Annotated in this window: 56 protein-coding genes and 1 tRNA gene (2 of these 57 only partly in view); 36 read left to right on the top strand and 21 right to left on the bottom strand. The window is 63.8% G+C overall.

Translation table 11 applies throughout. The features are described 5' to 3' along the window. Positions 1-2, top strand: a 2-nt sliver of a protein-coding gene (locus ACMGG8_RS27205; protein ID WP_060837996.1) for a sulfurtransferase TusA family protein. Its footprint begins 238 nt before the window's first position; a 2-nt sliver of its 240-nt coding sequence is all that appears in the window; the start codon falls outside the window, past its left edge; its stop codon straddles the left edge of the window (only 2 of its three bases are visible, at positions 1-2). Positions 3-35: 33 nt separating this feature from the next. Further along, entirely contained in the window at positions 36-1,106 is a 1,071-nt protein-coding gene (locus ACMGG8_RS27200; protein ID WP_060837997.1) for an AI-2E family transporter, read from the top strand. Between the two features lie 36 nt (positions 1,107-1,142). Here the strand turns inward: ACMGG8_RS27200 and ACMGG8_RS27195 are convergent, their stop codons facing one another. Then, positions 1,143-1,616, bottom strand: coding sequence for a peroxiredoxin (locus ACMGG8_RS27195; protein WP_060837998.1), 474 nt, complete (start codon positions 1,614-1,616; stop codon positions 1,143-1,145). A gap of 10 nt (positions 1,617-1,626) precedes the next feature. Next, positions 1,627-2,187: a glycine cleavage system protein R gene (locus ACMGG8_RS27190; protein WP_016963909.1), complete on the bottom strand. Its 561-nt coding sequence runs from the start codon at positions 2,185-2,187 to the stop codon at positions 1,627-1,629. 325 nt (positions 2,188-2,512) lie between these two features. On the opposite strand from ACMGG8_RS27190, the gene dapA reads away from it, so the two are divergent. From dapA to ACMGG8_RS27115, 15 genes are all read left to right on the top strand, one after another. Then, positions 2,513-3,391, top strand: a complete 879-nt coding sequence (gene dapA, locus ACMGG8_RS27185) for a 4-hydroxy-tetrahydrodipicolinate synthase (RefSeq protein ID WP_060837999.1) — start codon at positions 2,513-2,515, stop codon at positions 3,389-3,391. Between the two features lie 17 nt (positions 3,392-3,408). Beyond that, entirely contained in the window at positions 3,409-4,524 is a 1,116-nt protein-coding gene (gene bamC / locus ACMGG8_RS27180; RefSeq protein WP_414158757.1) for an outer membrane protein assembly factor BamC, read from the top strand. Between the two features lie 4 nt (positions 4,525-4,528). Next, positions 4,529-5,287 carry an MBL fold metallo-hydrolase gene (locus ACMGG8_RS27175; RefSeq protein ID WP_060838000.1) on the top strand — a complete coding sequence of 253 codons (759 nt, stop codon included), beginning with the start codon at positions 4,529-4,531 and terminating at the stop codon, positions 5,285-5,287. 28 nt (positions 5,288-5,315) lie between these two features. Then, positions 5,316-6,029: a phosphoribosylaminoimidazolesuccinocarboxamide synthase gene (gene purC, locus ACMGG8_RS27170; RefSeq protein WP_060838001.1), complete on the top strand. Its 714-nt coding sequence runs from the start codon at positions 5,316-5,318 to the stop codon at positions 6,027-6,029. An 84-nt stretch (positions 6,030-6,113) separates the two neighbouring features. After that, positions 6,114-6,203 (top strand) — tRNA-Ser (locus ACMGG8_RS27165). A 750-nt stretch (positions 6,204-6,953) separates the two neighbouring features. Continuing rightward, positions 6,954-7,535, top strand: coding sequence for a fimbrial protein (locus tag ACMGG8_RS27160; RefSeq protein WP_082729189.1), 582 nt, complete (start codon positions 6,954-6,956; stop codon positions 7,533-7,535). 28 nt (positions 7,536-7,563) lie between these two features. Beyond that, positions 7,564-8,319 (top strand): molecular chaperone, encoded by a 756-nt coding sequence (locus tag ACMGG8_RS27155; protein ID WP_060842743.1) that lies wholly within the window; start codon positions 7,564-7,566, stop codon positions 8,317-8,319. 147 nt (positions 8,320-8,466) lie between these two features. After that, the gene (locus ACMGG8_RS27150) at positions 8,467-11,091 is read left to right on the top strand and encodes a fimbria/pilus outer membrane usher protein (RefSeq protein ID WP_414158756.1); all 2,625 of its coding nucleotides are present in this window, start codon (positions 8,467-8,469) and stop codon (positions 11,089-11,091) included. After that, a complete protein-coding gene (locus ACMGG8_RS27145) occupies positions 11,088-11,840 on the top strand; it encodes a molecular chaperone (protein ID WP_414158755.1) in 753 nt (250 codons plus the stop codon). Before ACMGG8_RS27150 ends, ACMGG8_RS27145 begins: the two co-directional genes overlap by 4 nt. Positions 11,841-11,925: 85 nt before the next feature. Next, positions 11,926-13,578, top strand: coding sequence for a ShlB/FhaC/HecB family hemolysin secretion/activation protein (locus ACMGG8_RS27140; protein ID WP_414159985.1), 1,653 nt, complete (start codon positions 11,926-11,928; stop codon positions 13,576-13,578). 76 nt (positions 13,579-13,654) lie between these two features. Continuing rightward, a complete protein-coding gene (locus ACMGG8_RS27135) occupies positions 13,655-16,648 on the top strand; it encodes a GLUG motif-containing protein (RefSeq protein ID WP_414158754.1) in 2,994 nt (997 codons plus the stop codon). A gap of 144 nt (positions 16,649-16,792) precedes the next feature. Beyond that, entirely contained in the window at positions 16,793-17,953 is a 1,161-nt protein-coding gene (locus ACMGG8_RS27130; protein ID WP_414158753.1) for a fimbrial protein, read from the top strand. A 90-nt stretch (positions 17,954-18,043) separates the two neighbouring features. Further along, complete coding sequence (locus ACMGG8_RS27125) at positions 18,044-18,964, top strand: LysR substrate-binding domain-containing protein (RefSeq protein ID WP_060838013.1); 921 nt, start codon at positions 18,044-18,046, stop codon at positions 18,962-18,964. Positions 18,965-19,209: 245 nt separating this feature from the next. Further along, entirely contained in the window at positions 19,210-20,400 is a 1,191-nt protein-coding gene (locus ACMGG8_RS27120; protein ID WP_414158752.1) for a low temperature requirement protein A, read from the top strand. Between the two features lie 80 nt (positions 20,401-20,480). Beyond that, the gene (locus ACMGG8_RS27115) at positions 20,481-20,846 is read left to right on the top strand and encodes a 5-carboxymethyl-2-hydroxymuconate Delta-isomerase (protein WP_060838015.1); all 366 of its coding nucleotides are present in this window, start codon (positions 20,481-20,483) and stop codon (positions 20,844-20,846) included. A 3-nt stretch (positions 20,847-20,849) separates the two neighbouring features. On the opposite strand, the gene ACMGG8_RS27110 is transcribed toward ACMGG8_RS27115, so the two are convergent. The 5 genes from ACMGG8_RS27110 to ACMGG8_RS27090 all read right to left on the bottom strand — a co-directional run bounded on the left by ACMGG8_RS27110 (position 20,850) and on the right by ACMGG8_RS27090 (position 25,409). Beyond that, on the bottom strand, positions 20,850-21,788 hold the full coding sequence (locus tag ACMGG8_RS27110; protein ID WP_060838016.1) for a LysR family transcriptional regulator: 939 nt from the start codon (positions 21,786-21,788) through the stop codon (positions 20,850-20,852). Between the two features lie 180 nt (positions 21,789-21,968). After that, positions 21,969-22,877, bottom strand: a complete 909-nt coding sequence (locus ACMGG8_RS27105; RefSeq protein WP_414158751.1) for a DMT family transporter — start codon at positions 22,875-22,877, stop codon at positions 21,969-21,971. Positions 22,878-22,893: 16 nt separating this feature from the next. Then, the gene (locus ACMGG8_RS27100) at positions 22,894-24,078 is read right to left on the bottom strand and encodes a cyanate transporter (RefSeq protein WP_060838018.1); all 1,185 of its coding nucleotides are present in this window, start codon (positions 24,076-24,078) and stop codon (positions 22,894-22,896) included. A 164-nt stretch (positions 24,079-24,242) separates the two neighbouring features. Then, positions 24,243-24,713, bottom strand: coding sequence for a cyanase (cynS, locus tag ACMGG8_RS27095; RefSeq protein WP_060838019.1), 471 nt, complete (start codon positions 24,711-24,713; stop codon positions 24,243-24,245). A gap of 36 nt (positions 24,714-24,749) precedes the next feature. After that, positions 24,750-25,409, bottom strand: coding sequence for a carbonic anhydrase (locus tag ACMGG8_RS27090; RefSeq protein ID WP_414158750.1), 660 nt, complete (start codon positions 25,407-25,409; stop codon positions 24,750-24,752). Between the two features lie 108 nt (positions 25,410-25,517). Here ACMGG8_RS27090 and cynR point away from each other — a divergent pair, with 108 nt between their 5' ends. Next, entirely contained in the window at positions 25,518-26,408 is an 891-nt protein-coding gene (gene cynR, locus ACMGG8_RS27085; RefSeq protein WP_060838021.1) for a transcriptional regulator CynR, read from the top strand. On the opposite strand, the gene ACMGG8_RS27080 is transcribed toward cynR, so the two are convergent. Then, positions 26,381-27,169 carry a transporter substrate-binding domain-containing protein gene (locus ACMGG8_RS27080; RefSeq protein ID WP_060838022.1) on the bottom strand — a complete coding sequence of 263 codons (789 nt, stop codon included), beginning with the start codon at positions 27,167-27,169 and terminating at the stop codon, positions 26,381-26,383. The two genes, cynR and ACMGG8_RS27080, sit on opposite strands and share 28 nt — an antisense overlap. Positions 27,170-27,350: 181 nt before the next feature. Between ACMGG8_RS27080 and ACMGG8_RS27075 the strand changes: the two genes are divergently transcribed. The 4 genes from ACMGG8_RS27075 (at position 27,351) to ACMGG8_RS27060 (ending at position 30,612) form a co-directional block, all read left to right on the top strand. After that, on the top strand, positions 27,351-28,013 hold the full coding sequence (locus ACMGG8_RS27075; protein WP_414158749.1) for a class I SAM-dependent methyltransferase: 663 nt from the start codon (positions 27,351-27,353) through the stop codon (positions 28,011-28,013). A gap of 122 nt (positions 28,014-28,135) precedes the next feature. After that, positions 28,136-29,269, top strand: a complete 1,134-nt coding sequence (rnd, locus tag ACMGG8_RS27070) for a ribonuclease D (protein WP_060838024.1) — start codon at positions 28,136-28,138, stop codon at positions 29,267-29,269. Then, on the top strand, positions 29,266-29,559 hold the full coding sequence (locus tag ACMGG8_RS27065) for a YcgL domain-containing protein (RefSeq protein WP_016964446.1): 294 nt from the start codon (positions 29,266-29,268) through the stop codon (positions 29,557-29,559). Before rnd ends, ACMGG8_RS27065 begins: the two co-directional genes overlap by 4 nt. 120 nt (positions 29,560-29,679) lie before the next feature. Then, entirely contained in the window at positions 29,680-30,612 is a 933-nt protein-coding gene (locus ACMGG8_RS27060) for a D-2-hydroxyacid dehydrogenase (protein ID WP_060838025.1), read from the top strand. Positions 30,613-30,673: 61 nt separating this feature from the next. Here the strand turns inward: ACMGG8_RS27060 and ACMGG8_RS27055 are convergent, their stop codons facing one another. Next, entirely contained in the window at positions 30,674-31,267 is a 594-nt protein-coding gene (locus ACMGG8_RS27055; RefSeq protein WP_060838026.1) for a nitroreductase family protein, read from the bottom strand. A gap of 275 nt (positions 31,268-31,542) precedes the next feature. Between ACMGG8_RS27055 and ACMGG8_RS27050 the strand changes: the two genes are divergently transcribed. Together ACMGG8_RS27050 and ACMGG8_RS27045 are read left to right on the top strand one after the other, a co-directional pair. After that, positions 31,543-31,992: a YcgN family cysteine cluster protein gene (locus tag ACMGG8_RS27050; protein WP_414158748.1), complete on the top strand. Its 450-nt coding sequence runs from the start codon at positions 31,543-31,545 to the stop codon at positions 31,990-31,992. A gap of 74 nt (positions 31,993-32,066) precedes the next feature. Next, entirely contained in the window at positions 32,067-33,302 is a 1,236-nt protein-coding gene (locus ACMGG8_RS27045; protein ID WP_414158747.1) for a hypothetical protein, read from the top strand. Positions 33,303-33,362: 60 nt separating this feature from the next. On the opposite strand, the gene ACMGG8_RS27040 is transcribed toward ACMGG8_RS27045, so the two are convergent. The 4 genes from ACMGG8_RS27040 to ACMGG8_RS27025 form a co-directional block, all read right to left on the bottom strand. Further along, entirely contained in the window at positions 33,363-33,734 is a 372-nt protein-coding gene (locus ACMGG8_RS27040) for a DUF2892 domain-containing protein (RefSeq protein WP_060838028.1), read from the bottom strand. 81 nt (positions 33,735-33,815) lie between these two features. Further along, entirely contained in the window at positions 33,816-34,283 is a 468-nt protein-coding gene (locus ACMGG8_RS27035; protein WP_011059840.1) for an RNA methyltransferase, read from the bottom strand. A gap of 245 nt (positions 34,284-34,528) precedes the next feature. Next, a complete protein-coding gene (locus ACMGG8_RS27030; protein ID WP_011059841.1) occupies positions 34,529-34,906 on the bottom strand; it encodes a YajD family HNH nuclease in 378 nt (125 codons plus the stop codon). A gap of 49 nt (positions 34,907-34,955) precedes the next feature. Then, entirely contained in the window at positions 34,956-35,642 is a 687-nt protein-coding gene (locus tag ACMGG8_RS27025) for a spermidine synthase (protein WP_060838029.1), read from the bottom strand. A 75-nt stretch (positions 35,643-35,717) separates the two neighbouring features. On the opposite strand from ACMGG8_RS27025, the gene ACMGG8_RS27020 reads away from it, so the two are divergent. Next, positions 35,718-36,029: a hypothetical protein gene (locus tag ACMGG8_RS27020; protein ID WP_060842752.1), complete on the top strand. Its 312-nt coding sequence runs from the start codon at positions 35,718-35,720 to the stop codon at positions 36,027-36,029. A 167-nt stretch (positions 36,030-36,196) separates the two neighbouring features. On the opposite strand, the gene ACMGG8_RS27015 is transcribed toward ACMGG8_RS27020, so the two are convergent. Continuing rightward, the gene (locus ACMGG8_RS27015) at positions 36,197-36,670 is read right to left on the bottom strand and encodes a cyclic nucleotide-binding domain-containing protein (RefSeq protein WP_060842753.1); all 474 of its coding nucleotides are present in this window, start codon (positions 36,668-36,670) and stop codon (positions 36,197-36,199) included. A gap of 103 nt (positions 36,671-36,773) precedes the next feature. After that, positions 36,774-38,828, bottom strand: a complete 2,055-nt coding sequence (locus ACMGG8_RS27010) for a S9 family peptidase (RefSeq protein WP_414158746.1) — start codon at positions 38,826-38,828, stop codon at positions 36,774-36,776. 100 nt (positions 38,829-38,928) lie between these two features. Here ACMGG8_RS27010 and ACMGG8_RS27005 point away from each other — a divergent pair, with 100 nt between their 5' ends. From ACMGG8_RS27005 to ACMGG8_RS26995, 3 genes are read left to right on the top strand one after another with little or no spacing between them, the layout of a single operon-like run. After that, positions 38,929-39,423 carry an MFS transporter gene (locus tag ACMGG8_RS27005; RefSeq protein WP_414158745.1) on the top strand — a complete coding sequence of 165 codons (495 nt, stop codon included), beginning with the start codon at positions 38,929-38,931 and terminating at the stop codon, positions 39,421-39,423. Positions 39,424-39,455: 32 nt separating this feature from the next. Then, entirely contained in the window at positions 39,456-40,232 is a 777-nt protein-coding gene (locus tag ACMGG8_RS27000; RefSeq protein ID WP_060838034.1) for a class II glutamine amidotransferase, read from the top strand. Between the two features lie 10 nt (positions 40,233-40,242). Then, on the top strand, positions 40,243-40,785 hold the full coding sequence (locus ACMGG8_RS26995) for a DUF2937 family protein (RefSeq protein WP_060838035.1): 543 nt from the start codon (positions 40,243-40,245) through the stop codon (positions 40,783-40,785). A gap of 105 nt (positions 40,786-40,890) precedes the next feature. Here ACMGG8_RS26995 and ACMGG8_RS26990 read toward each other — a convergent pair whose 3' ends face one another. Beyond that, positions 40,891-41,811 carry a LysR family transcriptional regulator gene (locus tag ACMGG8_RS26990; RefSeq protein ID WP_060838036.1) on the bottom strand — a complete coding sequence of 307 codons (921 nt, stop codon included), beginning with the start codon at positions 41,809-41,811 and terminating at the stop codon, positions 40,891-40,893. A 137-nt stretch (positions 41,812-41,948) separates the two neighbouring features. On the opposite strand from ACMGG8_RS26990, the gene ACMGG8_RS26985 reads away from it, so the two are divergent. The 4 genes from ACMGG8_RS26985 to ACMGG8_RS26970 all read left to right on the top strand — a co-directional run bounded on the left by ACMGG8_RS26985 (position 41,949) and on the right by ACMGG8_RS26970 (position 45,672). Continuing rightward, positions 41,949-43,232 carry an MFS transporter gene (locus ACMGG8_RS26985; protein WP_060842756.1) on the top strand — a complete coding sequence of 428 codons (1,284 nt, stop codon included), beginning with the start codon at positions 41,949-41,951 and terminating at the stop codon, positions 43,230-43,232. 72 nt (positions 43,233-43,304) lie between these two features. Continuing rightward, positions 43,305-44,057, top strand: coding sequence for a 5-oxoprolinase subunit PxpA (locus tag ACMGG8_RS26980; RefSeq protein ID WP_235758783.1), 753 nt, complete (start codon positions 43,305-43,307; stop codon positions 44,055-44,057). Next, positions 44,054-44,758, top strand: a complete 705-nt coding sequence (gene pxpB / locus ACMGG8_RS26975; protein WP_060842758.1) for a 5-oxoprolinase subunit PxpB — start codon at positions 44,054-44,056, stop codon at positions 44,756-44,758. The genes ACMGG8_RS26980 and pxpB overlap by 4 nt, the downstream gene beginning before the upstream one ends. Then, positions 44,755-45,672, top strand: coding sequence for a biotin-dependent carboxyltransferase family protein (locus ACMGG8_RS26970; protein WP_414158744.1), 918 nt, complete (start codon positions 44,755-44,757; stop codon positions 45,670-45,672). The genes pxpB and ACMGG8_RS26970 overlap by 4 nt, the downstream gene beginning before the upstream one ends. Positions 45,673-45,785: 113 nt before the next feature. Here ACMGG8_RS26970 and ACMGG8_RS26965 read toward each other — a convergent pair whose 3' ends face one another. The 3 genes from ACMGG8_RS26965 to ACMGG8_RS26955 form a co-directional block, all read right to left on the bottom strand. After that, entirely contained in the window at positions 45,786-46,964 is a 1,179-nt protein-coding gene (locus ACMGG8_RS26965; RefSeq protein WP_414158743.1) for a vWA domain-containing protein, read from the bottom strand. A gap of 163 nt (positions 46,965-47,127) precedes the next feature. Further along, on the bottom strand, positions 47,128-47,973 hold the full coding sequence (locus tag ACMGG8_RS26960; protein WP_047284378.1) for an AAA family ATPase: 846 nt from the start codon (positions 47,971-47,973) through the stop codon (positions 47,128-47,130). A 141-nt stretch (positions 47,974-48,114) separates the two neighbouring features. Continuing rightward, complete coding sequence (locus ACMGG8_RS26955) at positions 48,115-49,191, bottom strand: DUF748 domain-containing protein (RefSeq protein ID WP_414158742.1); 1,077 nt, start codon at positions 49,189-49,191, stop codon at positions 48,115-48,117. A gap of 127 nt (positions 49,192-49,318) precedes the next feature. Here ACMGG8_RS26955 and cysK point away from each other — a divergent pair, with 127 nt between their 5' ends. The 4 genes from cysK to ACMGG8_RS26935 all read left to right on the top strand — a co-directional run bounded on the left by cysK (position 49,319) and on the right by ACMGG8_RS26935 (position 53,383). Further along, positions 49,319-50,293, top strand: coding sequence for a cysteine synthase A (cysK, locus tag ACMGG8_RS26950; RefSeq protein WP_060838043.1), 975 nt, complete (start codon positions 49,319-49,321; stop codon positions 50,291-50,293). 224 nt (positions 50,294-50,517) lie between these two features. Continuing rightward, positions 50,518-51,456 (top strand): aspartyl/asparaginyl beta-hydroxylase domain-containing protein, encoded by a 939-nt coding sequence (locus tag ACMGG8_RS26945; RefSeq protein ID WP_414158741.1) that lies wholly within the window; start codon positions 50,518-50,520, stop codon positions 51,454-51,456. A 350-nt stretch (positions 51,457-51,806) separates the two neighbouring features. Beyond that, positions 51,807-52,670 (top strand): DMT family transporter, encoded by an 864-nt coding sequence (locus ACMGG8_RS26940; RefSeq protein WP_060838045.1) that lies wholly within the window; start codon positions 51,807-51,809, stop codon positions 52,668-52,670. A gap of 341 nt (positions 52,671-53,011) precedes the next feature. Continuing rightward, positions 53,012-53,383 (top strand): hypothetical protein, encoded by a 372-nt coding sequence (locus ACMGG8_RS26935; protein ID WP_060838046.1) that lies wholly within the window; start codon positions 53,012-53,014, stop codon positions 53,381-53,383. A gap of 71 nt (positions 53,384-53,454) precedes the next feature. On the opposite strand, the gene ACMGG8_RS26930 is transcribed toward ACMGG8_RS26935, so the two are convergent. Beyond that, on the bottom strand, positions 53,455-54,348 hold the full coding sequence (locus tag ACMGG8_RS26930; protein ID WP_060838047.1) for a DMT family transporter: 894 nt from the start codon (positions 54,346-54,348) through the stop codon (positions 53,455-53,457). Positions 54,349-54,419: 71 nt separating this feature from the next. Further along, positions 54,420-54,464: the end of a methyl-accepting chemotaxis protein gene (locus tag ACMGG8_RS26925; protein WP_414158740.1), read on the bottom strand. The gene runs 1,581 nt beyond the window's last position; the window shows 45 of its 1,626 coding nt (coding positions 1,582-1,626); its start codon lies off the right edge, out of view; it ends in the stop codon at positions 54,420-54,422.

Raw genomic sequence — 54,464 nt, 5'->3', positions numbered from 1 at the left:
GACGGCCGCTCATCGATTTCACCTAAGGATCATTGATGTTCAAAGTGCTACGCGACTGGATACAGCGCTACTTCTCGGATGAAGAGGCGGTGGTGCTCGCCGTCCTGCTGTTCCTGGCCTTTACGGCGGTGCTGACCCTGGGCGGCATGCTGGCGCCGGTGCTGGCGGGCATGGTCCTGGCGTACCTGATGCAGGGGCTGGTGGTGAGCCTGGAGCGCCTGCGCCTGCCGGGCGGCGCGGCGGTGGGACTGGTATTTGCCTTGTTCATGGGCTTGTTGCTGGTCTTCATCCTGGTGGTGGTGCCGTTGCTCTGGCACCAGTTCGTCACCTTGTTCAACGAGTTGCCCGGGATGCTCGCCAAGTGGCAATCGCTGTTGCTGCTGTTGCCCGAGCGGTACCCGCACCTGGTGTCGGACGAGCAGGTGCTGCAGGCCATCGAGGTGGCCAGGGGCGAGATCGGCAAGTTCGGGCAATGGGCGTTGACCTTCTCCCTGTCCAGCCTGCCGTTGCTGGTGAACATCATGATCTACCTGGTGCTGGTGCCGATCCTGGTGTTTTTCTTCCTCAAGGATCGGGCGATGATCAGCCGCTGGGTCATCGGCTATCTGCCGCGGGAGCGGACCCTCATTACCCGGGTTGCCCACGAAATGAACCGGCAGATCGCCAATTACATCCGCGGCAAGGTCATCGAGATTGTCATTTGCGGTGGCGTCACCTACATCGCCTTCGTCGCCCTGGGCCTCAACTACGCGGCGTTGCTGGCGCTACTGGTCGGCATTTCGGTGGTGGTGCCCTATGTCGGCGCTGTGGTGGTGACGGTGCCGGTGGCGCTGATTGCGCTGTTCCAATGGGGCTGGAGCGACCAGTTCATCTACCTGATGGCGGTCTACGGGATCATCCAGACCCTGGATGGCAACGTGCTGGTGCCGCTGCTGTTCTCCGGTGCGGTGAACCTGCACCCGGTGGCGATCATCTGTGCGGTGCTGCTGTTTGGCGGGCTGTGGGGGTTCTGGGGGATTTTCTTTGCGATTCCCCTGGCCACCTTGTTCAAGGCAGTGCTGGATGCCTGGCCTAGAAAGGACCCGGTGGTGGCGCCTTTACTCTAGATACGCGGGGCGGCTGATTCAGCCGCCCCGGTCATTTCAGGCCTTGTTCAGGGCCTGGGCCGCGGCCAGTACGGCGTCGACGTGGCCTGGAACCTTCACCCCGCGCCATTCCTGGCGCAGAACACCGTCCTTGTCGATCAGGAAGGTGCTGCGGTCCACGCCCAGGTATTCCTTGCCGTAGAGCTTCTTCAACTTGATCACGTCGAACAGCTGGCAAACGGCCTCGTCCTTGTCGCTGATCAGTTCGAAGGGGAATTCCTGCTTGCACTTGAAGTTCTCGTGGGACTTCAGGCTGTCGCGGGAAATGCCGAAGATTTCGGTATTGGCAGCCTGGAAGGCGGCGTATTGATCGCGAAAGCCCTGGCCCTCGGTGGTGCAGCCCGGGGTGCTGTCCTTGGGATAGAAGTAGATCACCACTTGCTTGCCCTTGAGGCCAGATAGGCTGACGGTCTGGCCGCTGGTGGCAGGGGCCTGGAAATCGGCGACGGGTTGGTCGATAGCAACGGCCATGGGAGCTTCCTTACATGGGGTTCTGTGGGCGCCAGGGTTCGATCAGCGCATCGAGGTTCATGGCATCGGCAAAATCCAGGAACTGATCGCGCAACCAGCTGATCTGGGTGCCGGCGGGCAGGGTCACGGTGAAGGTGGCGTTGAGCATGGTGCCCCCGGTCTGCGGAGCCTGGTAGGTATCGCAGGTGAGGTTTTCCAGCTCGACATGGTGGTCGATGAAGAATTGGCACAGCTCATTGACGATGTCCGAGCGGTACGCCGCGCTGACATAAGCCACATAAGGCAGAGCCTGAGGGCGGCTTTCCAGAGCTGCGCTGCGCACCACATTGACGGTGAAGGCGTGCTTCTTGGCCAGGAACGGCAGGCTGCTCTCCAGGCGCGCCAGGGCGTCCCAGCTGCCGGAAATCTCCAGCACCAGGGCGCTGCACTCGCCATGCCGGGTCAGGCGCGAGGTCACGACGGCGCAGCGGTTTTCATGGCTGGCGCGGCACAGGACGTTGGTCAGCTCCATGGGGTTGGCGCCGAGGGCACTGATGACAAGGAATTGTTCGCGAACTGTGGGGGTGGACATGCAGCATTCCTAAAGCGATGAGCGGTCGATACTTTTGACAAGCCAGTGTCGGGCAAGCGTCGCCAGCGACTTCTCAGGGCCCCGAAGTACCAGCCGGCGACAGGTCCCGAAACATCCGGAACAGGGGCTGGCAAGGCAGGAATGGGGCTTTGGAGAAGCGACAGGCAGGCGATAACCCGGTTTACACGCTTATCGGTAGCGATCAAAGCCTGAAGGGTAGCGAAAACCATCGCTCAGGGGAATGCTCACGGCGCGGGACTTCGCTTGTGCAAGGAACTTGGCGCCAGTACCATTACCGCTCTCTTTTTCCGGCAGGAGCGGTTGCATGATTGCGGGCAGTATGGTGGCACTGGTCACACCCATGGATGCACAGGGAAATCTCGACTGGGACAGCCTGAGCAAACTGGTGGACTTCCACCTGCAAGAGGGCACCAACGCCATCGTGGCGGTCGGCACCACAGGTGAATCGGCCACTCTGGATGTCAACGAGCACATCGAAGTGATTCGTCGGGTGGTGGCCCAGGTTGCAGGGCGCATTCCGGTGATTGCCGGTACCGGCGCCAACTCGACGCGTGAAGCGATCGAACTGACCACCAACGCGAAGATCGCCGGCGCCGACGCCTGCCTGCTGGTGACTCCGTACTACAACAAGCCGACCCAGGAAGGCCTGTACCAGCATTTCCGCGCCATTGCCGAGGCCGTGGACATTCCGCAGATCCTCTACAACGTTCCAGGCCGTACCGCATGCGACATGCAGGCCGAGACCGTGATCCGCCTGTCCAGCGTGAAGAACATCATCGGCATCAAGGAAGCCACCGGCGACCTGCAGCGGGCCAAGGCGATCCTGGCCGGCGTGCCCAGCGATTTCCTGGTGTACTCCGGCGATGACGCCACCGCGGTCGAGCTGATCCTGCTGGGCGGCAAGGGCAATATCTCGGTGACCGCCAACGTCGCACCCCGGGCCATGAGCCAGATGTGCGCCGCGGCCATGGCCGGCGACGCCGCCAAGGCCCGCGAGATCCACGAAACCCTGATGCCGCTGAACAAGACACTGTTCATCGAATCCAACCCTATTCCCGTGAAATGGGCCCTGCACGAAATGGGCATGATGCCGGACGGTATCCGTCTGCCGCTCACCTGGCTCAGTGCCGCCTGTCACGAACCGCTGCGGCAGGCCATGCGCCAGTCCGGCGTCTTGGTTTAATTGAGGAAGTACAACGCATGAAGCGAATGGCCGGACTTTCCGCACTTGCCTTGATTATCTCCAGCACCAGTGGCTGCGGTTGGATCTGGGGCCCGGAAGGCTACTTCCGTGACCGGGGTAGCGATTACCTGCAAGCGCAACAAACCGCACCGATGCAATTGCCGCCGGATGTCCAGACCTCCAAGCGTCTTGACCCATTGCTGCCGATCCCGCGCAACGTCGCTGACGACAACGTCAAGGGCGAGTACCAGGTGCCTCGTCCGCAGCCGCTGTCGGCGATTGCCGACGCCAGCGACTACACCCTGCAGAAGAGCGGTGATTCCCGTTGGGTCATGGCCCAGCATCCACCGGCCGAAGTCTGGCCAGTGGCGGTGCAGTTCTTCCAGGACAACGGCTTCCGCCTGGATCAGCAGCGCCCGCAAACCGGCGAATTCACCACCAGCTGGCAGCGTTCCGACGAGTTTTCCGCTGCCGTGGCCAAGCGCCTGAGCAGCGCCGGCGTTGCCGCCGACAGCGAAACCCGCGTGCGGGTGCGCATCGAGCCGGGCGTGCAGCGCAATACCAGTGAAGTCTACGTGGTCAGCGCCGAGCGTCCTGCCGGCAGCACGGCCGACGTGGAGTTCACCAACCGTTCACTCAACACCGGCCTGGACGCGGCGCTGGTGGACGATATGCTGGCCAGCATGAGCCGTACCGCCGAGAAAGGCGGTTCGGTGTCCCTGTTGGCGGCTCGTGATTTCGATACCCCAAGCCGGGTCAGCCTCAGCGAAGACGGCAGCGGCAACCCGGTGCTGAACCTGGGCGCCGACCTCGATCGCGCCTGGTCCAGCGTAGGCCGTGCCCTGGAGCAGGGCGAATGGCGGGTTGAGGACATCAACCGCAGCCTGGGCCTGTACTACATCAACCTGGCGGAAAAAGCCGAGAAGAAAAACGACGAGCCGGGCTTCTTCGGCAAGTTGTTCGGCAGCAAACCGGCCAAGGAAGAGATCGAAGCCCGCGCCGAGCGCTATCAGGTTCGCCTGAGCAAGGTCGGCGACAACGTCCAGGTCACCGTCGAGAAGAACATCAATACCGTGGCGCCGGCCGATGTGGCGCGCAAAGTGTTGGGCGTGATTCAGGACAACCTGGGCTGATCAGATGCGTTTTGCCGTTCTCGGCAGTGGTAGCCAAGGGAATGGCACGCTGATCGCCAGTGCTGACACTTACATTCTGGTGGATTGTGGTTTCTCCCTGCGGGAAACCGAGCGGCGCCTGCTGCGCCTGGGAGTCCATCCCTCGCAGTTGAGCGCCATCCTGGTGACCCACGAACATGCCGACCACGTGCATGGCGTGGGTTTGCTGTCTCGGCGCTACAATCTACCGGTCTACCTCAGTCAGGGAACCCTGCGCGGGATGCGCAAGCCGGTCGAGGCGGCGGGTTTTGTCCGTGGTGGCGAGCCACTGCAGATCGGCACCTTGCGCATTGACGTGATTGCCGTCGCCCACGACGCCCTGGAGCCTACCCAGTTTGTCTTCAGTGACGGCCAGCGGCGTTTCGGTCTTCTGACCGACCTGGGTTCCTACTGCGCCGGCGTACTGGAAGGTTACCGTGGCCTGGATGCCTTGATGATCGAGGCCAATCACTGCCGTGACCTGCTGGCGCGCGGTTATTACCCGTACTTTCTCAAGCAGCGGGTGGGTGGCGACCAGGGACATTTGAACAACCATCAGGCCGCAAGCCTGGTGGCCGAATTGGGATGGCAGGACCTGCAGCATCTGGTCCTCGCCCATCTGAGCAGCAAGAACAACCTGCCGCAGCTGGCCCGGCAATGTTTTGTCGACACCCTCGGGTGTGACCCGGACTGGCTGCAACTGGCCGATCAAGATTCAGGGCTCGACTGGCGTCACATCGCCTAGCCCACCTACGTAGCAAGCGGAGCCCATCATGGAAAAACGTGAAGAACTCTACCGCGGCAAAGCCAAGTCGGTTTACAAGACCGATGACGCCGACCGCTTGATCCTGCTGTTTCGCAACGACACCTCGGCGTTCGACGGCAAGCGCATCGAGCAGCTGGACCGCAAGGGGATGGTGAACAACAAGTTCAACGCCTTCATCATGCAAAAACTCGAAGCCGCCGGCATTCCGACCCAGTTCGACAAGCTGTTGGGCGACAACGAGTGCCTGGTGAAGAAGCTCGACATGATTCCGGTGGAGTGCGTGGTGCGCAACTACGCGGCCGGCAGCCTGGTCAAGCGCCTGGGTGTGGAAGAGGGCATGAAACTCAACCCCTACACCTTCGAACTGTTCCTCAAGGACGACGCCAAGGGCGATCCGTTCATCAACGAATCCCACGTGGTGGCCTTCGGCTGGGGCACCGCCGAGCAACTGGCGCGGATGAAAGAGCTGTCGCTCAAGGTCAACGAAGTGCTGAGCAAGCTGTTCGATGACGCCGGCCTGCTGCTGGTGGACTTCAAGCTGGAGTTCGGCGTGTTCAGCGACGGTTCCATCGTCCTGGGCGACGAGTTCAGCCCGGACGGTTGCCGTCTGTGGGACAAGGACACCAAGAAGAAAATGGACAAGGATCGCTTCCGCCAGGGCCTCGGTGATGTCATCGAAGCCTACGAAGAAGTGGCCCAGCGCCTCGGCGTACCGCTGTAATCGACGCAAGCATCTGATAGCACGGAAAAAATTCGCTCAAGGGGCTTCGCTTCGAGCAAATGTGCTGTTATGATGCGCGCCGTTGGAGAGATGCCAGAGTGGCCGAATGGGACGGATTCGAAATCCGTTGTACCTTCACCGGTACCTAGGGTTCGAATCCCTATCTCTCCGCCATACAAATGAAAGCCCCGGAAATCATCGATTTCCGGGGCTTTTTTGTTGCCTGCGTTTTTTGCCAACGCGTCGGACACGTCCTGTTCCAGGGCGCCACCGGGTGGCCATGACTCCTGCCTCGATGAACATCAGCGGCAGCGCCAGCGACCTGGCAGTGAGCGCCGCGAGCGACTGCGACAACGTCCTTGGCGGGGTGGTCGGGGTCGATCACGGTGGCTCCATCGATCAGTCGTCAATCAGCGGCACGGTGCTCGACACCAACTCGACCTCGGCAGCGCGCCCGGTGCATTGTGCGAGCACTGCTGCGGCCCGGACCCGGCCGACCGTCATTCGATCCGCGCGCTACAGGGCGCAATTCCTGCGGATTTTCGCGACTTTACACTGTACGAGACCATATATAAGAAGTGTCTTATTTATGAGTTGTTGTTCGTCTGCTTAGTGGTGTTTTTTATAAGTAGTACAAGTTCCCAAGAAAAATCTTGTTCATTTAGGGAGCACTCCTCGGTATATGAAGATTGGTCGTTATTCTAAAAGAAGAGTGCGATCGGTATCGTAATCGTCGCTCTGGATGGAACGCAGATGCCTGTTGGCGAGATGTATTTCATTGTGGGCGATTGCAGTTGATCGAGGTTGTTGTGGTGTTCAACTCATGTTTCGTTGGCTCGAAGTTCAGCAAGGCTGTACGTCTCGGGAGGGCGATGTTGTTTTGAATGCTGTGCTCTTAGACGGTTTTTAATAATAGGGAATCAGATGAAACTTAAATCTTTTGCATCCAAGGCGGCCTCCGGGTTGCTGCTTGCGGCATTGACTCCGGCATTGAGTTACGCAGAGACCGGTATCAACTCCGGCAATGTGAAGTTCGAAGGCCTGATCTCCAGCGTCAGTTGCAAGGTTCAGGTCGATGCCAACGAGTCCGGAGCGAACACTGGCACGGTCAAGTTCGGCAACGTCCTGCCTTCGGTCTTCGCCGGCGGCATCGGCACCGCCTCCGAATTCAAGGAATTCAACATCAACCTCAGTGGCGGAGGTTGCACCGACGGCTCCAAGGCCTCGGTCAGCTTCCACAAGGACGGTTTCATCGACAACGCCACCGGCAACCTGCGTCTGATCGACAGCGGTTCCGGTTCGGCGTCGGGCGTGCAGATCCAGATTCACAACAACGGCGCCACGCCGGGGAAAATCGACCTCTCGGAAAACAACAATCAGCAGGTGGCCGATGTGGTGGGCAACAAGGCCGTGCTGAAGTTCAAGGCCTCCTATGTGGCGGTCAGCGACACGATCGTCGAAGGTCGTGCCGACTCCAATATCAACTTCGATGTGACGTACAACTGACGTCCGTCAGTTATATAAGGAGTTGCTCATGGCGCCGAAAGCGCATGTGTTTAAAACTTTCGTTATCGGCGCCATCTTTCTGGCTTTGTTTTCCTCGGCAGTCAATGCGGAAATAGTTATTCATGGCACTCGTGTGGTTTATCCGGCGAATGCCCGTGATGTAACACTGAGAATGAATAATCCGGGCAGCATGCCCATATTGGTACAGGCCTGGATCGACGATGGCGATGCCAGTAAGGCGCCTGAAGAAATGAAAGTGCCTTTTCAACTGACTCCGGCACTCAGTCGCCTGGAACCCAATGCCGCGGCGGTACTGCGTATTGGTTATTCGAAAGAACCATTGCCTGCTGATCGTGAATCGCTGTACTGGCTGAATATCCTGGAAGTTCCGCCACAACAGAAACAGGATGAAAACCGATTGGCCTTTACCTTCCGCCACCGGATCAAGTTGTTCTTTCGTCCTACGGACTTGCAGGTCAATGTCAATTCGGCGGTGGACAAGCTCAGTTGGAAGTTCGAGCCCGCAGGAGTGGCTAGGGACATGAGCTCAGGTCCGGTCATCCAGGTGTCCAATCCGACGCCTTATTACCTGTCCTTCAGCAAGGTCGAGGTGCAAGCGCAGGGGCGGAGCGTCGACCTGGGGGCCGGGATGGTCGCGCCCTTTGCCCGGGAGTCCTTCGCCTGGCCGGCAAACGCCGAAAGAGCGCCTCGCAATGCGGCGGTGCGCTTTGAAGTGGTCAACGACTTCGGCGGCCGAGTGCCGCTTGAAAAGAACCTTCTCTAGTTGCCCTGTTAATTCAATTTCGCTCTTGGCCCAGGTTGTTTTTGGACGCTGAGTGCATTGGTGTCGATTATGTTCGGTGTGCAGCCCTGCTGGCTGGGTTTTCCTGTGCGTGCTCGAGTCTGTGCTGGCGAGGGTACGGCCCTGCTCTTGCGCGTACTGTCGGTGCTGGCCGGGCTGCTGGGGCTGGCGGCTCCTGTGGCGGCCCAGCCGACGAGCGCTGATCAGGCCACGCCGTCGGAGGTGGCCGGCGACGCGTCTCAGAACAGCCCGGTGTTCTTCGATACCCAGATGCTGTTCAAGGGGCCGGGAACCCTCATCGACACCCAGCGCTTCGAGCGCCCGGGTTACGTGGCGCCGGGCAAGTACCTGCTGGATGTGCGGGTCAGCGGTGCCTGGCGCGGGCTGATCGAGATCGAACTGCGCGAAAGCGATGATCCCCAGGGCAGCCAGCCCTGCTACGACCGCGCTTTGCTCAAGCAACTGGGCATCGACCTGAACAAAGTCGACGCCGCGCTGGCGCCTGCCCGTCATCCGTTGCAGGGCGACGGGGTGTTCTGCGGCGACCTGGCCAGTTACATCCCCCACGTGACGACAAAGGTCAACATGGCCGAGCAGCAGCTGGAGCTCTCGGTGCCCCAGCTGTTCGTGCTGCCTGAACTCGCTTCCAGCTACGTCGATCCGGCCAGTTGGGACGGGGGCATCAACGCGGCCCGGCTCAACTACAGCACCAACCTGTTCAGCTCCCAGAGCCGTGGTCGGCGCAGTACCAACGGCTATGCCGGATTGAACATGGGCCTGAACCTGGGAAACCTGCGCCTGCGTCACAGCGGCACCTTGTCCTGGTCGCCCGACAGCGGCAGCGATTATCAACGGGGCTATATCTATGGCCAGACCGACCTGACCGACTGGCGTTCGCAATTGCTGGTGGGGGAGAGCGTGACCGATGCCGAACTGTTCGATTCGGTGTCGTTTCGCGGCATCAAGCTGTTCAGCGATGAACGCATGCTGCCCACCACCCAGCGCTATTTCGCCCCGGTGGTGCGCGGCACGGCCAATACCAACGCCAAGGTCACGGTGTATCAGCGCGGTTACCTGGTGTATGAAACCACCGTCGCCCCGGGCCCCTTCGAGATTGCCGACCTGCAGGCCGCCAGCTTTGGCGGCGACCTGGAGGTGACCCTTACCGAGGCCGACGGTCGCACCCAGCGTTTTACCGTGCCCTTTGCCACCATGGCCCGCCACCTGCGTCCGGGGAATACCCGCTACAGCCTGAGCGGCGGCCAGGTGATCAGGGCCGGGGGGCGTGGCCAGCATCAGTACGTGGCCCAGGGCACCCTGCAACGGGGGCTGGACAACCAGGTCACCGGTTATGCCGGCGCCTCGCTCACCGGCAGCTACATGGCCGGCCTGATCGGCGCGGCGCTGAACACCGAGTTCGGCGGTTTCGGCCTCGACCTGACCCAGTCCCGCACCCAGGTGCCGCGCAACGGCAGCCTGCAGGGCTCCAGCCTGCGTCTTTCCTACAGCAAGAACCTGCATGACAGCGGCACCCAGTTCTCGTTGCTGGCTTATCGCTATTCCACCCGGGGCTATCTGAGCCTGAGGGACGCCATCGACCTGGAGGACTTCGTCAACCGAGGGGCGCGGTTCGACGACTTCGCCCGGGTCCGCGATCGGCTGGATGTGACGATCAACCAACGGGTGGACGGCATCGGCGGTGACTTCTACCTCAACGGCTCCTCCCTCAACTACTGGAACAGCCGCGGTCGGGCGCGCAACTACTCCATGGGCTACAACCACCAGTGGCGCGGCCTCAGCTATGCCTTCAGCGTCCAGCGGACCCAGGGTTCGAGCCAGTTTTCGGGGCGGCGCACCAGCAGCGAGAACACCCTGTGGAGCCTGAGCCTGTCGCTGCCCCTGGGGGGCGTCGCCGGGCGTTCCACCCTGGCCAACGCCTTCATCAGCCACGACCGGAATTCCGGTGCCCACTATTCCAGCGGCATTTCTGGCTCGCTGGGCGAGCGTGAAACCGCCTCCTATGGCGTGTCGGTGTCCCATGATGCCCAGCCGCGGGAAACCTCGACCAACGCCAATCTGAGCTACTACCTGCCGCAGGTGGCCTTAAGTTCGAGCCTGTCCCAGGGCCGTGACTACCGGGCCCAGTCGCTGGGCGCCTCCGGCGGCATGCTCCTGCATTCCGGGGGCCTGACCCTGTCCCAGACCCTGAGTGAAACCGCGGCCCTGGTGCATGCCCCCCATGCCAGTGGCGCCAGTGTCGGCTATGCCGGTGCGCAGGTGGACGGGCAGGGGTATGCGGTGTTGCCGAGTCTTGCGCCCTATCAGCTCAATACCGTGGACCTGGATCCCAGCGGCATGGCCGAGGATGTCGAGCTGCAGGTCAGTTCACGCAACGTCGCGCCCAGGGCGGGGGCGGTGGTCAGGCTGTCCTACCCGACCCGCAAGGCCCGGGCGTTTCTGGTCGACAGCCGGCAGGCCGATGGTGCACCGCTGCCCTTTGCCGCCAGTGCCCTGGACGCCGACAGCGGCGAGGAGCTGGGGGCGGTGGGGCAGGGCAGTCGCCTGGTGCTGCGCAGCGAGAAGGACCGCGGCCGCATCCGTGTGCAGTGGGGCGAAGACCCCGCCGAGCAGTGCCTGATCGACTACGTATTGCCGGCGCCCGCGACCCGGTCGGGCAACGATTCGCTTCTGCTCGACCTGCCGTGCCGCGGCCTGTCGCAGTCGGGCGCCAGCGCCATGGAGCCTGCATCTTGAGGGGCTGGCTTGTTCGTGTGGGGCGTGACCTGTGCCTGCTGGGGACGGCGCTGCTGCTGTGCAGTCAGGGCGCCCGTGCCGACCTGTCGATTGTCGGCACGCGTTTCATCTACCCCCAGGGGCTGGCGGCCTTGAGCATCCGGGCCGGCAATCTCGGCTCGGCGCCGCTGCTGCTGCAGACCTGGCTGGACCAGGGGGATCCCTCGGTGGATCCGAGCCGGCTGGCAGTGCCGTTCGTGCTTTCGCCCCCGTTGTCGCGGCTTGATCCGCAGCAGAGTGCCGTCCTGTCGCTGCGTCACAGCGGCGAGCCGCTGCCCGCTGATCGCGAGTCGCTGTTCTGGCTCAACTTTCTGGAAGTGCCGTCCCTGCAACCCCTGAGCGGCAACCAGCTGCGCGTCAGCTATCGCTTGCGCATGAAGCTGCTGTATCGCCCCAAGGGCCTGCCTGGGCGCGCCGACCAAGCGGTACGCCAACTGCGCTGGAACCTGCAGACGGCGGCGCAGGCGGCAGGGGCTGCGGTGCTCAACGTGAGCAATCCGACGCCGTACTACGTGTCCCTGGCGCAGCTGGCCGTGGGCGACCTGCAGCCACCCATCACCTGGCAGGGCATCACCGTCGAGCCGTTCGGCTCGGTGCGCCTGCCTTTACCCGTGGCGCCGGCGTTGCGCGACGCCATGACAGACGTTCGATACCAAGTGGTTTTAGACAGCGGGGAGACGCTGAGTGGAAGTGTGCAAATACACCCCTAGTGGTACGGCGGCCGGGCGGCCGGCCGGTGGAGGCAAGGGACGAGGTGCGGGGCCGGCGCGAGTGCCGTCGGCGCTGCGTCCGGGGATGTTGCTGGCGCTGCTGTTGCCCACGCTGGCGCAGGCGCAGATGCGGGTCCAGGTGCCCAGCGCCGGACAGGCCATACGGGACATCGAAGCCACCCAGCCGGCGCTGCCGCCGCCCAGCGATGAGGTGCGGCTGGAGGTGCCCAAGGCCGAGCGTTCGACCCCAGCCCCGGACACTTCGGGGGTGCGCTTGCGGGTCAAGGCCTTCGTCATCGAGGGCAATCAGGTGTTCAGCGATCAGGACCTGCAGCCGTTGCTGGACGATCTGCGCGGACAGGAACTGGACCTGGGCGGTTTGCGTGACGCAGCGCAGCGCATCACCGCCCATTACCAGCAACAGGGCTATCTGCTGGCCCGGGCCTTCTTGCCGGCCCAGGAAGTCGATGGCGGTGTGGTGCGCATCGAGGTCATGGAAGGCCGCTACGGACGTGTCGAGCTGAGCAACCAGTCCCGTGCCCGGGACGCCGTACTGCGTGGGCCGCTGGCCGCACTGGACGCTGGTGCGGCGGTCAACAGCGCGGACCTCGAGCGCAGCCTGCTGCTGCTCAACGACCTGCCCGGGGTCCGGGTCAACGGCACCTTGCGGGCGGGGCAGGTCCCCGGCACCAGCGACCTGCTGGTGCAGGCGCAGCCCGGTCCCTGGGCCAGTGGCAGTCTGGAGGCCGACAACTTCGGTGGCTACCACACTGGCGAGTTTCGCCTGGGGGGCAGCTTCAACCTGAACAATCCCCTGGGCCTGGGGGACCAGATCAACCTGCGCCTGCTGGGCAGCGATCGGGACCAGCGCTACTGGCGCGGCGCTTATCAACTGCCGGTGGGGCCCTGGTCGACCCGGGTCGGCGCGGCCTATTCGCACATGAGCTACGAGCTCAACAGAAAACGCTTGAAGAAGCTGCAGATGAACGGCCAGGCCCGTGTCCACAGTGTCTTCCTCGCCCAGCCGATCCTGCGGGGCCGGACCTTCGACCTGAGCGCGCAGCTGCAATACGAGAACAAGCAGCTGCGCGACGACATCGACCTGTTCGAGCTGAGCAAGCGCAAGCACATCGAGTTGTGGACCCTGAGCCTGGGCGGCAACCGCCAGGACCACTTCTTCGGCGGTGGCTACAACCAGTTCAGCCTGTCCTACGGCTCGGGTCGCCTGACCTTCGATGACGCTCTTGAGCAGCGCCTGGATCGCTATACCGCCGCCACCGGCGGCGGCTTCGCCAAGACCAACCTGCAGCTCGCGCGCCTGCAGCGCCTGGGCGACCGCTTCCAGCTCCAAGCCCAGGTCAATGCCCAGTGGACCTCGGCCAACCTCGACAGCTCGGAAAAGATGGGACTGGGCGGCCCCTATGGGGTGCGCGCCTATCCCCTGAGCGCCGGCATTGGCGACCAGGGCTGGCAGGCCGGCCTGGAACTGGGCTACGCCCTGGCACCCGGCTGGCAACTGAGCCTGTTTGCCGACAAGGGCTACGTGCAGGTCAACCGCCTGCCCTGGACGAACGAGATCAACACCCAGCGCCTGCAATCGGCGGGCCTGGGGGCGCGCTGGAGCGGCGAGCGGCGGCAACTCAACCTGAGCAGTGCCTGGCCCCAGGATAACCGGAAGGCCGGGGACGGTCCCGAGCGCACCCCACGGATCTGGGTGAACGCGACACAGTTTTTCTGAAGGCCTGCGTGTGCTTTGGAAGTGGTGCCGCCCTGCGAAAAACAGCAGGGCGTTTAAACGTCAATAAGGAGTCATCGTGAACAAGATTTATGCGTTGGTATGGAACCAGGCCCAAGGTCGCTGGAGCGTAACCTGCGAGGGCGCGCGGCGCCGGCGTCGCAGTGGTGGGCGCAAGGGGTTGCTGGTGATGGCAGCCGGCTTGCTGGCCCTGGGAGGACTGACGCCGGCAATGGCGCTGCCCGAAGGCGGCACGCTGGTTTCCGGCAGTGCCAATTACGACGTCAATGGCAACAACCTGGTGATCAATCAAAAGACCGACAAGCTGATCACCAACTGGAACGAGTTCAATATCGCCGCCAATCAATCGGTGACCTTCAACCAGCCGGGACGCGAGTCCATCGCCCTGAACCGGGTGACCGGCTTAAGGGGCAGTAATATCCAGGGCGTGCTGAATGCCAACGGCCAGGTGTTTCTGATCAACCCCAACGGGGTGCTGATCGGTCAGGGCGCCCAGGTCAACGTGGGTGGCCTGGTGGCCTCGACCCGTGGCATCAGTGACGATGATTTCAATAACGGTCGCTATCAGTTCACCGGTAAATCGGCGGTGGAAGTGATCAACGACGGCAAGATCACCGCGGCCGATGGTGGCTACGTGGCGCTGCTGGGCGCGCGGGTGCGCAACAACGGCGAAATCGTCGCCAATCAGGGCTCCGTGGTCCTGGGGGCCGGCAACGACTTCACCCTGAGCCTGGGTAACGACAATCTGATCAACTTGCAGATCAACGGTGCCGCCGCGAATGCGTTGGCGCAGAACACCGCAGTGCTCAAGGCCGATGGCGGTCAGGTGCTGATGCTGGCCAAGAGCACCAATGCGCTGACTCAGGCAGTGGTCAACAACCAGGGGGTGATCGAGGCCAATACCCTGTCCAGCAAGGAAGGACGTATTGTCCTGGACGGTGGCGAGCGTGGCGTGGTCAATGTGGGGGGCAAATTGACGGCCAACGCCTTAGCCACCGACGGCAACGGCGGTACGGTGCAAACCTCGGGCGCGGTCACCCGGGTCGAACTCAACGCCGAGGTCGATACCCGCTCCAGGAACGGTCGTACCGGCACCTGGATCGTCGAGTCCAATGAGGTCAAGGTGGGTTCCACGGGTGAGCCCGGCAACCCGACCCTGGTCGAAAGCACGCTCTCCCAGAACCTGAACAACACCAACGTTGATCTGCGTAGCCGCGATGGCGATGTAGCGGTGGCCGCTGCGGTCGAGTGGAAAAGCGGCAACCAACTGGCCCTGACCTCTGCCAAGGACGTCAAGGTCAATCAACGGATCAGCGCCACGGGGACCAACTCGCGTCTGCAATTGAATGCCGCCAAGTCGGTCCGGCTCGACAGTCACGTGAGCCTCACCGGCGCCAACAACAGCCTGGGGGTCAATCATGGCGAGCAACTGGTGGTGGGCGACAAGGGACTGGTGACCTTGTCTGGAAAGAGCGCCGGGTTTGACGTCAATGGCAAGCAGCACAAAGTGATCCAGAACAGCCAGCAGTTGCAGGCCATCGGCAACAAGCTCGATGACCACTATGTGCTGGGCAATCAGATCAAGGGCTCGGGGAGCATCAACTCGATTGGCGGCGACCAGGTGTTCACCGGTTCCTTGAACGGTCTGGGCAATACTATCAGTGGCTTCACCATCAACAGCTCGGGCCTGTATGCCGGATTGTTCGGCCAGTCCTCCGGCACCATCAGCGATCTGAAGCTGGCCTCGATCACCGTCAACGGACAAAACAGCCGCAACGGCTTCAGTGAAATTGGCGGTCTGGTGGGGCGCAACAGCGGCAGCATCGAACGGGTCAGTGCCCGCGATATGCAGGTTTCTGCCAATAGCGACCAGCGCAACAAGGTCGGCGGCTTGGTGGGGGTCAACTACGGTGGCTCGATCAGCGACTCTTCGGTAGCCGGTTCGTTGTACGGCGGCAGCCTGACCACGGCCATCGGCGGCGTGGCCGGGGAAAACCGCTTCGGCAATGGCAGAACCGGTCTCATCAGCGGCAGTGCCAGTGATGTCGATATCACCACCAAGATGTATAAACAGGCCATGGGCGGCGCCGGAGGACTGGTTGGGATCAACAATGGCGCAGTGATTTCCAACTCGTCGAGCAAGGGCACCATCGGTACTTACAATCCACTCTATAAGGGACTGAACCTGGGCGGGCTGGTGGGTAACAACCAGGACGGCGCCATTACCGGCTCCAGTTCCTCGATGACCGTGTACGGCTCGCTGGGTAGTCATATTGGCGGCCTGGTCGGGTTCAACCGCTCTGGCACCATCAGCGGTTCCAGTGCCAGCGGTAACGTTTACGGGGTGGGCAGCGAGTCCGCTGGGGGGCTGATCGGCTCGCAGCAGAACCAGAGCGTGGTGAGCAACGTCAAGGCGACTGGCGATGTGATTGACCGCTTCGGCACGAACCTGGGTGGCCTGATCGGAAAAAGTGACGACAGCACCATCCGCGGTTACGTCGAGGCCAAGGGCGATGTCAAAGGAGGTGTGAAGGCCAACGTCGGCGGTCTGGTCGGTAGCAATATCGGTGGCCTGATCTACGATGCCAAGGCGCTGGGCGCGGTGGAGGGCTACGCCAAGAGCAATATCGGCGGTCTGGTCGGCTACAACGATGGTGACCTGGTCTCGGTTGCGGCTCACGGCAAGGTCTTTGGCGATACCTATAGCTCCGTGGGTGGGTTGGTGGGCTTCAACGCCGATTACTACGACCACGTGATCGAGCGTGCCGTGGCGACGGGCAATGTCCATGGAACCTGGCACAGCAAGGTCGGGGGCCTGGTCGGCGACAACCAGTCGCGGATCGTCAACTCCGAATCCCGTGGCCGCGTCAGTGGCGGCTGGCGTGCCACCCTGGGTGGGCTGGTGGGGGTTAACGAGGGGCGGATCCAAGGCTCGAAATCCACCGGCAAGGTCGATACCGTCTGGGCCTACTTCCAGACTTACGGTAACCAGATCGGCGTCAACCACGGCACCTACTCCTCGGCTCGGGTTTCCAACGGCCTGATGGACTAAGGAGCGTTGGCAAGACCTCGGCCCGGCGGCCAAGGGTTAGCCCTGGCGCGCCGGGCACTTGCCACCTATTCACTTTCGATTGACCGGCTCCCGGGGCACCGCAGCGTGCACCTGGGGCCGGCTTGGAAAAAGAGGCAATGACCGATGAGTGATCCATGGTCCAGGCTCCTCACCGATGGGCGACGGCGCGGTCTGTTGATGCGCGCGATCATCCTGATGCTGTTGGGCGTGCAGGCGAGCGCACCGGTGTACGCCGTTACCCAGGGCAAGGCCGAGGGGTGCTCATTCAGTAGCTATGACAGCCCTGCCCAGGACTGGGTAGAGGTCACGCCACTGACCCGGAGCACGCCGGTGGGGTCCGTGTTGAAACAGCGTCAGGTGAACCCGATCATTGAATACACCACTGGGAAGTCTGTAACCAAGGAGCCGCATGAATTGGTTTTAGGTGCGCATTTTCCGGGGATCAGGTTTCTCGATGGCATCGTTCCGACCAATATCGATGGCATCAGTTTTAAAGTGACGGCCTATCCTTCAGGCTCGGACGCCCAGAGACTGACGGGTAATTTCTATCCCTTGGTACTGAAAAAATACAGGGTGGAGAGCTCAAACGGCGAGCTGAAAAAAGACTTCATGAACTACGTGTATTCGCTGATTCTGACCCGACCCGCCAATGAGTTACCCAAGGGATCGCTGCAGGTCAACAGCCTCTCCGGTGTTCAGGTGGCGATGTATGCGCTGGACCTGGACGCGGGCGTGGCCCAGGTCGGACAACACTTGCTGGAGCTACCGCCGCATAACAACCGAGAACGCTGTGCGAAAGAACTGCTGCTCAACGAGCACGACCTGCTTGGTTCCGAAGGCGTCAAGTTCACCGCCCAGTGCCAGGTGGTCACCCGCAACGTCACGCTGCGCCTGGGCAGTCCCTCGGCCCATGACTTTCCCACACTGGGCTCGACCTCGCCGCCCTCGGCCATGGCCAGGCTTGAGGTCAACGACTGCTCGTTCAACAGCCTGCCGAAGGTTTCGTTCAGCACCGAACCGGCCTCGCGCTGCGACCCGACAGGGATACTGGGGCTGACTCAATCGGCTCAGGATCAGGGGCGGTCCGTCGCCAAGGGCGTTGGCATCGTCATGTTCAATGAGCAGATCCCGCGGATTCATTGCAATGGCACTCAATACGCCATGGAGCGCCTGTTAGGCAGCGACAGCGCCAGCTTCAGCTTTCGCGCCCAGTACATTCGCACCGGTCCCGTCACCGAGGGGGCAGCCAACAGCAGCGCCCAGTTCAACTTCACCTTCGACTGAAGCACCGGCCGCCGGCCTCGGGTGTTTACCTGGACGCCGGCCCACAGGCCTTTCTACACTGACCTCCGTCTGGGGACCGGGGGAGCACCGATGAATCGCAATGAACTGCGCAAGGCCGACATCAACCTGATGGTGGTGTTCGAGGCGTTGATGCTTGAACGCAACGTCACCCGGGTGGCGGAGAAGCTCTTTCTCGGCCAGCCCACCATCAGCTCCGCCCTCAACCGTTTGCGAGCGATGTTCAACGATCCGCTGTTCATCCGGGTCGGCCATCGCATGGAGCCCACAGCGCGCGCCGAGCAGATCATCCAGCACCTGTCGCCGGCCCTGGACGCGCTGTCCTCGGCCCTGAGCCTGACCCACGATTTCGATCCCGCCAGCAGTAGCATGACCTTTCGCATCGGCCTGTCCGACGACGTCGAGTTCGGCCTGTTGCCGCCCCTGCTGCGGGCCCTGCGCCAGGAAGCGCCGCAGGTGGTGGTCGTGGTGCAGCATGTGGACTACTGGCGGATTCCCGATCTGCTGGCCTCGGGCGATATCACCGTCGGCATCAGCCAGACCCGCGGCCTGCCGGCCAATGCCAAGCGCAAGTTGCTGCGGCACATCCAGCCCAGCGTGCTGCGGGCCGATGCCAGCGATACGCCGCTGACCCTCGATGAGTACTGCGCGCGGCCCCATGTGCTGGTGTCCCACACCGCCAATGTCGCCGGTTTCGCCGATGAGTGGCTGGCGGAAATCGGCCGCACCCGCCAGGTGGTGCTGTCGGTGCCGCAGTACAGCTCGTTGCCGGCGCTGCTGGCTGGCACCGACATGCTCGCCAGCCTGCCGGACTATGCGGCGGCCGCCATGGCCGCTTCGGGCCAGCTGTTTGTCGAGCCCTATCCGTTCAAGACCCCGACCCTGGACTTGTCCATGGTCTGGCTCAGCCACGTCGACAGCGATCCCGCGGAACGCTGGCTGCGCTCGCGCCTGGAAGCCTTCATGAGTGAAAGGGCGCCCCTGGCGAGCTGACCCTCAACATGCCCTGTAGCCGCTGCCGCAGGCTGCGATGGACCGCGCAGCGGGCCCGAAACCTGCCCCATGCGGCATGCCCGGCGGATCGGGTGGGCGGCCTTGCCAGTCCTGCGCACTGGGTCGCAGCCTGCGGCAGCGGCTACAGCGGCGCGGTGAACGGAGGCCGCCCGCTTGGCATTGGCGCTGGCGGCTGCTTTGCTGTGTAGGTCTTCGGGTGAAACATTGATCGGTGGAGTGTGCCCATGAGTCGTTCCCGTTCCCTGTTACGTGGGCGTGGCCGCCACGACAGCGGCAAGGTTGGCATGGTCGAGCTGTTTTTCGACCTGGTGTTCGTGTTCGCCGTGACCCAGCTGTCCCATTCCCTGCTGGCCCATCTGTCCCTGGGCGGTGCCGTGCAGGTGGCGTTGCTGATGGTGGCGGTGTGGTGGGTGTGGATCTTCACGTCGTGGATCACCAACTGGCTGGATCCGGAAACCCTGCCGATCCGCCTCGGGCTGTTCGTGCTGATGGTGGCGGGGCTGCTGCTGTCATCCTCGATTCCCCAGGCCTTCGGTGAGCGCGGCCTGCTGTTCGCCGGCGCCTATGTGTTCATGCAGGTGGGGCGCACCGCCTATTCCCTGTGGGCGGTGCGCGGCGAGCCGTTGAACATGACCCGCAATTTTCAGCGGATTCTGTTGTGGCTGCTGTTCTCCGGGGTCTTCTGGATCACCGGCGGCCTGCTTGAAGGTCCGCAGCGCCTGGCGTGCTGGGGGCTGGCCCTGGCCATCGAGGTGCTGTCGCCGTCGCTGTATTTCTGGGTGCCGGGGCTGGGCCGCTCGACCCTGGCCGACTGGAACGTGGAAGGCAATCACATGGCCGAGCGCTGCGGCCTGTTCGTGATCATCGCCCTGGGGGAGTCGCTGCTGGTGACCGGCGCCACCTTCGCCGAGCTGACCACCAGCGCCCAGGGCCTGCTGGGCTTCGTGGTGGCTGTGCTGGGCAGCATCGCCATGTGGTGGGTGTACTTCGACAGCGGTGCCGAACGGGCGCATCACCGTATCGCCCATTCCGCCGATCCGGGGCGCCAGGCGCGGATTGCCTACACCTACCTGCACCTGCTGATCGTGGCCGGGATCATCGTCAGCGCCGTGGCCGATGAACTGGTGCTGATGCACCCCGATCACGCCAGTCCGGCCGGGGTGCTGGTGATCGTTGGCGGCCCCTGGCTGTTTCTCCTGGGCTGCGCCCTGTTCAAGTGGGTGATGAACGACCGGCCGTTGCCGCCGCTGTCGCACCTGGCCGGGTTGCTGGTGCTCCTGCTGTTGTTGCCGGCGGCCGGCAGCCAGCTGTTGTCCGCCCTGGCCCTGGGCAGCCTGAGCACGCTGGTGATGGTGGGCGTGGCGGCCTGGGAAACCCTGGCCCTGCGTGAGCGGAGGTCGACGGCGGGGCAATGAGGCCAACAACCTGTTCGGTCGGCGGCTGCGGCTTGTGTAGTATGGAGCGCCTTTTTCCCTGACAGACCAGGAGTCCTGCCATGCCGCACCTGCATATGGAATACACCGCCAACCTGCCGCAACTGGACGTCGACAAGGCGCTGCTGCGACTCAACCACGGGCTGGTGGCGTCCGGGCAGTTCTCCGACGAGTTCGATATCAAGAGCCGCGCGGTCAAGGTCGAGGCGTTCCGGGTCGGCACGGGCCTGGGCGAGCGGGCCTTTGTCCACGTCAAGCTGGCCTTGCTCAGCGGCCGTTCGCCGGAGGTCAAGAAGCACTTGTCCGAGAGCCTGCTGGCGGTGTTGCAGGACCTGGCGCCCTGGCCAGCGGACATTCAGGTGCAACTGTGCGTGGAGATCATCGATATCGACCGCGCTTCCTACAGCAAGGCCGCCATCGGTCGTTGACGGCTAGACCAGCCCCGGTTCGGCGCAGACCTTGACCACCTGTTCACGGAACCAGGTCTGCGCACTGTCCTGATCGGTGTGCTCGCTCCATTGCATATCCAGGGTGAACCCCGGCAGCCCGCTGGGGGCCTCGCAGTGGCTGAACACCGCCTCGTTGGCCAGCAGGCCCTGGATGCGTCGCGGCAGGGTGAGGATGAAGTCGGTGCCGGTGATCATCTTCAACGCCGCGCTGTAGCTGTTGGAGCGGGCGACGATCTGCCGCTTGTGGGCCTGGCGGGCCAGCCAGCCATCCACCATGTTGCTGTCCGAGGTCCAGGGCGTGGGAAACACGTGGCGCCGCTCGATGAACGACTGCAGGCTGAAGCGCGGCTCCTTGGGCGGCGTCGCGCGCTTGTCGAAGACGCACACCAGATCGTCCTCCAGCAGCATCTGCGACTTCAGGTCGGCGTGGCTGCGATGGAAGTGGGGGCCGAAACAGATCACCAGGTCGAGGCTGCCATCGCGCAGTTCCTCGGCGGGAACATCGCTCTCCAGTTTCTGCACATTGACCGTCACCGGCAGGTCGGCGTAGTCGAAGCCCTTGAGCAGCCGTGGCAGGATCAACAGCTCGAAGTACTCCGGAGCGCACAGGTTGAAGGTCACGGCCTGGCGGGTTGGATCGAAGGCCGGCACGCCGCTGTGACACAGGTTGATGCTCTCCAGGATCTTCAGCACGTGGCTGTACATGCTGGTGGCCTTGTAGGTCGGGCGCATGCCGTTGCGGGTGTGGACGAACAGCTCGTCCTCGAAGCCGTTGCGCAGTTTCTTCAGGCAGTAGCTGACCGTCGACTGACTGACGCACAGGGTTTCCGACACCCCGGTGACACTGCTTTGCTCGTACACCGCGACAAAGACCATCAGGTCCTGCATGTCGAGTTTTCTGAGCACATTGTTGATGAGCATCCGTTCCATCCCGCTGGGCACCTGGCGCCGGTGGCGCGCAAACCGGGTCGATGCTAGCGGAACGATCGTCCTAATTAAATGCCCGGAGCGGGGATTCGCGGACAGCATCGGGACATTAAATTCCGATAACACGACCTGCGCATTTTCGCTCAGCCGGCGGCTGCCTGTCCCGGGGCAATTTCAGGCCGCGGCAGCCTTCGCACGGCTGCCGCGCACCAGGCCGAGCATGCCCAGGGCCACCAGCAAGGCGCCGAGCACTTCCCCGGTTCGCGGCGTCTGGCCCAGCCACAGCCAATGGAACAGCGTCAGCAACAGGGTGCTGAGGTAGATGTAGGAAATCACCGTGGACGGGGCGATGACGCCAATCGCCCGGTGCAGCAGCCAGAAGGTCGCCAGGGTGGCGAACAGTGCCAGGTACAGCAGCCACAGCAGATCCTGGCTGCCCAGCAGGGTTGCACTGCGCCAGCCGCCGCCGACCAGGCTGGCGGCAAACAGAAACAGGGCGCCGAACAGCATGTTCCAGAAGGTCATGGCCGCCGGGCTGCGCCCTTGCAGGCTATTGGCCTTGAGGCGCTGGCTCAGCGGCGAGTAGGCCGCCATGGCCAGGCATCCCAGGCCATAGACGCCCATGGCGTACAACGACGGCCACTGCCCCGGGGTGCCACCCTTGAGGATCAGCAGCAGGGCCCCGGCGCCGGCCACCAGCATCGCCGGCCAGCGCCGGGACTGGCGATCGCCGGGCAGCAGCCAGCCTTCGAGCACCAGGGTCAGCAGCGGCACCAGGGTGAACAGGGTTCCGGTGTTGACCGCCGAGGTGTAGCGCAAGGCCTCGAACAGCGAGCCGAAGTACAGCGCCAGCAGCAGCCCCAGCACGGCATGGGCCCGCAGCCCCGCCAGGGTCATCGCCGAGGAGCCCTTGAGCCACAGCAGGGGGGCGAACATCAGGGCCGAGAACAGCAGGCGCAGCGCGGTCAGCAGCACCGGGTCGATGGCCTGGTTGACCTGGGCGGCGGCGAAGAACGATGCGGCGATCAACGCCGCCCACAGCAGCATGCCGAGATGCGCCTGGGTGAAATTCACGGGATGCATGGCAGGCTCCGGTGGCTCAGCGGATGTGCTGGCGGTAATGCCGCGGATCGAAACGCAGCACCATGAGCAGCATCAGCAGCATCACCGCGGTCAGTGACCACCAGGCCCATTCGAAGCTGCCCAGTTGGTCACGGATGATGCCCGCCAGCAGCGGCGAGAGGCCGGCGATCAGGTAGCCGATGCCCTGCACGAAGGCGGTCAGGCCGCCGGCCCGGCGCGGGTCGGGCAGGTGGTCCAGGGACACGATCAGGCTCATGGGAAACAGCCCGCCAATCCCCAGGCCCAGCAGGCATGGCCAGAGCAGGCTCAGGTGCTGCGGGCTGAGGATCAGGCCGCAGAAGCCGGCGATGATCAGCACCAGCAGGCCCACCAGTACCCGGCGCCGGTCCGGGTTGCGGTTGGCGATGGCCGGGGTGACCAGCCCGGAAATCACTTCCATGGCGGTGAGAAAGCCCAGCAGCAGGCCGGCGTTCTGCTCACTCCAGCCGTTCTCCACGTAGTAGGGCGCCAGCCACGCCAGTACGCAGGTGTAGGAGGCGGTGCCGAGGCCGAAGAACACCGCCAGCAGCCAGGCCCGGCGGTTGCCGGCAAAGGATTCCCGTGCGCCGCGAGAGGCGGGCAGGCTCGGCAGCGAGCGGCGCTGGGCGTACCAGAACCCCAGCCCCAGCAGGGCCAGGGCGGCCCAGATCGCCAGGGCCAGGCGCCAGCTGCCGCTGTGATTCATCACCAGCGGAGCGAAGGACGCCGCAATGGCCGCACCGCCCATGATCGAAGTGACATACAGGCCCATGAACAGCGAGACATTGTCGGCAAAACGCGACTTGATCAGCGCCGGCATCAGCGCCTGGATCAGGGCGATGCCGATGCCGGCCAGCACCGCGCTGAGAATCAGCTCGGCGGCCGAATCCATGAACAACCGCGAAACGGTCGCCAGGCCGATGATCAGCAGTGACAGGAGCACGGTACGGTGTTCGCCCAGGCGTTGGCTGACGGCCATGCCGAAGAACATCGCCAGGCCCATGGCCATCACCGGCAGCATGGTCAGCAACGAGGCCAGGCTGAAACTCAGCGGGATGTCACCGCGAATACCCGACAAGAGCGGGCCGACAGCGGCCATCGACGGCCGCAGATTGAGCGCCACCAGGACCACGCTGACCATCAGCCAGAGCGCGGGGCGGGAAGTTGCACGAACGTTTTCCATAACCAGACCTTCAAGAAATCAGGGCCTGATTAGGCGGTGCGGCTCAGAAACGGCGCAAATCAGAAAGTCTGCGGTGTTATTTAAAAATTAAATAAGCTGCAAGCTGCAAGCTGCAAGCGGGGTGCTTGAACTTGCAGCTTGACGCTTGCCGCTTGCCGCTGCCTTTAGAAAGGCTTGGTCGGCAGGTACTTGCCGTCCAGGGTGATCACGGCGCGGGAGCCGCCTTCGGGGTCCTCGACCTTCTTGATGTCCAGCTTGAAGTTGATGGCGCTGATGATGCCGTCGCCGAATTGTTCGTGGACCAGGGCCTTGAGGGTCGAACCGTAGACCTGGAGCATTTCATAGAAGCGGTACAGGGTCGGGTCGGTGGGGATGCCGCCGGCGATGCTGCCACGCAGGGGGATGCTTTGCAGCAGGCGGCTGGCGTCCTGGTCCAGGCCGAGCTTGTCGCACACCAGGTCGGCGGCTGCGGCCGGCAGGGCATGCTGGCCCAGCAGGGCGGCGGTGACGAAGGCCAGGCTCAGCCCGGTGCCGTCGGTGAGGTCCTGCCACGACAGGTTCTTGCGCGCCTTGGCGTCGATGATGGTGTCGGCCAGGGCCAGGCGTGGGGCTTGGGCAAATTGCGATTGCAGCATGGGGGGATTCCTCTTGGGTGACGAAAGGGCAGCGGCTCAGGCAGCGCTGGAAGGTTGGCTGGCCAGGGCACAGGTGTGCGGATGCTCGGCCAGGGACACGAAGCGTTGGTGGTTGCCGTCGAGGGCGGCGATGGCGCCGCTTTCGATGTCATAGACCCAGCCATGCAGGTTCAGCCGCCCCTGTTCCAGGGCCAGGGCCACCGCGGGGTGGGTCTTGAGGTTGGCCAACTGGGCAATCACGTTGTCGCGCACCAGGGCGTCCAGGTGGGCGGCCGGCGAGGCGTGCTGGCGGGCGGCGTTGATCACCTTGGCCGACTCGGCGTGGCGCAGCCAGTTGGCGACGGCGGGCAGGTGGTCGAGGCATGTGCAGTTGGCGATGGCGGTCATCGCGCCGCAGTCGGAGTGGCCGCAGATGACGATGTCGCTGACCCCCAGCACCGCGACGGCATATTCCACGGTAGCCGACACGCCGCCCGGCTCGGGGCCGTAGCTGGGCACGATGTTGCCGGCGTTGCGGATCACGAACAGGTCGCCGGGCTCCTGCTGGGTCAGCAGCTCGGGCACTACCCGGCTGTCGGAACAGGTGATGAACAGGGTGCCGGGGCTCTGGGTGCTGGCCAGTTGCTTGAACAGGGCACTGCGTTGTGGAAAGGCCTCGCGCTGGAACTTGAGGAAGCCGTCGATGATGGTCTGCATGGGGTTCTCCTTGCGTCGCTGATGGGGCAAGGATGGAAGTTTTCAGCTATAGCGTCCAAGACCGGCTTATTATGATATCCATAAGTACATCCTATAGTTGGAGCCTGCATGCTGCTGCGTCATATCCGTTACCTGCTGGCCGTGGCCGAGCACTGCAACTTCACCCGCGCCGCCGAGGCGCTGCATGTGTCGCAGCCGACCCTGTCGCAGCAGATCAAGCAATTGGAGGAAGCGCTGGGCGCGGCGCTGTTCGATCGCTCCGGGCGCAGCGTGCGCCTCACCGACGCGGGCCAGGCCTATGTCGCCTATGCCCGGCGCGCACTGCAGGACCTGCAAGCGGCCAAGCGGGCGATCCACGATGTGCAGGACCTGAGCCGCGGCTCGTTGCGCCTGGCGCTGACCCCGACGTTCACCGCCTACCTGGCCGGGCCCTTGCTCAGCCGCTTTCAGCAGCGCTACCCGGGCATCGACCTGAGCATCGAGGAAATGCCTCAGGACCGCCTGGAAGCGGCCCTGGCCGAAGACCGCCTGGACCTGGCGATCGCCTTTGCCGGCGAGCACCTGGCGGAGATCGACAGCCAGGCGCTGTTCACCGAGACCCTGAGCCTGATGGTCGGCCCGCAGTACCCGCAGCCGGACCACCTGCCCCTGACGGCCGAGGCCCTGGGCCGTCAGTCCCTGGTGCTGCTCAGTGGCGATTTCGCCACCCGCCAGCATATCGACCTGTATTGCCGGCAGCAGGGCATTGCACCGCGGATTGCCGCCGAAGCCAATTCGGTCAGCGCGATTGTCGAGATGGTCCGGCACGGGCAGTTGGCGACCATCCTGCCCAGCTCGATTGCCCGTGAGCAGCCGGGGCTGCGCACCCTGGCGCTGCAGTCAGCGCTGGCGCCGCGCCGCGTGGTGCTGCTGGGACGCCGTGGCGCCTACCGCAGCGCCGCCAGCCAGGCCTTCCGGCAGATGCTGCTGGATCAGGGCGCAGGCGCCGCCAGCCACTGATTCACCACCTGGTCATAGGCGCCGGTGGCCTTGCTCAGGTGCAGCCACTGGTCGACATAGCTTTTCCAGGCCATGTCGTCCCGGGGCAGGAGGAAGGCCTTCTCGCTGTATTGCAGGTAGCGCTCGGGATGGACCGCGCACAGCCCCGGCTTGTGTTTCTGCTGGAAGCGCGCCTCCGAGGCGTCGGTGATCATCACGTCGGCCTGCCGGCTCAGCAATTGATCGAAGATCTTCACGTTGTCGGCGAACAGGATCAGGTTGGCCTTGGGGGCGTGCGCCCGGGCGAAGATTTCGTTGGTGCCGCCCGGCGGTTCGATCAGGCGCACCGAGGGCTGGTTGATCTGCTCCAGGGTTTCATAGCGCTTGAGGTCCTGGCAGCGCACCAGGGGAATCTTGCCGTCGATGCCCAGGGGCTGACTGAAGAAGGCCGTTTTCTGCCGCTCCAGGGACACCGAAATACCGCCCACGGCGATGTCGCACTGCTGGCTGTGGAAGTCGGCCATCAGGCTCTTCCAGGTGGTGCTGATCCACTTCACCCGGACCCCCAGGCTCTTGGCCAGGGATTGGGCCATGTCGATGTCGATGCCTTCGTACTGGCCATCGTCGCGCAGGTAGCTGTAGGGCTTGTAGTCGCCGGTGGTGCAGACCTTCAACTGGCCGCGCTCGAGCACCTGGTCCAGGCGCGAGCTGGCGTCCTGGGCGAAGCTGAGGGCGGGGGCACTGAGGCCCAACAGGGTGCAGAGCAGGAAGCGGCGGAGCATGGGGTCGATCCTTGAGTGGCGGGCGGGGCAGGGTGCCGGGGCATTATTGGTGCCCGGCCGAGGGCGGGCAAGCAGGGTGTTGTTCAGCACCGGGACAGAAAGGTCTGCGGGCTTTCGACCTTTTTTTCACGAACGACTGGTTAATCTGTGACCTCTGGATACCCACAAGAGCTCGCCAGTCATGTCGTCCCACCCCCCACCGTCCATCGAACTGGAGTTCGCTCGGCGTTACGACCAGGAGCATGCGCGCGTTTGCGGCGAGCCTCGGCCTGCCGGGCTTGGCGCACGTCTGGCGCACTGGCGTATGGCGTGCCTGGTCCGTCATGCGCTGAACCTGGCCGGGGAACCGGGGCTGATTCTGGACGTGGCCTGCGGCGCCGGGCGCTACTGGCCGGTGCTGGCCGAGCATGGCAATCGGGTGATCCTGGCGGCGGACCCTTCCCAGGACATGCTCAATCATGCCCAGACCCACCATCCGGCCAGCCTGATGCGACGGGTCAAGACCTTCTACAGTTCGGCGTTCGACATCGGCCTGCCGGCCAATGCGGTGGACAGCATCATCTGCATGCAGCTCTTCGCCCATGTGAGTCACAGCGAGGACCGCTTGGCCCTGCTGCAGGAGTTCCATCGGGTCAGCCGTGACTCGGTGATCATCGCCACCCGGGTCGAGCCGCTGGTGAACGTGCGCGGGGCCGCGTCGGCCGGGCCTGCGGCCTTGCGCCCGGTGAGCAAGGGGCTGCTGGAAGGCGAGTTCAAGCAGGCCGATTTTGAGGTCCTGGGCCATCAGGATCTGCTGCCCGGCTTTGGAGCCTTGCGGGTCTACGTCCTCAGAAAACACAGTTAGTTGCAACTCTCGGACTATTCTTGCCCTCCGGTAGAAGGTTTCGCACTTGCTCTTGTCGGGCGAATGCTCAGAAATCTCCGGCGGCGATATATACTGCGCGCCATTCTTCAAGGGAGAGCCGTGTGGCCATCGATATACATTGGATTCGCGACAACGATAGCCTCGGTCAGCTTTGTGCCCAGTGGCAGCAATTGCCCTTCGTCGCCCTCGACACCGAATTCATGCGGGTCGACACTTTTTACCCCATCGCCGCCCTGTTGCAGATCGGCGATGGACAGCGCGCCTACCTGATTGATCCTTTGACCATCGACAACTGGCAGCCCCTGGCGGCCCTGCTGGAGAACCCGGCCGTGGTCAAGGTGGTGCACGCCTGCAGCGAGGACCTCGAAGTCCTGCTGCGTCTGACCGGCAGCCTGCCGGCGCCATTGTTCGACACCCAACTGGCGGCCGCCTACCTGAACCTGGGTTTCTCCATGGGCTATTCGCGCCTGGTGCAGGAAGTCCTGGGCATTGAGTTGCCCAAGGGCGAAACCCGGTCCGACTGGCTGCAGCGCCCGCTGTCGCAGACTCAGGTCAGCTACGCCGCCGAAGACGCGGTGCACCTGGCTCAGGTGTTTACCGAGCTGCGCCCCAAACTGTCGGCTGACAAGTACCGCTGGGTGCTGGAAGACGGTGCCGAGCTGGTGGCCAACCTGCGCCGTGAAGTGGACCCCTACGAGGTCTATCGCGAGGCCAAGCTGGCCTGGAAACTGTCCCGTGCCCAGTTGGCGGTGCTGCGCGAACTCTGTGCCTGGCGCGAGCGTGAAGCCCGTGCCCGGGACTTGCCGCGCAACCGCATCGTGCGTGAACACGCCCTCTGGCCCCTGGCCAAGACCCAGCCCGACACCCTGTCGGCGCTGGCCAAGATCGAAGACATGCACCCGCGTACCGTGCGCCAGGACGGCGAGTTTCTCCTCGACCTGATCAAGCGCACCGCCGCCCTGGGCCCGGATCAGTGGCCGCCGGCCGTCCCCGAGCCGTTGCCGATCGAAGCCGCGGCCCTGCTCAAGCGCCTCAAGGCCGTGGGCCAGGTCGAGGCCGAGCGCCTGGGCATCGCCCCGGAAGTCATGCTGCGCAAGAAAACCCTGGAAAGCCTGCTCAAGAGCGGTTTCCCCAACGGGCCTTACCAATTGCCTGATTCGCTGCGTGGCTGGCGTCGCGAATTGATGGGCCAGGCGCTGCTGGACAGCCTGGCCACCGCCGGAGAACAGCCTTGAAACGTATCTGCTCCATCTATAAAAGCCCGCGCAAGAACGAGATGTACCTCTACGTCCTCAAGAGCGAGGCCCTGGAACGCGTGCCGGAAAACCTGCTGCTGGCTTTCGGCAAGCCGCAACATGCCTTCGACCTGGTCCTGACCCCGGAGCGCAAGCTGTCCCGGGAAGATATCCACCAGGTGCTGGAGAACCTCGAGAAGCAGGGTTATCACCTGCAGATGCCGCCGGCCGAAGACGAGTACATCGAGCATTTGCCCGAAGAGCTGCTGCGTCGCAATGATCCGGTCTGACCCGTAGCGGCTCGGTCCCGAGCCGCTGTTAGATGCAAACTGACTGACCTGGCCGCCGCCTTGATCGATGGAGCGAAACTCCGTCGGCGGCGACCTGCACCGTTTTTTAAGGTTTGAGCCATGCGCGTTCTGATTGCCGAACACGATCACGCTGTTTATGCCCGCCTGTTGCGTCAGGCGGCCCCGGAGCTGGAAGTGCTGACCAGCGGCGACTCCGCCGAACTGTCGCGGCTGGCGGCCGATTGCCCGGTCTGGCTGGGACAGCCGGACCTGCTGGCAACCCTGTTGCGCCAGGGGCACCAGCCCCAGTGGTTGCAATCCACCTGGGCCGGCATCACTCCGCTGCTGGCCGACGGTTTGCCCCGGCATTACCGCCTGACTCGGGCGGTGGGGATCTTTGGTCAGGTGATGGCCGAGTACGTGCTGACCTACATCCTCGGCCATGAGCGTGAAGTGCTGGCGCGACTGGTCAGCCAGGTGGAGCGCAAGTGGGACAACCGCCTGGGCCAGAGCCTGGTGGGACGCAAGGTGCTGATCGTCGGCACCGGCGACATCGGCCAGAGCGTGGCGCAGTTCCTGGTGCCGTTCGGGGTCAAGCTGTACGGCATCGCCAGCCAGGCCCGGGAGCAGGCGCCCTTTATCGAAGTGGCCGGCCTGCAAGACCTGGGACGGTTGGTGGGGGAAGTGGATTACGTGGTCAACCTGTTGCCCAACACCCCCAGCACCCACGACCTGTATGACGCCGCGCTGTTCAGGCAGTTCAAGCCCACCGGGCTGTTCATCAATGTCGGGCGCGGCGTTTCCGTGGTCGATGCGGACCTGGTGCAGGCCCTCAAGGATGGCCATCTGGCCGGGGCGGTGATCGATGTCTGCCGCCAGGAACCGCTGCCGCAACGGCACCCGTTCTGGACCGCCTGGGGCTTGCTGCTGACCGGCCACAGTTCGGCGCCGACTTCGCCGGAATTGATGGTGCAGCTGTTTGTCGACAACCTGCGGGCCTACGAGGCCAGGCAGGCCTTGCGCGGCGAAGTGGATTTCGCTCGCGGCTACTAGAACCCAGCGCCAAGCTTCAAGCCGGTAGCTTCAAGCTTGACGCTACCGACTTGGGGCTGCTTTAAAGGCTGAAGTCGCCTTCGGCCACGGTTTCGCTCAGGGGGCGGCGCGGGCTTGGCTCTTCCCGGGCCTGCAGGTATTCGGCCAGGGTCGACTTGTCTCCCAGCTTGCCCACCGCCACGGCGGCATGCAGGGCATAGCCTTCGGGAATCTTCAGCTCCTTGCGAGTCAGTTCCTGGTCGAAGCCGGCCATGCCGTGGGTGTGCCAGCCACTCAGGCTCGCCTGCAGCGCCAGGTGGCCCCAGGCCGAGCCGGTGTCGAAGGTGTGCCACAGCGCCGGGGACTCTTCCGTGGCGCCCGGGGCGGTGAAGGTGGTCTTGGACATCACGATCACCAGGGCCGAGGCGTGCTGCGCCCAGCCACGGTTGAATTCGTTGAGCAGACCGAGGAAGCGCTCCCAGTTCGGCGTGTCGCGCCGGGCATAGAGAAAGCGCCAGGGCTGCGAGTTGTAGGCCGAAGGTGCCCAGCGCGCGGCCTCGAAGAAGCTCAGCAGGGTCTCTTCCGGGATGCTTTCGCCGGTGAAGGCCCGTGGTGACCAGCGCTGGGTGAACTGCGGGTGGATGGCGTAATCGGCAACGCGAGGATTGGCGCTCATGGAAAAACTCCTGGCAGCAAGTGAGAAGAGTGGAATAAACCGGCAAGCGCAGATCAGCTGAGCGAAGGGGTATTCCTGACCCCCGTGCGGTCGGCCCGGTGCAACGCGGTCGAGCGTTCATGGCACACGGACGCGGGGCGGTCCGGGGGGCAAAGCTACTGTGCCCATGGCCTGCTGACAAGTCTCGGGCTACCGGCAGTCGCTAGCGCTTGGCCGGCGGGGGCTTCGGCACTAGACTGGCGGCCTTTTCACCCTCGGATACTGATGCTTGAGCCATGGCCGCCAAAGTCGAACCTTTCTGGATACGCAAAACCCTCGAACAACTCGACCAGGACGAATGGGAGTCGTTGTGCGATGGCTGTGGCCTGTGCTGCCTGCAAAAGCTTGAGGACGAGGACGACAACAGCGTCTATTACACGCGCATCGCCTGCAAACTGCTGGGCCTGAAAACCTGCCAGTGCAGCGACTACGCCAACCGTCGCGCGTCGGTGCCTGACTGCATTCAGCTGACGCCGGGCAAGGCCGACGAGTTCAAGTGGCTGCCGCCCACCTGTGGCTACCGCCTGGTCAGCGAAGGCAAGGACCTGCCGCTCTGGCACCACCTGGTGTGTGGCGATCGCGATGCCGTGCACCACGAACGTATTTCCCAGTCCGGGCGCATGCTGGCCGAAGGCAGCGTGGCGGAGGAGGACTGGGAGGATCATCTGATTTTTCGCGCAGGTTGAGGATTCGCTGCGCAGGCCTCGGATGCTGCCGACGCTCGCTTGAGCGCCAGCAGCCTGCCAAGCAAGGAGTGGGTATGAGGGTGGGGGCGAAGCTGGCGCTGGTCGCGGCGCTGCTGGCGATGAGCGCATCGGCCTTGGCGGCGAACAAGGTCGATCTGAATTATCACGTGCGTTTTCTGCCTCAGAGCGATCAGGCCGAAGTGCGCCTGACCCTGGCCGAGGGCTCGGCACTGCGCAGCCTGGATTTCGACCTGGGCCAGGACGGCGACTACAGCGACTTCAAGGCCGACGGTCAATGGCAGGCGGCCGCCGCCGAAGGCGGGGGCCAGCGCGGTATCTGGCGTCCGGCCCGTGGCAGCGCCAGCCTCAGCTACCGGGTGCGCCTGAGCCACAGCATCAAGAAGGGCAGCTACGACAGCCGCAGCAGCGCCAACTGGGCGCTGCTGCGCGGCGAAACCCTGGTGCCGCCGGCCCGTATCGACCAGCAGGACGGGGTCGAGCTGGTGTCGCGTCTGGACTTCGATTTGCCCGCCGGCTGGAAGAGCATCGAGACCGCCTGGCCACGCATCGGCAAGAACCGCTTCCGCATTGACAACCCCTCGCGCCTGTTCGACCGCCCCACCGGCTGGATGCTGGCCGGCAACCTGGGCAGCCGCCGCACGCGCCTGGGGGCCACCGAGGTCAGCGTTGCCTCGCCCCTGGGCCAGGGCATGCGGCGCATGGATGTGCTGACGCTGCTGACCTTTGTCTGGCCGCAAGTGCAGGCGGTGTTTCCCCGCCAGCCGGGCAAGTTGCTGATTGTCGGTGCCGCCGATCCGATGTGGCGGGGCAGCCTGGCCGGGCGCGATTCGCTGTTCCTCCACAGTCGCCTGCCGCTGGTCAGCGAGAGCGGCAGCAGTCCTTTGCTGCGCGAGCTGGTGCAGTCGTTGGCGCGCATCAACGACAGCCAGCGCAGCGACTGGATCAGCGAAGGCCTGGCCGAATACTACGCCATTGAACTGCTGCGCCGCGCGGGTGGCATCAGTGACGAGCGTTATCAGGTTCTGCACCAGCACCTGATCAAGGACAGCCACAAGGTCAGCAGCCTGCGGGGCGAACAGGTGGACAGCGCCACGGTGGCCAAGGCGGTGTTGCTGTTGCAGGAACTGGACCGGGAAATCCGCCTCAAGACCCGCAACAAACGCTCACTGGACGATGTGCTGCAAGGGGCGATGCGCCTGCAGAGCGTCAGCACCGCCGAATTCATCAAGCTGAGCGAAAGCGTGCTGGGGGAATCGTCCAAGGTGCTCGACAGCCCCTTGCTGCACTGAGCCGAAGAGCCGCCAGGACCCGGGAGCCGGTCCCGGGTGTCCGCAGCGGACGGCGCAAGCTCAGGCCTTGGGCGTTTTCACGGCATCGTTGCTGGCGGCCTTGGCATTGCGCCCGGCGGCCTCGGCATTGGCCTTCAGGTTGCGCAGTTCATCACCGGCGCGCTCGATCTTGGTCCGCACCTGATGCAGGTCCTGGCGGCCTTTTTCCAGCAGGCTCTTGGCCGAGCTGTGGCCACTGATCCCGCGGGCCAGGGCCACGCCGCCAATGGCCACCTGAATCAGGCCGAACAGGCCGCCGCGGCGCAGGCCCTTGCCCAGCATCACCACACCCCCCGCCAGGGAGCCGATGCGTTCCCAACCCTGGACGTTCTGTGTCGGCTGACTGGACAACGGGGCCGGCTCGATGGTTTGCAGCTGTTTGCGCTCGCTCATGATCTGTCTCCAAAGGACATAAGGGTATGCAGCTGACTGCACCTGGGGCACGGGGGTTCCCGCCAATTGTCCGGCGTGCCTTCAGAACTTGGGCCCGGAGCGGGTGTTGTTGCCTTTGGCCAGGCGGTCGTAGAGCACCACGTTGACCGTGGCGGCCAGGTTCATGCAGCCGGTGGTGGGGATATAGACCACGTCCTCGCACCAGTCGCGGATCTCCTTGTCGAGGGAGCCGTCTTCCGGGCCGAAGATGTACAGCGCGCGATCCGGGTGGGTGTATTCCGGCAGCGGGCGGGCGCCTTCCACCAGTTCCACGGCCACCGGGATGCAGCCCAGGGGGAGGATTTTCTTCAGGTCGTCGATGCCGATCAGGGGAATGTCCTGGTGGACCTTCTTGGTGTCGGTGACGAAGTCGCGGGCACGCTCATAGCGCTTGCCGGTGTAGAACACCGAGGCGACGCCATAGCAGCCGGCGGCACGCATCACCGAACCGACGTTCTCCGGCGACTTGGGGTTATACAAACCGATGCAGCTGTACCTTTTGTTTGCCACGAGCAGGAAGCCTTGGGGGAAAAGAGCGCGATTATACGGAGATTGCCCACCGCTCGGGGGCTTGTTGTGGCGAGGGCGCTTGCTCCCGCTGGAGTGCGCAGCACTCCCCAGGACGGCACTGGCGCAGTGGCTGAAAAGCCCTGGTGGCGGTTTTTGGGGCCGCTTTGCGACCCCGCGGGAGCAAGCTCCCTCGCCACAGGGTTTTCCATACAGGGATCGTTAGCGCAGAGCCCGGCTGCCGGCACTCACTCCGGGTCTTTCTTCATCAACCCGGCCAGGGCGGCGAACGGGTTGTGGGTCGCCTTGGCGACTTTCGGCGTGCTCAGCGAGCCTTCGCCGAAGTACTGCTGGTCGGTGTAGCGCGAGTGCTCGTTGTCGTGGCAGTACAGGCACAACAGCTCCCAGTTGGAGCCGTCCTGGGGGTTGTTGTCGTGGTTGTGATCGCGGTGGTGCACGGTCAGCTCGCTCAGGCGCTTGCCGGAGAATTCCCGGGCGCAGCGGCCGCAGACGTGGGGGTACATCTTCAGTGCCTTGTCGCGGTAGCCCATTTCCCGGTCGCGCTGGGCGTCGGCAAGGATACGGTCCAGCTTGGCGGTGTTGGACGGGGGAGTGGACGAACTCATGGGTTCACCTTTGTAGAAGGACTAATGACGGTAATGGACGAAGTTTAGCTCAGGCCTTGAGCTTCTCGGCAATCCAGATGGTGTGCCGGGTGCCGCGATTGCCGTGGGCGAACACCTGCACTTGCTCGGCCTTGAAGCCGGCCTTGCGCAGGCGCTCGGAGAATTTCTGGTCGGCGCTGGCCGACCATACCGCGAGGATGCCCTTGGGCCGCAGGGCCCGGGAGCAGGCGGCGAGGCCGGTGCTGGAATAGAGCCAGCTGTTGGCTTTCTGGGTCAGGCCTTCGGGGCCGTTGTCGACGTCGAGCATGATTGCGTCAAAACCCTGGGGCTCGGCTTGCAGGACCTTGGCCACGTCTTCCAGGCGGATCACCGTGCGCGGGTCCAGCAGCGGTCGGCCGGACTTTTCCCCGAGCGGGCCGCGGTTCCATTCCACCACCCCGGGCACCAGCTCGGCGACCACCACCTCGGCGTTCTGGCCCAGGTGCTTGAGGGCTGCGGCCAGGGTGAAGCCCATGCCCAGGCCGCCAATCAGCACCCGCGAGTTCGGGCGCCCGGCGACCTTGCTGCAAGGGATCTGCGCCAGGGCGTCCTCGGAGCCGTGCATGCGGGTGTTCATCAACTGGCCGCCGTCGCCGCCCTGGATCTTGATGACGAAATCCTCACCGTATTCGAACAGGCACAAGGCACCGCCGCTTTCAGGAATCGGAGTAGTGTCCAGCAGTACGAAACGTTTCATGGGGATCTCATTGAGGAAGGCAAAACCTCCCGGTTGGGAGTAGCCTGACGCCAGACAATAGCAATGGAGCCATTGATGAAGCGCACTATTCTAACGGTGATTGCCCAAGCGGCGCTCGCCCTGACCGCCGCCCTGGCGCTGAATGCCGGCCCGGCCCTGGCCGACGAGCCGCAAAGCGCCCCGGTGGTGACCCCGACGCCCAACCTCGGCACCCCGGGCACCGCAACGCCCACGCCTTATCCGCAAGTGACCCCGCCCAGCACGCCCAAAGCCGGCAGCAGTGGCAGCGCGCCCCTGCTGCCGCCGATCGACATGCCCAAGCCACCCAAGGACCAGACCCTGCCGGGGCTGGAGCAGAACGACAACAAGCCCAAGGTCCAGGGTTAATGCCTGAACCGGCCTATGTGGCGAGGAAGCTTGCTCCCGCTCGGCTGCGTAGCGGCCGCATTAGCTGAATCCGCGTTGTGACGGTTGAAACCGGGTGGTGGCCTTTGGGGCGGCTACGCCACCCAGCGGGAGCAAGCTCCCTCGCCACAGGTTGGGTATCCCGTGGCTCAGATCTGTTGCGCGAGCAATTGTCCGTCGGCCATGCGCAGACGCTTGGACAGCGACACGGCCAGGGCGCGGATGATCTTGGCGGCGATCTTCGGCGCCTCGTTGAGCATCTTCTCCAGGGAGTCCTTGCCCAGGTTGAGCAACTGGCAATCACTGGCCGCCACGCAAGTGGCCGAGCGCCGTTCGCCATCGAGTACCGCCATCTCGCCAAAGGCCCGGCCGCTGCGCAGAGTGGCGATGGTCAGGGGCTGGCCGTCCAGGGTGCTCTTTTGCACGGACACCTGGCCGCTGTGGATGATGCACATGAAGCTGCCGGCATCGCCCTCGCGGAAAATCGCCTGGCCCTGGGCGATGCTGCTGATGCTGAAGTAGCCGGCCGCCGCGTTGAAGTCGGCGGGCAGCAGTTGATCGAACAGGCCGCAGTCCATCAGCCAGTCGCGGATCTCGTTGTTCAGTAAGGTGGGTTCGGACATGGGATCAGGGTCTTTTTCTTGTGTCTGTTGCGCGGGCGCGAGCCCGGTCCGGCATTTGCCGGCGGCGGTCCTGGGTTAAGACAGAAGCGCCGCCGAGAGTTCCTCAGCCCAGGCCCAGAATGTTCAGGACGAAGGCATATTCGAGGGCTACGTCACGTAATCCCTGGTAACGACCGCTCATGCCGCCATGCCCGGCGCCGAGTTCGGTCTTGAGCAGCAGCGGGTTATCGTCGGTCTTGGTGGCCCGCAGCCGGGCCACCCATTTGGCCGCTTCCCAGTACTGCACGCGACTGTCGTTGTAGCCGGCGATCACCAGGGTGGCCGGATAGGCCTGGGCGCGGACGTTCTCGTAGGGCGCGTAGGCCTTGATCCGCTCATGGACTTCCGGCTCCTCGGGGTTGCCCCATTCGTCGTATTCGGTGACGGTCAGCGGCAGCTCCGGATCGAGCATGGTGTTGAGCACATCGACGAAGGGCACTTCGGCGATGGCCACCCGGAACAGTTCGGGGCGCTGGTTGAGCACCGCGCCGATCAGCAGGCCGCCGGCGCTGCCGCCGCTGATGGCCAACTGCTGGGCGGTGGTTCGGCCCTGGGCGATCAGGTGTTCGGCACAGGCGATGAAGTCGCTGAAGGTGTTCTGCTTGTGTTCCTGCTTGCCGGCGCGGTACCAGGCCTCGCCCAGTTCGCCGCCGCCGCGCACGTGGGCGATGGCAAAGGCCACACCGCGATCGAGCAGGCTCAGGCGCGCGTGGGAGAACCAGGGGTCGAGGCTCTCGCCATAGGCGCCGTAGCCGTAGAGGTACAGGGGCGTCGGCCGGCCCAGGCACTCGCGCTTGACCACCAGGCTGATGGGCACTTGGGTGCCGTCGGCCGCGGTGGCCCAGAGGCGCTGGCTGACGTAGGCGTCGGCATCGAAGGGGCCCAGCACCGGGGTTTCCTTCAGCACCTGCTGCTGGCCGTCGGCCAGTTGCAACTGGCGCACCTGGGCCGGGCGATTGAGCGCCTCGTAGCGCAGGCGGATGCGCGAGCTGGAAAACTCCAGGCTGTTCTGCACATGCAGGCTGTAGGCGGCATCCGGCAGTTGCACACGATAGGCGGGCAGGCCTTGCGGGTGCACTTCGATGATCGGCAGGCCGCCTTCGCGCAGGCTCAGGGTCATGGCGCCGGCGTTGAGGGTCACGCCATCGAGCATCACCTCGGGGTTGTGCGGCACCAGCAGTTGCCAGTCGTCTTGCTCGGGGATCGCGCCGTTGTCCGCGGCCTGGTAGAGGGCGAAGTTGATGCCTTCGCGATTGCTGCGGATGAACCAGGTCCACTGGCCGTCGAGCTGGCCATGGTCGACATCGTATTCATGGCCTTCGACCCGAGGCGCCATGCAGGTAAAGGGCTGCTCCGGCCGCGCGGCGTCCAGGACCCAGGTCTCGCCGGTGGTCTTGCTGCCCAGGGACAGCAGCAACTGGCGCTCGGAGCTTGAGCGGTAGCAGTGCAGGAAGAAGCGCCCGTCCGGCTCGTGGAACACTTCTTCGGCGGCCGTGCCGTCCAGGCGGTAGCGCAACAGTTTGTGCGGGCGGTGAGTGTCGTCCAGCTCGCCAAAGAACAGGGTCAGGCTGTCGTTGGCCCAGGTCATGCTGCCATCGCAGTTGTCGAAGGACAGTTCGCTGACCTTGCCGGTGGACAGCTCCTTGACGAACAGGGTGTAGATTTCCTCGCCGGTGGTGTCGAGGCTGTAGGCCAGGCGCTGGTGGTCGGGGCTGATGCTGAAGGCGCCCAGGGAGAAAAAGCCGCCATTGGCCAGGGCGTTGGGGTCCAGCAGCAGTTGCTCGCGGCTTTCGTCGACCGTCAGGCTGTCGTCCGCCGGGCGCGGGCAGCGGTAGTGGCGAGCGTATTCGTCACCGGCAGTGGTGCGGGTGTAGTACAGGTACGGGCCCCAGGGCGAGGGCAGGGACAGGTCGGTTTCGAGGATCCGGCCCTTGATCTCCTGGAACAGCGCCTCGCGCAGCGGCGCCTGGTGCGCCAGCTGGGCGTCGAGGTAGCTGTTTTCAGCCTTCAGGTAATCGAGCACCGCGTCGGTGTCGCGTTCCTGCAGCCAGGCATACGGGTCAGCGCCGTCGGCCTTGTGGGCAATCGGGGCACTGCTGTCGTTGGCGGGTAAGGGCATGGGTGGCTCTCGGGCGATGACAAATGAGGGCTGGGCAGACGGCGTTGCAGCCTGACACGGCAAAAGTCGTTATCATAAGCGCCTCTTTGCCTGCCTTGCCATGGACACCATGACCGAGAACGACTATCTGATCGCCTGGGGGCTCTATGCCTTCGCCGCCTTGGGCTGCCTGCTGGTGTGGATGCGCCTGACCCGCTGGATGTGGCGCTGGCTGCGCGAGCCGCTGCGTGTGCTGATGGCGGTGCTGCTGTTCAGCCCCACCATCATCGACTCGGTCAAGGATAAATTTGCCCCGGCCATCGCCATCACGGCCCTGGACATCGCCTTCAAGGTGGGCAACAACGCCTGGCGCGCGGTATCCGACCTGTTCATGTACGGCATGATCGCCTTCGGCGTGTACCTGCTGTTCGTGCTGATCCGCTGGCCCATCGAGCGCGCCGCCAGGGATCGCCGCGAGCGTCATGAAGCGGCGAAAGCCGCGGCCAAGGCCGCCGAAGTCGAGGATGACCAGCCCTTTGGCGGTGCCGGCAACGACCGTTATGGTCGGCCTGCCGCGGGCACTCCCCTGAATACGCGGGTCGAGCCGCGTCTGTAACCTGGCCCCGGCATTCAAGCGAGAGTCCGAGCATGTGTGAGTTATTGGGCATGAGCGCCAATGTACCGACCGATATCGTCTTCAGCTTTACCGGGCTGATGCAGCGTGGTGGCCGTACCGGTCCCCACCGCGACGGTTGGGGCATCGCCTTCTACGAAGGCCGTGGCCTGCGCCTGTTCCAGGACCCGGCGGCCAGCTGCGAGTCGGAAGTGGCCAATCTGGTGCAGCGCTACCCGATCAAGAGCGAAGTGGTGATCGGCCACATTCGCCAGGCCAACGTCGGCAAGGTCTGCCTGGCCAATACCCATCCCTTTGTCCGCGAGCTCTGGGGCCGCAACTGGTGCTTTGCCCATAACGGCCAGCTGGCGGACTTCCAGCCCCGGGCCAGCTTCTATCGCCCGGTGGGGGACACCGACAGCGAGGCGGCGTTCTGCGACTTGCTCAACCGGGTGCGCGAAGCCTTTCCCGAACCGGTGGAAGTCGAGCAACTGCTGCCGATCCTGATCCGGGCCTGCAGCGAATACCGCAGCAAAGGCGTGTTCAACGGGCTGCTCAGTGACGGTGACTGGCTGTTCTGCTTCTGCTCCACCAAGCTGGCGCAGATCACCCGGCGCGCGCCGTTCGGCCCGGCCCGGCTCAAGGATGTCGATGTGATCGTCGACTTCCAGGCGGAAACCACGCCCAACGACGTAGTGACCGTGATCGCCACCGAACCTTTGACCGAAAACGAAACCTGGACCCGCTATCAGCCGGGCCAATGGAGCCTGTGGCGGCGCGGTGAATGCGTCAGCCACGGCCAGACCGAATAAGGACATCTCTATGTTGCTCAGTTATCTGCGGCTGGTGTTGTTCGCCGCCGGCCTGTTGGTCGGTGTGCAAGTGCCGGGTTTCATCAGCGATTACGCCAAGCGTGTGGAAGCCCACTTGATTGAGTCGCAGAACAGCCTGCGGGGCTTCCAGAGCACCGCGCAGCAGTTCTTCAAGGGTGATCTGAATGCCCTGGTGGCCCATTACCGCGCCAGCGAAGACCCGGTGTTTCGCAGCGATGCCGAGAGCCTGAGCGGCTTGCTGCATCGCCAGCTGGCCCTGGACAAGCAATACCAGGCCATGCAGGGCCCCTGGTACATCCGCCTGCTGCAAGTGGCCCTGGCGCCCGACCCGGATATCCGCAAGGAAACCTGGGACGGCTACAGCTACCAGATCCTGCTGACCCCGGAAGCGATGATCTGGGGCATGAGCGGCGCCATGCTGCTGTCCTTCGGCCTTGAGTGCCTGTACCGCCTGATCGATTGGGTGGTCCTGGGTGGCCGGCGCCTGCGCCAGAGCCGTCCCATCGAGGAACGCGACCTCAAGGGTCTCTGACCTCTGTAGGAGCCGGCTTGCCGGCGAAGGGGCCTGCAAGTCCTGCGCCTGGCTGCAGATCGCTTTCGCTGGCAAGCCAGCTCCTGCGAGGGGGGAGGGTGATGTTTACTGGGGGGCGATCAGTACCAGGTAATCCTCGCCGACCTGCTGCCCATAGCGCTGCACCACGCGCTGGCACAGCTGCACGATGTCTTCCACCAATTCCACGCCGACCCGCCACGACACCACCACCTGCAGGTTGGGCGGGCGCTGGTCGATGGCCAGCAGGGTCAGTTCGCCGCGGGCCAGCTCTTCGCGCACCAGCACCGGCGGCAGGGCGCCAATGCCGAAGCCGTCGCGCAGCAGGCGAGTGATGGCCGATACCGAGTTCACGCAATTGAGCCGTGGCGCCAGTACCCCGTTGGCCTGCATCAGGCTCAGCACCTGCTGGTGGGGCAGGGAGTTCTTCGAGTAGGTGATGATCCGCTCCTGGGCCAGTTCGGCCAGGCTGGCGTAGTCGCGGTTGTAGATCGAATTGCTGGCGGCGATCCAGCCCACCGGGTGGCTGGCCACTTCCAGGCTGCGGATGCTTTCCTGGCGCAGCAGGTCGGTCTGCAGCACCAGGTCGAGGAAGCCTTTTTGCAACTGGTCGCACAGATTCAGCGAAGTGTCGGCCACCAGCTCGATTTCCACTTGCGGGTAGTGGTCCATCAGTTCCGTCACCAGAGGGCTGAGCCAGGTATGGATCACCGTGTCCATGACCCCGATGCGCATCCGTCCGACCTTGCTCGACGGCGCCTCGATGGACTGTTTCAGCAGGTGCAGGGTGTCGAGCATCTGCTCGGCGTGCTCCAGCACCTTGAGCCCTTGCGGGGTCAGGCTGACGCCCCGGGAATCGCGCAGGAACAGCTTGACCCCCAGTTCGCCTTCCAGCACCGCGATGCGGCTGGAGATCGCTGCCTGGGTGGTGAAGAGTTTTTCCGCGGTGAGGCTGAAGCTCTTGAGCCGCGCCACCCAGACGAAGGTTTCGAGAAACTTGAGATTCATGGGATCAACTTTTCTTATGCCTTGGGGCGGTTTTTATTAGTTGGACGCGTCGGGCGTCCGAGTCGAAGAATGCGCCAACCCAAGATATGCGTCGTCTGGGCCCAGAACAACACCAATAAATCACCCTGGAGATCGCCATGAGTGCGCCCGAAACCCTGGCCGCCAAGGCCCCGCGCCGCGCCGGTCCGTTTGACTGGTACCGGGATATAAACCAGCAGGAACGCCGCACCTTCTGGAGCTGCAAGATCGGTTATGGCCTGGATGGCATGGACACCCAGATGCTCAGCTTCGTGATCCCGACCCTGATCGCGCTGTGGGGCATCACCTCCGCCGAAGCCGGCCTGATCCATACCAGCACCTTGCTGGCCTCCGCCCTGGGAGGCTGGATCGCCGGGATTCTCTCCGACCGCATCGGTCGGGTGCGTACCTTGCAACTCACGGTGCTGTGGTTCGCGTTTTTCACCTTTCTCTGCGGCCTGGCCCAGAACTACCAGCAGTTGCTGATCGCCCGGACCCTGATGGGCTTCGGCTTCGGTGGCGAATGGACCGCCGGCGCGGTGCTGATCGGCGAGGTGATTCGCGCCAAGAACCGTGGCAAGGCGGTGGGCATGGTGCAGTCCGGCTGGGCGCTGGGCTGGGGCCTGACGGCGATCCTCTATGCGCTGCTGTTCTCCTGGCTACCGCCGGAAGACGCCTGGCGCGGGCTGTTTCTGCTGGGCATCCTGCCGGCGATCTTCGTGATCTTCGTCCGTCGCCTGGTCAAGGATCCCGAGGTCTACCGGGAAACCCGCGCCCGTGAGAAACCCAGCAACCCGGCGCGGTTCTACGAGATCTTCGCCCCGGGGATCCTCAGCACCACCCTGCGTGCGTCGTTGCTGGCAGCCGGCGCCCAGGGCGGCTACTACGCCATCACCTTCTGGCTGCCGACCTTTCTCAAGACCGAGCGCGGCCTCAGCGTGCTGAGCACCGGCGGCTACCTGGCCATGGTGATCGCCGGCTCCTATGTGGGTTACGTGGTCAGCGCCTACCTGACCGACATTCTCGGGCGCAAGAAGAACTTCGTGCTGTTCGCCGCGGGGTCTTTCACCATCGTCCTGCTGTACACGCAGATGCCGGTGAGCAACGCGGTAATGCTCTGGCTGGGCTTTCCCCTGGGCTTCTTCGCTTCGGGGATCTTCAGCGGCATGGGGGCTTTTCTCACCGAGCTGTTCCCCACCCGCATCCGCGGTTCCGGCCAGGGTTTCTGCTACAACAGCGGCCGGGCGCTGGCGGCGCTGTTTCCGCTGCTGATCGGCCTGCTCAGCCAGCACGTGCCCCTGAGCGTGGCCATCGGCACGTTCGCCGCGGTGTCCTACGGCGTGGTGGTGCTGGCGGCCCTGAGCCTGCCGGAAACCCGCGGCAAGGAACTTGAGGCGCACTAACTGATAATCTGCGCGGGCATTGCGCGACAGCCCTGCAGCTGACCCACAACAAGAACCACAGGAGCACCGACCATGAGCCGCCTGTTATTGAATTGCGACATCGGCGAGAGCTTTGGCAACTGGACCCTGGGCCTGGATGCCGAAGTCATGCCCTTTATCGACTGCGCCAACATTGCCTGCGGCTTTCATGCCGGCGACCCGGGCATCATGCGCAAAACCGTGGCCCTGGCCCTGGCCAATGGCGTGCGCATCGGCGCGCACCCGGCCTATCAGGACCTGGCCGGTTTCGGCCGCCGCTCCATGAGCTATTCGCCCGAGGAAATCCGGGATCTGCTGCACTACCAGATCGGCGCGCTGGACGGCATCTGCCGGGCCCAGGGCGCGCGGGTCAGCTACGTCAAACCCCATGGCGCGATGTACAACGACATGATGGCCAAGCCGGCCCAGTTGCGGGCGGTGATCCAGGCGGTGGCGGCCTATGATCCGCAGCTGCCGCTGATGCTCATGGCCACCCGCGACAACAGCGCGGCCCGGGCCCTGGGCGACGAATACGGTGTGACCCTGTGGTTCGAGGCCTTTGCCGATCGCGCCTACGACAACGCCGGGCACCTGGTGTCGCGGCAACTGCCGGGGGCGGTGCACCACGACTCGGCCACCATCATCGAGCAGGCCCTGACCATTGCCCGGGGCGAGCCCCTGACCGCCAGCGACGGCAGCGCCTTGCTGCTGCAGGCCGACACCCTGTGCGTGCACGGCGACAACGCCAGTTCGGTGGCCGCGGTGCAGCGCATTCGCCAGGCCCTGAACCAGCAGTCCGGCCTATGAAGCCACAGGTTGAAGTCGTCGCCATCGATTGCCTGATGGTGCGCCTGTTCGAGGTGATCGCCGAGGACAACATGCCCTGGATGCTGGCCGCCGCCGAAGGGCTGCGGCGGGCCTTTGGCGAGTCTCTGGTCGATCTGGTGCCGTCCTATACCACGCTGATGGTGCATTACGACCTGCTGGCCCTGAGTCCGGCCGAGGCCCGGCAGCGGATCGAGGTCGCCTTGACCGATCTGGCGCCCGGCACCACCGGGGCCGGGCGCGAGCATGTGCTGCCGGTGTGGTACGACCCCAGTGTCGGGCCGGAGCTGGCGCTGTTGTCCCGCCGCAGCGGGCTGTCGGTGGCCGAGGTGATCCAGCGTCACAGCCAGCGTGAATATCAAGTGTTTGCCCTGGGCTTCGCGCCCGGATTCGCCTTCATGGGGCTGGTGGAAGAAGCGCTGGCGACGCCGCGGCTGAACACCCCGCGCAAGCGGGTGGCGGCGGGGAGCGTGGGGATTGCCGAGCGACAGACCGCCGCTTACCCGGTGGTATCGCCGGGGGGCTGGAACCTGATCGGCCGTACCCCGAGCCGCCTGTTCGATCGCGAGCGCGACGGCTACAGCCTGATGCAACCGGGGGACCGGGTGCGCTTTGCCGCGGTGGACCGAAGCGAGTTCCTGCGCCTGGGGGGCGATGACACGCCGCTGGAGGTGCCGGCATGAGCCGCTTGATGATCGAGGCCAGCACCCCGCTGTGCCTGCTGCAGGATGCCGGGCGCTTTGGCGTGCGCCATTTGGGCGTGACCCAGGGCGGGGCGCTGGACTGGGTGTCGATGTCCTGGGCCAACTGGCTGCTGGGCAACGCCCTGGATGCGCCGGTGGTGGAAATCACCCTGGGCGGCTTCACCCTCATGGCCGAGGACTATTGCCTGCTGGCCCTGGCCGGGGCCGACCTGGGGGCTTATGTCGATGAACGACCGTTGAGCCCGGGGCGCAGTTTCATCCTGCAAAAGGGCCAGCGCCTGCGCTTTACCCAACCCTTCCTGGGCGCTCGGGCCTACCTGGCGGCGCCGTGTGGTTTCGATGCGCCCAAGGTTCTGGGCAGTTGCGCCAGCGTGCAGCGCGAGGCCCTTGGCGGGCTCGACGGTTACGGCCGGGCGCTGAGCGAGGGTGGGGTACTGAGCTATTCGGGCACTGGTGGGGCGCTCAAGAGCCTGGCACCTGAGCAACTGACGGATTGCAAATCCGCTGCACCGCTGGAGGTGATCCTCGGCGCGCAGATCGGCCAGTTCAGCGGCCTGAGCCTGTTCGATGCCTTCAACAGCACCTGGACCCTGGACAGCCGCGCCGATCGCATGGGCGCGCGCTTGCTCGGGCCGACCTTGCAGTATCAGGGCCGGCCGATGATTTCCGAGGGCATTCCCCTGGGGGCGATCCAGGTGCCGCCGGACGGCCAGCCGATCGTCCTGCTCAACGACCGGCAGACCATTGGCGGCTATCCGCGCTTGGGGGCCTTGACCCCGTTATCCCTGGCGCGGCTGGCGCAGTGCTTGCCGGGCAGCGAGGTGCGATTGACGCCGGTGGTGCAGGAAACGGCGCATCGGCAGCAGGTGGCGTTCTTGCGCAGGTTTGGGTAGTGGCTGAAGGCGGCTGCTTCGCGACCGTTCGCAGCCTGCGGCAGCGGCTACAGGGGGCTCTGTAGCCGCTGTCGAGCCATGGCGAGGCTGCGAAAAGGCCCGCAAGGCCGCGCTTACTTGGACAGGAAACGCATGCCTTCTTCCAGGCCACGCAAGGTCAGCGGGTACATCTGGTCTTCGATCAACTCGCGCACGATGTTGGTCGAGGCGGTGTAGCCCCAGGTGTCCTTCGGGTAGGGGTTGATCCAGATGAGCTTCTTGTACTTCTCCATGAAGCGCTGCATCCACACATAACCGGCCTCTTCGTTCCAGTGTTCGACGCTGCCGCCGGCCTGGGTGATTTCATAGGGGGCCATGGCGGCATCGCCGACGAAGATCACCTTGTAGTCGGCGCCGTACTTGTGCAGCAGGTCCTGGGTGGAGGTGCGTTCCGAGCCGCGGCGCAGGTTGTTCTTCCACACCGATTCATAGATGAAGTTGTGGAAGTAGTAGTACTCCAGGTGCTTGAACTCGGTCTTGCAGGCCGAGAACAGCTCCTCGCAGATCTTCACGTGGGCATCCATGGAGCCGCCGATGTCGAACAGCAACAGCAGCTTGATGTTGTTGCGCCGTTCCGGGCGCATCTGGATGTTCAGCAGGCCGGCGTCGCGAGCGGTGTGGTCGATGGTGCCGTCGATGTCCAGCTCGTCCGCGGCGCCCTGGCGCGCGAACTTGCGCAGGCGGCGCAGGGCCACCTTGATGTTGCGGGTGCCCAGTTCCACCGAGTCGTCGAGGTTCTTGTACTCGCGCTGGTCCCAGACTTTCACCGCATTGCCCTGGCGCTTGCCGGCGTCGCCGACGCGAATGCCTTCCGGGTTGAAACCGCCGGAGCCGAAGGGGCTGGTGCCGCCGGTGCCGATCCATTTGTTGCCGCCGGCGTGGCGTTCCTTCTGTTCTTCCAGGCGTTTCTTGAACTCTTCGATGAGCTTGTCCAGGCCGCCCAGGGACTGGATCTGCGCCCGTTCCTCATCCGTCAGCGAACGCTCGAATTCCTTGCGCAGCCAATCCTCGGGGATCAGCGCCTGCAGGTGGTCGTCGAGTTTTTCCAGGCCGTTGAAGTAGGCGCCGAAGGCCCGGTCGAACTTGTCGAAATGCCGTTCGTCCTTCACCAGGATCGCCCGGGCCAGGTAGTAGAACTCGTCCATGTCGGCGAAGGTCACGCGCTGCTTGAGCGCGTTGATCAGGTCCAGCAGTTCGCGCACCGACACCGGCACCTTGGCCGCGCGCATTTCATTGAACAGGTTGAGCAGCATGACTATCGCTCTCTAATGATCTAGGGGTCTGTTCAGAAGCTCGCCGAGCGGCGATCAGGCAAGGCAGAAACAGCTGAGGAGGCGGAGTTTAGCGAGCTAAATGAGCATCCGAACCGGTTTCTAACGCAGCGTGATCGACGCGCAGGCAGCTTCTGGGCAGAGCCTAACGACTACCGCGACGGCTCATGAAGGCCAGGCGTTCCAGCAACTGCACGTCCTGCTCGTTCTTCACCAGCGCGCCGGCCAGGGGCGGGATGGCCTTGGTCGGATCGCGCTCGCGCAGCACCGCCTCGCCGATGTTGTCGGCCATCAAGAGCTTGAGCCAGTCCACCAGTTCCGAGGTCGAGGGCTTCTTCTTCAGGCCCGGCACCTTGCGCACGTCGAAGAACACGTCCAGGGCTTCGCTGACCAGGTCCTTCTTGATGTCCGGGTAGTGCACGTCGACGATCTTCTGCAGGGTGGCGCGATCGGGGAAGGCGATGTAGTGGAAGAAGCAGCGACGCAGGAAGGCGTCCGGCAGTTCCTTCTCGTTGTTGGAGGTAATGATGATGATCGGCCGCTGCTTGGCCTTGATGGTCTCGTCGATCTCGTAGACGTAGAACTCCATCTTGTCGAGCTCTTGCAGCAGGTCGTTGGGGAACTCGATGTCGGCCTTGTCGATCTCGTCGATCAGCAGGATCACCCGCTCCTCGGATTCGAAGGCTTCCCAGAGCTTGCCCTTCTTCAGGTAGTTGCGGATGTCGTGGACCTTGTCCACCCCCAGCTGCGAGTCGCGCAGGCGGCTGACCGCGTCGTACTCGTACAGACCCTGGTGGGCCTTGGTGGTGGACTTGATGTGCCAGGTGATCAGCTTGGCGCCGAAGGATTCGGCCAGTTGCTCGGCGAGCATGGTCTTGCCGGTGCCGGGTTCGCCCTTGACCAGCAGCGGACGCTCCAGAGTGATGGCGGCGTTGACTGCCAGCTTCAGGTCATCGGTGGCGACGTATGCGCTGGTGCCTTCGAACTTCATCTGCAATTCCTCGAACGGTGACGGCGAGCTGCCCGGGGCAGGTCGGTTGAATTGATGCGATGCGCGACTATAACGCGGCGCCCGGTCGACTGTGAACGTAGACGCCCCATTCAGTCTCTGAATGGAGCGTCACGGGGTGACTCAGTCAGTCGAGGGCTTGGGTTGTTCGTAACGGGCATTGAAAGCCTGGATGAATCCATTGCGCAAAATCTGCAAAAACGCCTGGAATGCGCTGATATCTTGCTGGTGCACACTGCCGCTGAGTTCGACCCGGGTGGCGAACTGGTTCTTGTGCTGGTTCTTCAGCAGGTTTTCCCCGGCCCCCACCAAGGCTTCCCATACCGAGCGTAATATTCCTTTGTTGCGGTTCTCCACGTCCTGCTGCCAGTTGAAGACTTCCACGTCCCGCAGCAGCGGCTTGATATAGCCATGCAGTTGGCCCTTGTCGGCCTGGGCTTCGATCACCACGTCGCCGTGTCCGGCATTGAAGTCGAACTTGCCGTAGGCCGAGGCGAAGTCGTTGAAACGTTTGAGTTCGATATCCCGGGCCCGCAGACGGAATTCGAAGTCCTCGAAATTGCTCAGGGGGTCGAAGGTGGCGGTGCTTTCCATGGGGGCCTGGCCTTGCAGCAAGGCCTTGCCGTCGAAGCGCGCGTCGCGTTTGCCCTGGCTGTCGATCACGTTGGTCAGGTTGTAGAAGCTGGCGTTGACCTGGGTGGCACCGATGTTCACCGGCGGCGTGGAGCTGAAGTTGCGAAAGTGGATCTTGCCGTCCTCGATCCGCACTTCGTCGAGGGTGATGGGCAGCAGCTTGCCCAACTGCGCCCGCCAGTCGGTGCCGGCACCGGTCTGCGAGGCCTGCTGGTCGGCGCCGCCATCGACGAAGTTCAGCTCCGGCTGGACGAACAGCGCCTTGGCCACCACGGCGTGGTCGTACCACAGCGAATGCCAGCTCACCGAGAGGTCGATCAGCGGTGCCTTGACGAAGGGCACCGGCACCTTGCCGCTGACCTTGATGATCTCCAGTCCGTTGATGCGGTAGGCGCCGCGCCACAGGGCCAGGTCGATGTCGCTGATGCGTCCGCGGTAGTCGCCCATGTCCGCCAGCTTGTCGTTCAGGTAGTCGCGCACCAGGTAGGGCAGGGCAATGTGCAGGCTCACCAGCAGCACCACCAGGCTTGCCAGGGTCCACAGGGGCCAACGATAACGAGCTTTCATGATCAGCAGTCTCCGGCCGTATACAGGCATTGACTGCCCGCGATCGCAGTCGTTCGGCGCGACTGGACGCTCAAGGGCACCAGGCATACCCTTGGGAACTTCTTCACTGCTGCATAAGGACCCAGCCATGAGCCGAATTTTTGCTGACAACGCCCATTCCATCGGTAATACGCCCTTGGTGCAGATCAACCGCATCGCCCCGCGCGGGGTGACCATCCTGGCCAAGATCGAAGGGCGCAACCCGGGCTACTCGGTGAAGTGCCGGATCGGCGCCAACATGATCTGGGACGCCGAAAGCAGCGGCAAGCTCAAGCCGGGGATGACCATCGTCGAGCCCACTTCGGGCAACACCGGGATCGGCCTGGCCTTCGTTGCAGCGGCTCGTGGCTACAAACTGATGCTGACCATGCCGGCGTCCATGAGCATCGAGCGGCGCAAGGTGCTCAAGGCCCTGGGTGCGGAGCTGGTGCTGACCGAGCCGGCCAAGGGCATGAAGGGAGCGATTGAAAAGGCCGCCGAGATCCTGGCCAGCGATCCGTCCAAGTACTTCATGCCGCAGCAGTTCGACAATCCGGCCAACCCGGCGATCCACGAGAAAACCACCGGTCCGGAAATCTGGAACGACACCGACGGCGCCGTGGATGTGCTGGTGGCCGGGGTCGGCACCGGCGGCACCATCAGCGGCGTGTCGCGCTACATCAAGAAGACCCAGGGCAAACCTATCCTGTCGGTGGCGGTGGAGCCGGCGACTTCGCCGGTGATCAGCCAGAAGCTTGCCGGTGAAGAGATCAAGCCCAGCCCCCACAAGATCCAGGGCATCGGTGCCGGCTTCGTGCCGAAGAACCTCGACCTAGCCATGGTCGACCGGGTGGAGCTGGTGACCGATGAAGAGTCCAAGGCCATGGCCCTGCGCCTGATGCAGGAAGAGGGGATTCTCTGCGGGATTTCCTGCGGTGCGGCAATGGCGGTGGCGGTGCGTCTGGCGGAAACCCCGGAAATGCAGGGCAAGACCATCGTGGTGATCCTGCCGGACTCCGGCGAGCGCTATCTGTCGAGCATGCTGTTCAGCGACCTGTTCACCGAGCAGGAAAACCAGCAGTAACGCACCCCGGGCATTCGTCGGCAGGCACCGACGTGCCGGCGAATGCTGATCCACATCAGGCAAGGGCCTGGTCGCTTGTGCTACTTAAGCGCCTTTGTTGCACGACCGTTAACACTGAATGTTGAGTCGTGCGGGTTTTTCCAGGGTCCAGGAGTGTTTATCATTGCCGGCTGCCAGGTCGGGTGAACACTCCCCACAGGTGCCTATTTCCAAGGAGTCGTTGCATGAGCTTTTCCTTTGCCGCCAAGTTCGCGGTGTTGTCGCTGTTCGTCGGCAGCATCCTTTACGTGCATCTGCGCGGCAAGGCGCGTCTGCCGGTACTGCGCCAGTTCGTCAACCATTCGGCGCTGTTCGCCCCCTACAACGCATTGATGTACCTGTTCTCCGGGGTGCCTTCCAAGCCTTACCTGGATCGCAGCAAGTTCCCCGAGCTGGATATCCTGCGGGACAACTGGCAGGTGATCCGCGAAGAGGCCATGCATCTGTTCGATGAGGGCTACATTCGTGCGGCCGAGAAGAACAACGATGCCGGCTTCGGTTCGTTCTTCAAGAAGGGCTGGAAGCGCTTCTACCTCAAGTGGTACGACAAGCCGCTGCCTTCGGCCGCTGCCCTGTGCCCCAAGACCGTCGAGCTGGTGAGCGCCATTCCCAACGTCAAGGGCGCGATGTTCGCGCTGCTGCCCGGTGGCAGCCACCTGAACCCGCACCGCGATCCCTTTGCCGGTTCCCTGCGTTATCACCTGGGCCTGTCGACCCCCAACTCCGATGCCTGCCGGATTTTCGTCGATGGCGAGGAATACGCCTGGCGCGACGGTGAAGACGTGATGTTCGACGAAACCTATGTGCACTGGGTGAAGAACGAAACCGAAACCACCCGGGTGATCCTGTTCTGCGACATCGAACGGCCGTTGAGCAGCCCGCTGATGATCCGCATCAACCGCTGGGTCAGCGCCCAGTTGGGGCGTGCCACCGCGCCGCAGAACCTCGACGACGAGCGCGTCGGCGGAATCAACCAGGCCTACGCCTGGAGCAAGCGCTTCAGCGACAGCTTCAGTGGCGTGGTCAAGCAGTGGAAGCGCCGCAACCCCAAGCTCTACCGCATTCTGCGTCCGGTGCTGGCGGTGCTGGTGCTGGTCCTGTTGTGGAAGTGGTTGTTCGGATAAATCTTGCAACGCCTCTCGGGCGCTGGTTATAGTCGGCGCCCTGTGAGTCCTGCAACTCACGTTCCTCCTCTTCGAGAACCATCGGCACATGGCTTTTTCCCCTCTCAACGCGGTAGTGCTTTCAGCGGTCAACGCTGGCGTCGTGCCGTGCGGGAATCAGCAGCCTGTGCAGATCGGTCAGTACCCCCCACCTGTCAGTAGCACGCCGGTGTACGCAGTCGTATCACCGCCGGGCGTTGGCTTTTCGGGCTGATCGGCATCGCTGCTGTTCCCGGTGCCCGCCTGAACCAAACACTACTGAACTTCAGCCTCGGCTGAATTGGCTTCTTGCCTGATTACAGGTGGTATTCATGTTGCTCATTTGCAAAAAATCCGCGTTGGCGGCGGCTTCCACGAGCCTGTTCGTCCTGCTCTGGAGCAGTGGCGCGATCTTCTCCAAATGGGGCCTGGCCCATGCTTCGCCCTTTGCCTTCCTGCTGTTGCGTTTTGCCCTCGCCTTGATCGGCCTGGTGCTGCTCATGCCCCTGCTCAAGCTGCGGCTGCCTCGGGGGCGCCGGGCCATGGGCGTTGCCATGGCCACCGGCCTGGTGCTGCTGGGGGCCTACCAGATCTTCTACATCCTGGCCCTGGACCTGAAGGTCACCCCCGGCGTGATGGCCACCATCATGGGGGTGCAACCGATCCTCACCGTGGTGCTGATGGAGCGCCAGCGCTCCTGGAGCCGCCTGTTCGGCCTTGGCCTGGGGCTCGCCGGGTTGATCATGGTGGTGTACCAGGGGATCGGGATGGCGGGGATATCCGTCTCCGGCATGCTCTGCGGCCTGCTGGCCCTGGTCAGCATGACGGCCGGTTCGATCATGCAGAAACGCATCACCGACAACCCCTTGGGCACCCTGCCGGTGCAGTACCTGGCGGGCCTGTTGCTGTGCGCGCTGTTCGTGCCGTTCCAGCCATTTCACGTCGAGTACAGCGCCGGCTTCGTGATTCCGCTGCTGTGGATGGCTCTGGTGGTGTCGGTGCTGGCCACCCTGTTGCTGTACCGCTTGATCGCTCAGGGCAACCTGGTGAACGTCACCAGCCTGTTCTATCTGGTGCCGGCGGTGACCGCATTGATGGACTTCGTGTTTTTCGGCAATCGTCTGGCCTGGCTGAGCCTGATGGGCATGGGGTTGATCATTGTCGGCCTGGTCTTCGTGTTCCGTAAGAGCGCCTGACCGTTGCGGGCGACGATCTTCAGGGTGGTCGCCAGGCGTGCGGCCGAGCGCAATGCTCGGTCGCTTTTGCCCATAATTGATTCAATTAATGATCGACTATAAGCAAGAATAGTGGCTAGATGCCACTATCGTCGTGTAGTTCTTTGCCGGTCAATAAAGGTCTGATTTCAAACCTTGCATGTGCACCTAATGAGCGACTGAAGCGAACCCTCAAGGTTCTTTTGATAACCAGATGCTTGGACTTTTTTGTTGGTATTCCAAATTCGTCCATCAGACAAACCTGAAAAACTAAAGCCGGTACCTAGACTGACGACATAGTCCTTAAACAAAGGAGAGTCAGTATGAACGCAACGTTCGCTTCAACCGCTTTCGGTTTGCTTTTGGGACTGTCCAGCAGCTGCTTCGCCGCTGCTCCCGTGGCGCAAGGCGTCATCCGTTTTACCGGCAGTATTGTCGAGTCCAATTGCGCGTCCAGCGCTGCCAGCACCGGCTTGAGCCTGCGCCAGTGCCCTCAGGGTTCACGGGGTGGGGCGATTGACGTGACCCGAGTCGGGACCCGTGTCAGCGCGGTGGAGCGTTCTGCGGTCAAGCTCAAGCTCCTGGCCGACAGTGGTTCCCAGGGCCGCTACTACGACCAGCAGTACGCCTTCGTCGATCAGTCCGGCAAGGCGGTGACCTCCGGCACCTACCTGATTACCCTCAGCGTTCCATAGGGCCACTGCCAGCGTTGCGACTCGGAGCTGCGGCCTCCCGAGTCGCAGGCTGATCAGAATCAGGCAGTGCTTCAGGCCGCCGATTTTGCCCCGGGCCGCAGCACCAGCCACAGCGCCACGCCAATCAGCGCACCGCCATACAGGTGCGCCATGGACAGCGGCTCATCCAGCAGCAAGGCCCCCCACAACACGCCGAACGGCGGAATCATGAAGGTCACGGTCATCGAGCGCACCGGACCGATGGCGCTGAGCAGGCGGAAATACAGCACGTAGGCGAAGGCCGTGCAGCCTAGCCCCAACCCCAGCAACGACAGCCACACGCTCCAGCCACCCCAACTGGCCGGCGGCTGGCTGATGGCGTTGTAGGCGAACAGCGGCAACAGCAGCAGGCAGGCTCCGAGCATGCTGCCCAGGGCTGACAGGCGACTGTCCAGGCCGCCGGCCTGATCCAGCCAGCGCCGGGCGAGGAACCCGGCAAAGCCGTAGCAGGTGGTGGCCATCAGGCAGGACAGGGCGCCCAGCAGCAGGTCATGGTCGAAGGCCACGGGGCCGGCGCGGGTCAGGATGCCGACGCCGAACAGGCCCAGGCAGACGCCGGCGATCTTGCTCAGGCTCAGCCGCTCATGAAAGAACAGTCCGCCGATCAGCACCCCCATCAAGGGCGTGGTGGCATTGAAGATCGCCGAGTAGCCGGCGGGCAGCACCTGGGCTGCCACCGAATACAGGGTGGCCGGTATGCCGGAGTTGATCACGCCGAGCAGCAGCACGGTCTTGAGCTTGCCGCGAAAGTTCCAGTCGATCCGCATCAGCGCCAGCATCACCAGCAGCCCGAGGGCGGCGATCGACACCCGGAAGAATGCAGTGGGCACGCTGCCCAGCACCGGGGCGATGATGCGCATGAACAAGAAGCTCGCGCCCCAGATGGCGGCCAGCGACAACAGGCGCAAGAGATCGACAAGTCTCACGGCAATTTCCTTGATTGAAGGGCGGCGATGTTGCCCAGAGCCTGGGTCCATGGCAAACCCTATCGCACTTGCTACAGGATAAATCGTGTGACCAGCCCGTTGAGGTCCACCGCCAG

It is taken from the genome of Pseudomonas sp. BNK-45, assembly GCF_047456255.1.
GTDB lineage: Bacteria > Pseudomonadota > Gammaproteobacteria > Pseudomonadales > Pseudomonadaceae > Aquipseudomonas.
The sequence above is the reverse complement of the archived record's forward strand: the minus strand, read 5'-3'. Positions and strand labels throughout refer to the sequence as shown.

Bases quoted from the DNA above. Each gene is read 5' to 3' on its own strand.
- ACMGG8_RS27020 (WP_060842752.1), top strand. From the start codon at position 35,718: ATGAAGCGCACTATTCTAACGGTGATTGCCCAAGCGGCGCTCGCCCTG.
- ACMGG8_RS26995 (WP_060838035.1), top strand. From the start codon at position 40,243: ATGTTGCTCAGTTATCTGCGGCTGGTGTTGTTCGCCGCCGGCCTGTTG.
- ACMGG8_RS26960 (WP_047284378.1), bottom strand. From the start codon at position 47,973: ATGAAGTTCGAAGGCACCAGCGCATACGTCGCCACCGATGACCTGAAG.
- ACMGG8_RS27080 (WP_060838022.1), bottom strand. From the start codon at position 27,169: ATGCTCCGCCGCTTCCTGCTCTGCACCCTGTTGGGCCTCAGTGCCCCC.
- ACMGG8_RS27190 (WP_016963909.1), bottom strand. From the start codon at position 2,187: ATGTCCACCCCCACAGTTCGCGAACAATTCCTTGTCATCAGTGCCCTC.
- ACMGG8_RS27010 (WP_414158746.1), bottom strand. From the start codon at position 38,828: ATGCCCTTACCCGCCAACGACAGCAGTGCCCCGATTGCCCACAAGGCC.
- ACMGG8_RS26935 (WP_060838046.1), top strand. From the start codon at position 53,012: ATGAACGCAACGTTCGCTTCAACCGCTTTCGGTTTGCTTTTGGGACTG.
- ACMGG8_RS27045 (WP_414158747.1), top strand. From the start codon at position 32,067: ATGAGGGTGGGGGCGAAGCTGGCGCTGGTCGCGGCGCTGCTGGCGATG.
- ACMGG8_RS27005 (WP_414158745.1), top strand. From the start codon at position 38,929: ATGGACACCATGACCGAGAACGACTATCTGATCGCCTGGGGGCTCTAT.
- ACMGG8_RS26955 (WP_414158742.1), bottom strand. From the start codon at position 49,191: ATGAAAGCTCGTTATCGTTGGCCCCTGTGGACCCTGGCAAGCCTGGTG.
- ACMGG8_RS27055 (WP_060838026.1), bottom strand. From the start codon at position 31,267: ATGAGCGCCAATCCTCGCGTTGCCGATTACGCCATCCACCCGCAGTTC.
- ACMGG8_RS27000 (WP_060838034.1), top strand. From the start codon at position 39,456: ATGTGTGAGTTATTGGGCATGAGCGCCAATGTACCGACCGATATCGTC.
- pxpB (WP_060842758.1), top strand. From the start codon at position 44,054: ATGAAGCCACAGGTTGAAGTCGTCGCCATCGATTGCCTGATGGTGCGC.
- ACMGG8_RS26970 (WP_414158744.1), top strand. From the start codon at position 44,755: ATGAGCCGCTTGATGATCGAGGCCAGCACCCCGCTGTGCCTGCTGCAG.
- ACMGG8_RS27075 (WP_414158749.1), top strand. From the start codon at position 27,351: ATGTCGTCCCACCCCCCACCGTCCATCGAACTGGAGTTCGCTCGGCGT.
- ACMGG8_RS27015 (WP_060842753.1), bottom strand. From the start codon at position 36,670: ATGTCCGAACCCACCTTACTGAACAACGAGATCCGCGACTGGCTGATG.
- ACMGG8_RS27155 (WP_060842743.1), top strand. From the start codon at position 7,564: ATGGCGCCGAAAGCGCATGTGTTTAAAACTTTCGTTATCGGCGCCATC.
- ACMGG8_RS27030 (WP_011059841.1), bottom strand. From the start codon at position 34,906: ATGAGTTCGTCCACTCCCCCGTCCAACACCGCCAAGCTGGACCGTATC.
- ACMGG8_RS26965 (WP_414158743.1), bottom strand. From the start codon at position 46,964: ATGCTGCTCAACCTGTTCAATGAAATGCGCGCGGCCAAGGTGCCGGTG.
- ACMGG8_RS26985 (WP_060842756.1), top strand. From the start codon at position 41,949: ATGAGTGCGCCCGAAACCCTGGCCGCCAAGGCCCCGCGCCGCGCCGGT.
- ACMGG8_RS27195 (WP_060837998.1), bottom strand. From the start codon at position 1,616: ATGGCCGTTGCTATCGACCAACCCGTCGCCGATTTCCAGGCCCCTGCC.
- ACMGG8_RS27125 (WP_060838013.1), top strand. From the start codon at position 18,044: ATGAATCGCAATGAACTGCGCAAGGCCGACATCAACCTGATGGTGGTG.
- bamC (WP_414158757.1), top strand. From the start codon at position 3,409: ATGAAGCGAATGGCCGGACTTTCCGCACTTGCCTTGATTATCTCCAGC.
- ACMGG8_RS27110 (WP_060838016.1), bottom strand. From the start codon at position 21,788: ATGCTCATCAACAATGTGCTCAGAAAACTCGACATGCAGGACCTGATG.
- ACMGG8_RS26980 (WP_235758783.1), top strand. From the start codon at position 43,305: ATGAGCCGCCTGTTATTGAATTGCGACATCGGCGAGAGCTTTGGCAAC.
- ACMGG8_RS27040 (WP_060838028.1), bottom strand. From the start codon at position 33,734: ATGAGCGAGCGCAAACAGCTGCAAACCATCGAGCCGGCCCCGTTGTCC.
- cysK (WP_060838043.1), top strand. From the start codon at position 49,319: ATGAGCCGAATTTTTGCTGACAACGCCCATTCCATCGGTAATACGCCC.
- ACMGG8_RS27120 (WP_414158752.1), top strand. From the start codon at position 19,210: ATGAGTCGTTCCCGTTCCCTGTTACGTGGGCGTGGCCGCCACGACAGC.
- ACMGG8_RS26945 (WP_414158741.1), top strand. From the start codon at position 50,518: ATGAGCTTTTCCTTTGCCGCCAAGTTCGCGGTGTTGTCGCTGTTCGTC.
- ACMGG8_RS27100 (WP_060838018.1), bottom strand. From the start codon at position 24,078: ATGGAAAACGTTCGTGCAACTTCCCGCCCCGCGCTCTGGCTGATGGTC.
- cynS (WP_060838019.1), bottom strand. From the start codon at position 24,713: ATGCTGCAATCGCAATTTGCCCAAGCCCCACGCCTGGCCCTGGCCGAC.
- ACMGG8_RS27115 (WP_060838015.1), top strand. From the start codon at position 20,481: ATGCCGCACCTGCATATGGAATACACCGCCAACCTGCCGCAACTGGAC.
- ACMGG8_RS27025 (WP_060838029.1), bottom strand. From the start codon at position 35,642: ATGAAACGTTTCGTACTGCTGGACACTACTCCGATTCCTGAAAGCGGC.
- dapA (WP_060837999.1), top strand. From the start codon at position 2,513: ATGATTGCGGGCAGTATGGTGGCACTGGTCACACCCATGGATGCACAG.
- ACMGG8_RS27140 (WP_414159985.1), top strand. From the start codon at position 11,926: ATGTTGCTGGCGCTGCTGTTGCCCACGCTGGCGCAGGCGCAGATGCGG.
- ACMGG8_RS27050 (WP_414158748.1), top strand. From the start codon at position 31,543: ATGGCCGCCAAAGTCGAACCTTTCTGGATACGCAAAACCCTCGAACAA.
- ACMGG8_RS27160 (WP_082729189.1), top strand. From the start codon at position 6,954: ATGAAACTTAAATCTTTTGCATCCAAGGCGGCCTCCGGGTTGCTGCTT.
- ACMGG8_RS27175 (WP_060838000.1), top strand. From the start codon at position 4,529: ATGCGTTTTGCCGTTCTCGGCAGTGGTAGCCAAGGGAATGGCACGCTG.
- ACMGG8_RS27090 (WP_414158750.1), bottom strand. From the start codon at position 25,409: ATGCAGACCATCATCGACGGCTTCCTCAAGTTCCAGCGCGAGGCCTTT.
- ACMGG8_RS27105 (WP_414158751.1), bottom strand. From the start codon at position 22,877: ATGCATCCCGTGAATTTCACCCAGGCGCATCTCGGCATGCTGCTGTGG.
- ACMGG8_RS27130 (WP_414158753.1), top strand. From the start codon at position 16,793: ATGAGTGATCCATGGTCCAGGCTCCTCACCGATGGGCGACGGCGCGGT.
- ACMGG8_RS26940 (WP_060838045.1), top strand. From the start codon at position 51,807: ATGTTGCTCATTTGCAAAAAATCCGCGTTGGCGGCGGCTTCCACGAGC.
- ACMGG8_RS26990 (WP_060838036.1), bottom strand. From the start codon at position 41,811: ATGAATCTCAAGTTTCTCGAAACCTTCGTCTGGGTGGCGCGGCTCAAG.
- ACMGG8_RS27200 (WP_060837997.1), top strand. From the start codon at position 36: ATGTTCAAAGTGCTACGCGACTGGATACAGCGCTACTTCTCGGATGAA.
- cynR (WP_060838021.1), top strand. From the start codon at position 25,518: ATGCTGCTGCGTCATATCCGTTACCTGCTGGCCGTGGCCGAGCACTGC.
- purC (WP_060838001.1), top strand. From the start codon at position 5,316: ATGGAAAAACGTGAAGAACTCTACCGCGGCAAAGCCAAGTCGGTTTAC.
- ACMGG8_RS27060 (WP_060838025.1), top strand. From the start codon at position 29,680: ATGCGCGTTCTGATTGCCGAACACGATCACGCTGTTTATGCCCGCCTG.